The sequence below is a fragment of the Deltaproteobacteria bacterium genome, from assembly GCA_016874755.1.
In the GTDB taxonomy this organism is placed as follows: Bacteria; Desulfobacterota; Binatia; order UBA9968; family UBA9968; genus DP-20.
In genome coordinates, this window is record VGTH01000029.1 from 1 (window position 1) to 56,057 (window position 56,057).

Genomic DNA, 56,057 nt, shown 5'->3' on the forward strand with positions numbered 1-56,057 from the left:
AAATATAAAACACTAACCAGATACAAGTCAAGAAAAAACTCGCCCAATGGGCGAATCCCAATACCCCAAAACTTCCTGAAAACCCTACAGTTTCTGAAACCCGCGTGGGCTTAGAGCGGAGTTATGGACTGACCATACGCTGACGATCAAAGGCGAGAAAAAGAAAGAAGAAGAGATCAAAGAGGAAAACTACTATCGCGCCGAGCGTTCCTACGGAGCGTTTGTGCGCAATATCGAGCTGCCCAAAGATGTGCACGCGGACCAGGTCAAGGCTTCGTTCAAGAATGGCATTTTGGAAGTGAGAGTGCCGAAAACCGAAGAGGCCAAGACCAAAGAGATCAAGGTGAAGGTGGACTGATTCGGCGGGTAAAGCGTAGGGCGAACCCGACCGTAGAGGAGACGAGGAGGAGACTATGTATAGCAAAATGTTGATACCGCTCGATGGTTCGAAGACCGCAGAAAAGGTTCTGCCCTACGCGCGCCACTTGGCCGGTAAGCTCAAAGTGCCCGCGGAGTTGCTCGCCGTGATCGACATCGCCGAGCTGGCGACCCATATCGCCGCCGAGAAAGCCCGGTTCTTGGACACGATGATTGAAGATGGCGTGCGCAACAGCGAGAGCTACCTGCGCAAGACCGCCGCGACCCTCGGCGGCGCAGGCGTCAATTGCACCGTTGAGAAAGGCAAGGCGGCGGATTCGATTATCGAGCATGCTGCCAAGGATAAGAACACGCTGATCGCCATGGCCACCCATGGCCGCTCGGGGTTAAACCGCTTCATGCTTGGCAGTGTTGCGGGAAAAGTGCTGCGCGGCACGACCAATCCGCTGCTGCTCGTGCGCGCCGCCGAGGGAGCGAACGCCGATGGCGCCGCCAGCGTAAAAACGGTCATTGTGCCGCTGGACGGCTCCGAATTGGCGGAGAGCGTGCTGCCGGCGGCGGTCGATCTGGCCAAGGGTCTCGAGGCGGAGATCGTACTGTTTCGCGCTTACAATATCCCCTACGGCGCCTACTCGAGCGGCGACGGCTTTTACGACCCGGTCAATCTCGACGCCCTGTTGGCGAGCGTCAAGGACGAGGCCACCGAATATCTTGAGCGCAAAACCGAGGAGTTGAAGCGCAAGGGGATGGCGAAAGTTTCGTTTGTTGCCAAAGAAGGGTTTAGCGCCGATGAAATCATCGGGTTTGCGCGCGAGACCAAAGACAGCATGATCGCCATGTGCACCCACGGGCGCTCCGGCGTGAAGCGTTTCGTGCTCGGCAGTGTGACCGAGACGGTCGTGCGCCATTCGGGCGAGCCGGTTTTGGTGATGCGCGGGGTGAGCTGATTCCACTGGCCCTCCGGTGAACCGGCAGGGACAGGTCGCGACCTGTCCCTTTCTGTGTGTGCCCAGCGATTTGCGGGGAAGTATGATTTCGAAGATTCTCGTGCCGCTCGACGGCTCCAAGCTGGCCGAGCAGGTTTTACCCTACGCGCGCTTGTTGGCCGAGGCCTTTGGCGCCGAGGTCGAGCTTTTGCGCGTGACCGATCCTGACGCTCGGCCGCCGTTTGTCGGGCAGCCGAGCGGCGATTACTTGAAAATGGCCGCGCTGCGATGCTTGCCCGGCGTGAGTTACTTTTGCGTTGAGAGCACCGGTTCGCCGGCACAAACGATCATCGAAGCAAGCCGTAAGGCAGACCTGATCGCGATGGCGACCCACGGCACATCGGGATTGCGCCGGTGGCTGCTCGGCAGCGTCGCCAGCAAGGTGGCCCAGAGCGCCACTCTACCGCTGCTCTTGGTGCGCCCCCTTGAAGGGGCATCGTCTTCCTTGATGGCGCCGCTGAAAACCGTCTTTGTGCCGCTCGACGGCTCGCCACTGGCGGAGAAAGTCTTGCCGCAGGTGATTCCGATCGCCAAGAAGCTGGCGCTGCAAGTGCATCTGCTGCGCGTATATGCGCCGCCCTTGAGCGCCTACGTCGCCGCCGATGGCATGATCGTTCCTGGTGCTGTCGATTTTCAGAACCCACTCAAGGAAGAAGCGCAGAGTTACTTGGACGCGAAAGTTGCTGAGCTGCAGGCCGAAGGTTTGGAGCGCGTTGTCGCGACGGCGCTGGAAGGCGACGCCGCCGACGAAATCATCGAGCTGGCGTTGAAAACTTCAGACAACTTGATTGCAATGACGACCCACGGCCGCTCTGGCCTTGGCCGCTGGGTGATGGGCAGTGTGGCGGAAAAAATTGTCCAGCATTCGCGCGATCCGGTCTTGCTGGTACGGCCGCTGTGACGCGCCTATTTGTCTTGATTCTGTTCGCGACGGACCAGCTTTTTCATAAAATCCATCCGTGGCCTTGGATCGTCTCGATCAGTGCCTGGCGGCGCATCGCCCCTGGAACCAGGTGTACGAAGCTCAAGACCCTCTTGCCGGACAGGTAGCGTCTCGTCCCTGCCAAGATCGATCGATACTATCATTCGATATCCGCTACCTTGCGCACGCCGTCGCCCCAATCTTCGACTTTAAAATCACTGAACGGCACGATAATCGGTTCTTTCTCGTCGATGGCGATCATGCGCCCTTTGTATTGGAGCAAGAACGAAATCTTGAGTAACACCGAGTCGTCACGCACATCGATGAGAGTGACCTTTTCTTCGAAGTAGGAGTATTCTTTTTTGCGAAAGATTTCCTTTACTCTTTCGCGGGTCAGAACCTCTTTGGCACCCAGAAATCCAGCCATACCTGCCCCCTCCTTCGCGCCCAGCGCGGGAATGTCGATTCTGAAATCTAATAGCGCGGCATTTGACCCGCGACGCTTAGTCCAGGCCCTCGACGTAACGAAGAATATCGGTGGTCGTCACCAGCCCGACCAAGGCGCCGGCGCTGACCACCGGGACACAGCCGATTTTTTTCTCCGCCATCAGATGGGCCGCTTCTTTGATCGGCGTGTCCGGCGCGACGGTGATCACGCGCTTTTTCATCACTTTCTTGATCGCTACGCTCTTTAACAGCGCTGACTTGTTTTTCTGTTTGAGCCCAAAGATCTGCGTGCTCGCCGTGCCGAGGAGATCGCGCTCGGTGATCATGCCAACCAGGCGGCCGTCGTCGATCACCGGAATGTGGCGAATCCTGCCGAGGGAAATAACGTCATTGGCCAAGTCCAGGGTGTCGTCCGGTTTGAGCGTTACGGGCGAGCCCATCATGATCTCCTTTACGACCCCTTCTTTGCCGTTTTTCATTGTCAGTCCTCCTCTAACCGGTCTAAAAAGCAGCGCAGCACGTCGACATAGCTGACGATCCCCACTAGCCCTTCGGCCTCGTCGACGACGGGAATGGCGCCGAACTTCTCTTCGATCAACAACTCGATCGCGCCGCGCAGATCGTCGTCGGGCCCCAACAATGTTGGGTCAGTAGTCATCAGATCTCGCACCAGCGTCCTGCGGGCTTTCTCATAGGCTTCCGGGCTTTCTCCCAACGAGCGGCTGACATGAGCGCGCACGTCGCGGTCGGTGACGATGCCGACCAGCTCCCGGCCTTCGATCACGGGAATCTGCCGAATACTGTGCTCCGCCATCAACTCTTCAACTTTGCCGACGGTTTCACTCGGCAGAACCGATAACGGATTGCGGGTCATGACCTCGACAACTTTCATCCTCCCTACCTCCTTGCTGCACGTAGTGGCGAGTTGGTTCGCCAGTCTTTTGTTCTGCACTGTCCATGCCAAGCAAAAGGATAAATCTTCGCTGGAGAATTCAGCGATTAGCGCACCGTGGCGCGATCTAATTTTCAATCTTGCGAAAAATCGCCGCTGATTTTTTAGGGATGAGAAAACAATTGGACCCGTTCGCGTTTTCATGGATGGCGTGCAAGTCGCGGTTAGAAATGTAGGGGCGCGATTTATCGCGCCCTCTCGATTAGAACCCGAAACTCGGAGTTAACACCCGTAACCCGAAACCGCCTCCTAGCCCCGGGCATGCTTCTTGCGCGAGTTCTGAGTGTCAGCGAGGAGGTTGCCGTGGGCGAGAAAGTCAGCAAGATATTGGCGCCGACCGATCTGTCGAGACTGTCGCGCGCGGCGGTGCGCTACGCTCTAGAAATGGGGCGGGACCAGAATGCTGCCGTGATCGTCTACAACGTGATCAACGAGGAGGGCGCCTGGTTCGACAAAGACGACCGTCTGAATCCGGCCAGTGCTCTTCTGCCGCCGCAGAAAGAACGGCTCCATGAGTTCCTCCGCGACAACTTTGCCGATCTGATCGGCAAAGTCGAAGTCACGGAACTGGTCGAGGCCGGTGTGCCGCACAACAAGATTGTGCAAAAGGCCGAAGACGAAAAAGCCGACATGATCATCATGTCGACCCATGGCCGGACTGGTTTCGAACAGGTTTTGCTTGGCAGCGTGACCGCCAAGGTGGTCGCCCGCGCGCCGTGCCCGGTGTTGTCAATTCGTCCGCCGAAAAGCGAACCCAAATAAACTGTTTGGAGGTGCGTAGTGAAGCACCCGGACAAGATCCCCGTTGTCGGCGCAGGGATGACCTCGTTTCCGTACTTTGTCGAGGCGGACGAAACGGTATTGGCTGTCGAGAAGATGATGGATGCCCACGACATCCGCCACTTGCCGGTACAGCAAAACGGCAAGCTCGTCGGCATCGTATCCGAGCGCGATTTGCACCATCGGGTTGCCCGCTCGGCTTCGGTTGAAGCCAAGCAACAATTGAAGGCGCGCGACGTGATGGTTGCGGAGCCGTATGTCGTCGGTTTCAGCACGCCGCTCAACGAGGTAGTGGCGGCGATGGCGCAGCGCCACATCGGCTCAGCGATTGTCGTGCGCCGCGGCAAACTTGCCGGCATTCTTTCCGCCATCGACGTCTGTCGCATCTTCGCGGAGTATCTCGCCTCACACTTCCCAAACAGTGGCGGAGACAACCGAGCCGCCTAGCCTAAGCTTCGTACTCCGCGCCTCCGAGACTGTGTCGCAATGCCGTTCATGTTTCGACTGTCTCACCAAGACGGGAACTGCCTTGCCACAAAATCAACCACTTGTCCGTTCGCCCTGAGACCTGTCGAAGGGCTCCGAGCTGATGGCGACACAGTCTCTCCGACCGCAGCAGTCCTCACATTGTTTGTGGAACCCTGCTCATGTAAAACAAAGGCTTCCTAAAGCAGGGAGTCTGTGAAATCTACTTTCTTCTACGGTTGGATCATCGTCGGCATCTCGATGATCGCGGGCTTCTTGGGCTCCGGCGTCAGCAACGTCACCATGGCGGTGGTGTTGAAACCGATCAGCGAGGACTTGCACTGGAGCCGAGCGCTGACCGCTTCGGCAATAACCCTGGGCTCGATCGGCGGCGGGCTGCTGGCGCCGATATTTGGGCCCATCGCCGATCGCCTCGGGCCGCGCTATTTGCTGCCGTGCGGCGCCGCGCTGGTCGGTACTCTGGTGATGGCGTTGAGCTTGTCACACCAACCCTGGCAGTTTTACGCTACCTTCGTGCCGGCCCGCGCCCTCGCCGAAACGCTCCTGACCGGAGTCGTGCCGATGACTGCGGTAGCGAATTGGTTTTACGCCAAGCGACCGCGCGCACTCGGCATGGTGGCACTATCGATTCCTTTCGGCTCGTTCGCGCTCTCGCTCATTTATCAGAGCATGATCGTCGCCTACGGCTGGCGCAGCGCTTTTCTGATGCTCGGCGCGGCTCTGTGGATTTTTGTTGTCGTGCCCGGCGCGCTGTTCCTGCGCCGCCAACCCGAAGACATGGGGCTATTGCCCGATGGCGCGCTAGCTCTTGCGGAGAAGCCTACCGGAGAGAAAAGCGACGGACACGGAAGCACGCCCACCGAGCGCAGCGCCACCTTGCGCGAAGCCATGGGCACGAAGGCCATGTGGCTGCTGGTTGCGGCGGCGACTTTCTCGTCGCTCTCCACCGGCGGCGTGGCGTTTCATCTGGTCGCCTATTTCACCGATCTAAAAATTCCCGCCGCCCTCGCCGTCGGTGCTCTCAGTTTGATGGCGTTGACCGGTGCCTTCGGCAGCGGCCTGTGGGGCACGTTGGCGGAGCGGGTTCATCCACGCCGGCTGGCGCTGTTCACCATGTGTCTGTCGGCGACGGCAGTGGCATTACTCACCCAAGTGAGGGTGGTGCCGATGGCGTTTGTGGTCGCGGTCTTGTTCGGTCTGTCGGCGCGCGGCGGCTTTGTTTTAATGCACGTGCTGATCGCGCGCTACTACGGCCGGCGCTCCTTCGGCGCGATCAGCAGCGTGCTCGAACCGTTTCACAAGGGCGGCCTCGGCGTCGGCGCCTTGATTGCGGGGCTGGGCTTCGACTACGCCGGCAACTACCGGCTGGTTTTCTGGGTTTTCGTGACCAACTACCTGATCGCCGCGATGCTGACGTTTCTAGCGCGCCAACCGAAGATCGCCGGGGGTGACGCCAAAGCGTTTTAGCAGCCGAGTCTATCCGTCCTATTTATAGCGCTGCTCGTATTGCTTCTTCAGCGCTTCCGCTTCTTCAGGCTTCAGACCTTTTAGCCAGAGATGTTCGTCTTGGCGCAGCAGGTCTGCGACTACTTTTTCATATTTTTGTTTCATCGCCGGGCCCTTGGTGTCGGCCACTTTGACGACTGCGGGTAGAAACTTTTGGTAGAAGTGCTTCGACACTTCGTACATGCCGTGCCAGTGGGTGTAGTCCGGCCCCATCATGCTAGCGCCGTGGCGGGCGCGGCGGCCTTCGTGGTGCCAGAGCTCGTAGAAGACCCATTGGACCTCGTGCTCGAAGGGTGCGGCGGGATTCAAAACTTTGTCGGCGGTCAATTGGTCCATGATCTTTTGCGCCGGCCGGGCGAACTTGTCGTTGTATAAAATCACCAGGTCGTCGAACTGCTTGTAAAAGTTATTCACATAGGTGTCGTTGTGACAGTTGAGACAAACGCCTTTCATGTTTTTGCGCCGGTCTTCCCAGGTGAGAATGCTTTTGACTTTGCGCATGACCTTCTTGTTGACCAGCGCTTCGTTCTCGACCACTTTGTCGACGGTTTCGACCTGATCGCCGATCTTGGGCAGCGCGCGGGTGTCGGGATAGTCTTCTTTGAACCCGTCTTCGTAAGTGACCCGGTTGATTTTGGTGCTGATCACCGGGCGCAGCGTCCAGCTAATGCGCTCGCCGACGTCGTGATTATTCCCGGCGTTGACGCCCTGCGGCGTCATATGGCCGCTGATATGGCAGGTCGCGCAGGTCGGTGCGGCGGCGTAGTCGCGCCCGAGAATCCAATCGCCGACTTTGTTGAGCGCCATCTTGTCGCGGTTGGCGTGAAAGGCGATGCCGTGCTTCGACTCATTATAGATTTCGATCTGCGGATGATCCGGCCCCATGTGGCACTTGCCGCAATTTTCCGGCGAGCGCGCCACGGCGGCTTGGAAGCTGTGGCGCGAGTGGCAAGCGTGGCACGAGCCCTTCGAGCCATCCGGATTCAAACGCCCCATGCCGCTGTTGGGCCAGGTGGTCGGATCGATCACCGGCTTGTTGTCTTTGCCGATGCGCAGGATTTCGCCTTTTTCGTCGCGCTTGAATTTGATGATGCTGCCGTGGCATTGCCAGCAGCCGTTGACGGCGTCGGCGACGTTGCCGGGTTTGCCGGCGATGCGCTCGGCGAGAATGTTGTCCAGGCTGGCGAGAATTTCGCCGGCCTTGGCGTGATGGCTCTTGGCAAATTCTTGATGCTGCTTGGTATGGCAGCGGGCGCAGTCCTTCGGTGTGACCAGCGCGGAGATTAACACACCCTCGTGGTTCCAGGCGTCGATGTCGCCCTTCTCTGCTTGATGGCAGTCGACGCAGCCGACGCCCAACTGGGCATGGCGCGAGCCTTCCCAATCTTTGACCAGCGCCGGCGCATCGGTCTTGTGACATTTCATGCAGCCGGAGTTGGCGGCGGTGACGACGGGTTCGAGCCGTTGTTCGACGCGGTGCTTTTTCGATTCTTGATAGGCGACAAGCAATAGCGCGCCAAGAAAGAGAAATGACAACCCGGCGACAATCCAGCGTTTGATATTGAGCGACATCGATCCTCCGCTACGCCGCGAAGGCTTCCCATACTGTTAGAATGAGAAAGCCCAGAAATGCGATCACGCCTAAAATGACCGGAACTTTATCCGAAATCTTCCAGCGCCGAGTCATCCAGGCTTCGATGAACGGCCAGAAAAAGGCGATGGCGCCGATGGCCATTGTTAGCACGACGCTGAGTTTCAGTGACGTCAACTTCAGCAAGCGAAAATTGAAATAGAAATACCATTCGGGCTTGATGTGCGCGGGCGTTTCATTTGGATTGGCCGGCTCGCCGAGGCGCGCTCGACAGCAGTCAAAGTCAAGGGTGGCACCATGCTGTTTCTCGCCGGACATACGGCGAGCCAGCCCAATCCCAACGCGGACTTGGGCAACTTCGAAGCTCAGTTCAAAGCGGTGTTCGACAAGATCGGCAATACTCTGAAACAAGACGGCGGAACCGTCGACGACATTGTCTAGATCGGGGTGTTTCTAACCGACCTGCGCTACGCGCCGCAGTTTAGCAAACTCGCCAAAAGCTGTTTAAAAAAGGCTACCCGGCCATCACCTTCGTCGAAGTCAGCCATCTGGCGCGGCCGACCAGCGTGATAGAAGTGCAGCCGATCGCGGTGCTGCCATAGCTATCGAGCTGCAACTACCTCACACAAAGGCGCGGGGATCGCAAAGGTTCGTAGCGGTGAGAGTTTGGTTATTCTTGCAGCTTGCCATCCAAGGTGTTAGAAAAGATTTCTCCGTGGTCGCATAGCTCAGATGGTTAGAGCGCGCGCCTCACATGCGCGAGGTCGTAGGTTCGATTCCTACTGCGACCACCATTTCTTCTGGCGGTCCTGTAAATTTTCCGCCGCAGACCTGCGCCCAAAGACTTGCCAAGGTTCTGCACCGCATCGGTCATACGTTCCATCACCGTCTTGCAACAATCACAACCCTTAGGCGATGAACAAATTCCCAGCGTCGCTCCGACTCCCACCGGCCTCAATCCTGCGAATTACACGGCCACTTTGGAGGCCGGATTCAGGGAAATACGCACTACGAACTCTTGCGCTTTTTAAGCTCTTCGATTAGCTGCGGCACGACCTTGAAAAGATCGCCAACGACGCCGAAGTCAGAGTATTGAAAGATTGGCGCTTCGGCGTCCTTGTTGATTGTGATGATATATTTCGAGGTCTTCATGCCGGACAAATGTTGCACCGCGCCGGAAATGCCCAAGGCAAAATAGATGTCTGGCTTGACCGTTTTGCCGGTTTGACCGATCTGCATGGCGTAGGGGACCCATCCCGCATCTACCGCGGCGCGGCTGGCACCGACGGCACCGCCCATCAGTTCTGCTAGCTCCCGCAAAATCGCAAACTGCTCTTCTCCCTTTAGGCCGCGCCCGCCGGACACGACAACTTTCGCGCCTTCCAACGACGGTCCCTCGCGCTTAACAACGACGCGCTCTTTCATGTGTACTTTGCGCAGCGCATCGCCCGCTGCCGCTGGAACTTCTTCCACCGCTAGCGGTTGTTCGTTAATCTTGGGCTCGAATGATTTCGGGCGCACGACCAGAAGTTTTGTTCCAGAATGGACCAGCGTGCTGGTGTTTTGGTAGCTCGCTCCGAGGGCCGGAATGGTTGCTACGACGCTCCCGTCTGTCAATTCGAAATCGCCAACGTCGGTTATCGCGCCGCAATCCAGGCGGGCGCTCAAATTGGCAATGAGATCACGCCCAGAATAGCTCGATGCACACAACAGCACGGCTGGTTTGTATTGGGCGATCAGTCCGGCGACAGACTCCGCTGCCGGGAGTGTCAGATAATCACGATAAACCGCATCGGCGCAGCGATAGACCTTGCTGGCGCCATGTTTAGCCAGGGTTTGTGCCGCGTCATCGGGAGCCGGGCCGAGCAGGATTGCCTCGGCTTTGCCGACCTCGGACGCCTTGGCGAGCATTTCCAGGCTCGTGGTGGTAATGCGATCGTCGCTTACTTCAGCGTATACCCAAATTGTCTCGGCCACTTTAGATCACCTTGATTTCAGCAAGAAAGTCCGCAATCTGCTTGCCGCCTTCCCCTTCGTCGGTCACCATCTTACCGGCCTCGCGCTTGGGCGGGCGGCCGATGGTTAAAACTTTTTCCCGCGCGCCTTTTTCGCCCACTTGATCGGCGGGCACTCCCAGGTCTGCTGCGGTCATAACTTTGATCTCTTTTTTCTTGGCCGCCATGATGCCTTTTAGTTGCGGATAGCGCGGCTCGTTGATGCCGCTGGCGCAGGCCACCAACGCTGGCAATGTCGATTGGACAACGTCGAAGCCGGCTTCGCTCTGGCGTTTGATGGCGATCTTATTGCCATCCACCGTGATTTCGCGCGCGAACGTCAGCGGCGGAATGCCGAGCAGTTGGGCGATCTGGCCATGGACGATGCCGGCGTAGCTGTCCCCGGCCTCGGTGGCACAGATCACCAAATCGAATTCGAGTTTCTTGATTGCGGCGGCCAGCAGTTTAGCCGTGGCGAGTGTGTCGGAACCGGCCACCGTGTCATCTAGAACATGGATCGCTGAGGTGACGCCCATCGCGAGGGCATTGCGGATGCCAATAGTCGCGTCGCTCGTTCCCATGGTCACGAGCGTCACCGCACCGCCAAGTTTTTCGGTCAGCCGCAGCCCTTCTTCGACGGCGCTGGCCGCCATCGGATCGAGCTCGTGGGGCACGCCTTTGCGAATCATGCGCTTGGTGTTCCCATCTAACTCGATCGTAACCGTACTGGCAGGAATAACCTTACCACAGACGACGACGTTCAATGTTCAGTTCTCCCTTGGTTGGAACTAACAGGTTACAGATACAACAAAGGCGCCTTTGCGGGCAAGGCGCCTTGTTGAATAAATGGCCGATTGTCGGCTAGCGGTTCAAAAGATTGTTAGGCCAACCACTCCTTAACGTTGCCATCCATGACTACGTCGAGGATTTCTTTACAGTCGGCGATCGCCTGATCGACGACCTTCTGATCATCCTTCAAGTGCGGCAAGCCAGTGCCGACGGCTTTTTTAATAGCCTGGATGAATTCTTTAAACTGCTGATCTAATGCCTCAGTGTTGGGTGCTGCGTCCATGGATTCCTCGATTCCAAATTATGTGTAGAGCCGGCCCTTGTTAGGATCGGGAATCGTTAGTCCCAACTTCGTCAACAAGGTGTCGATTTCTTCTTTGTACTGGGCACGGGCCACGGCATTGGGACGGCGCTTCAGTCCCCAGTGCATGTACCGTTCAGAGCGGTAAGATTTACTGTTGCCAAACATGTCGAGACCTTTGACGTACCAATAGTCGACCGCGTTTTGCGCACGCTCCTTACTTTCGCCGCCCTTGGCGGCCATTTCGGAGAGTGCGTTGACGCCGAAGTCGACATGCCCTTCTTCTTCCCGGATCATATCGGGATCCTCAACCAGGCGGGCCAGAGGCAGATAGGTGCAGCCGATGAACTCTTCGAGTTGGAAACGGCCTACCCGGTCAATCAAAGCACCGAACACCGCGTAGTCTTCCCAGGTTTGGATTTTGCCGCGGAACGCTTCGACGTAGCGATCCTGATTGGAACGGCTGAGAACGTAGGAAACATCGACGCCCATGTCGCCGGCGAGTTTGGCGATCTTACGATAGTGATCCAGCTCTTCGGCCGCCGTGCGTGCCACGATCAACTGATCGAGCTTGGTCGGTGCGTTGGGCAGCATGTCTCTGATATAAAGATTGGGGCCGCCGATCTCGCAGTCCGCTTGGATCGCGAGCACGCGGCGCAGCAAGTCCTGATACTCGGGGCCTTGCTTCTCGAAATCTTTTAACTCGATCTTGTCAGTGAACATCCGGCCCTCCTGAATTTAAGGTTAACGTTTGCGGGTAACTTATTGAAAATCAGTAACAAAAGAGCAAGGAGAAATCAACCGAAGAGGCGCCCGGGGTGCGCCTTTACAGAGCTCGTATTGTCCTCTACAGTCCGCACAAAAGCCTCAGGAGCGGACTGCGCTTTATGGGTGAAAACCTTACCCTACTGACCGACCTTTATCAGCTCACCATGGCGCAGGCTTATTTTCAGAGCCGGCGCGCGGGCGCGGCGACGTTTAGTTTGTTTGTGCGCACCTATCCGCAAAACCGCAGCTATTTCGTCAGCGCTGGTTTGCAGGATGTTTTGACTTATCTTTCCGAGCTGCACTTCGATGACACCGACATCGACTACTTGCGATCCAAGCGGTTGTTCGCGGATGACTTCCTTGAGTTTCTTCAAACGGTGCGCTTCACCGGCGAAGTCTGGGCGATTCCCGAAGGGCGGCTTTTTTTTCGAGATGAGCCGGTGCTAGAAATCACCGCGCCGATCATCGAAGCGCAGCTGGTCGAAACTTTCATTATCAACCAGGTCCAGCTGCAATCGCTCATCGCTACCAAGGCGGCGCGTTGTGTTCATGCGGCGCAGGGCCGGAGCGTCGTCGATTTTTCGCTGCGCCGCACGCACGGTAGCGACGCCGGGTTAAAAGTCGCGCGCGCGAGCTATCTCGCCGGTTTCAACGGCACCAGTAATGTTCTCGCTGGCCAGCGCTACGACTTGCCGATCGTCGGCACCATGGCGCATTCGTTCATTTCCAGTCATGAGCAGGAGATCGACGCGTTTCGTAGCTATGTGAAAAGTTTTCCGCACAACTCGATTCTCTTGATCGACACTTACGATACCCTTGCTGGCGCCCGTAAAGCAGTCACCGTGGCAAAAGAAATGGCGGCCCGCGGCGAAAAACTATTAGGCGTGCGCATCGATAGCGGCGATTTACTGCCGCTGGCGCGCGAGGTGCGCGGTATTCTCGACGAAGCTGGTCTTATGGACGTGAAGATCACCGGCAGTGGCGGTCTAGACGAATACGATCTTAGCGATTTTTCCCGAGCCGGGGCCGCCTTCGATAGTTATGGCGTCGGCACCAAGATGGGTACGTCGGCGGATGCGCCCTGGTGCGATATGGCGTACAAGCTGGTCGAGTACGGGAATCGGAGCGTCGTGAAGATGAGTCCCGGCAAAAGATCTTGGCCTGGTAAGAAACAGGTTTTTCGTTGCTTGGATAAAGAAGGCAAACTTCTCGGCGACGTCATTGGCATGCGCGACGATGTCTTTGCCGATGCCGAGCCGTTGTTGAAGAACGTTATGGCACGGGGAGAAATCACGGCGCCATTGCCATCGCTCGGAGCCACCCGCGAGCTTTTTCTGCAAGAATTCGCCTGTCTGCCGCAGCCTATCAGAGCGATTCGTAAGCCGGAAACTTACCCGGTGGAGTTTTCCCCGCGGCTGCAGGCGCTGCGGGCGGAAGTTGAACGGGATGTATTGGGCAAGCGGTGAAACCGCTCAATCGGCTTGAACGGCTGGAACAGGCTCAGAATTTAACTACCGCCGCGCCCCAAGCAAAGCCGGCGCCGAAAGCGTTGAGCAAGACGATATCGCCGGGCTTGATGCGCCCCTGTTTGCGCGCTTCGTCGAGGGCGACGGGAATCGATGCTGCCGATGTGTTGCCGTATTTGTCCAAGTTAACCATGACCTTTTCCATGGGCACGCCCAGACGCTCGGCCAAAGCGACGATGATTCTGCGATTGGCTTGGTGGGGCACTACCAGCGCGACCTGATCAACTGTGACACCTGCTTCGTCGAGGGCTTGGCGGCTGATGTCCTCCATGGAGCGGACGGCTAGTTTGAAGACCTCTTTGCCGTTCATGGCGATGGTGTGCTCGTTTTTGCGCACGGTATGCTCGGTCGCGGGATTAAGCGATCCGCCTGCCCGCACATATAGAGTCTTGGCATAAGAGCCGTCGGTGCGCAGTTTGGTGCTAAGAATGCCTTTGCCATTTTCTTCCGCTCTCAGGACGACGGCACCGGCGGCGTCGCCGAAGAGGATGCAAGTGCCGCGGTCTTGCCAATTGAGCACACGACTGAGAGTGTCTGAGCCCACCACCAGGGCGGTGTTGACCTGGCCGGTTTGGATGTAGACATCGGCCACCGACAGGGCGTTGATGAAACCGGAGCAGGCCGCGCTGACGTCAAAAGAAAAAACCCCGCGCGCGCCGAGCTTGTCTTCAAGCAAGCATGCAGAGCTGGGAAATGGATAATCGGGCGACACCGTGCCCATGATGATGGCGTCGAGATCCTTGGCCTCCATGCCGGCATCGGCCAGCGCGCGCTCGGCGGCGCGCAGCGCCATGTCGGCATTGCCTTTGCCTTCTTCCAGGATACGCCGTTCTTTAATGCCGGTGCGAGTGGTGATCCATTCGTCGCTGGTCTCGACGATTTTTTCCAGATCATGATTGGTGACGATCTTGCTGGGAATCTCCGACCCGGTTCCCAGGATGACGCTCCGGCGCTTCACACCGCTCATTGCGCCCTCCGAAAGATCACACACGCGTTGGTGCCGCCGAAGCCGAAGGAATTGGAAAGCGCCACATCGATGGCCGCCTTGCGCGCCTGGTTCGGCACGTAGTCAAGGTCGCATTGGGGGTCGGGGTTTTCATAATTGATGGTCGGCGGAATCACGCCATGGTGCAGTGCCAGCACGGCATAAACTCCCTCCACCGCGCCGGCTGCACCGAGCAGGTGGCCGGTCATTGATTTCGTCGAGCTCACCGGGAGCTTTGCGGCCCCTTCGCCAAAGACCGTCTTGATCGCGGTGGTTTCGTTGGCGTCGTTGTATTCCGTCGATGTGCCGTGGGCATTGATATAGCTAACGTCGCTGGGCGCGATTTGCGCGTCCTTGAGCGCCAAGCGCATGCAGCGCGCTGCGCCTTCGCCCTCGGGCGCCGGTGCGGTCATGTGATGGGCGTCGCCGTTGGCGGCGTAGCCGATGATCTCTGCGTAAATCTTCGCGCCGCGGGCCAGCGCATGTTCGCGCTCTTCGAGAATCAAAATGCCGGAGCCCTCGCCGATGACAAACCCATCGCGCTCGGCGTCAAAAGGCCGACTCGCGCGCTCGGGCTCGTCGTTGCGCGTCGACAGCGCCTTCATCGCGGAAAAACCACCGACCCCTAACGGTGTGATCGCCGCCTCGGCGCCGCCGGTAATCACCGCATCTTGCACGCCGCGCCGGATCATGTGATAGGCCTCGCCGATGGCGTGGGTGCCGGACGCGCACGCTGAGGTCGGCGTGAAATTAACGCCCTTGGCGCCGTAGCGGATCGCCACATGGCCGGGCGCCAGGTTGGAAATTACTTTGGGAATAAAAAACGGCGAGATCTTGCGCGGGCCGCCCGCCATCAAGGCTTCCTTGGTGACTTCTAAAGTATCGAGCCCATTCATGCCGACGCCGATTATGACGCCAACGTTTTCGGCGTATTCCCCTTCGATTTTCAGGCCGCTGTCGTTCATGGCCTGGGCGGTGGCCCCGAGCGCATACTGGATGAAGAGATCCATTTTTTTGATCTCTTTGGGTTCGATGTAATCCTCCGCCTTGAAGTCCGGCACCTGGCCAGCGATCTTCGAAGCGAAGGCATCGGCGTTGAACCGGTCGATCTTGCGAATGCCGGAGCGGCCGGCCATGAGGGCTTGCCAGTTTTTTTCGACACCGGAGCCCAGGGGTGAAACTAGACCAAGGCCTGTAACCACAACTCTGCGTTGCTCAGTCGTGCTCATTCCGTAACCAGCTTGTAATGGATTTGCCCATGAAAATAGATCAGAGCTCCCCAAGGGTCAACAGCTTTGCGCGAAATTCCTCAAGTGTTTTGAGCGCTTGGAGTAGATCGAGAGGAACTTAAAGTAACCGATAGGGTTCATGGCGGAGGCGAATCGTACGGATCAACGGTTCTATATGGGGAGCCTGCGCCGGTGCGACCGCTTGCGTTGGCGGTTTTTGCATGGTGGTCAAAACCGCGCCGACCGAGTCGCGCAACGCCGCGAGATCGTAGCCGCCTTCCAGCAAAAAGGCGATGCGCGACTGCGCCGAGTCCTGCGCCAGTTGCAACAACAGCTGGGCCATGGCGCCAAAGCCTTGCTCGGTGACGCCCATGCCGCCCAATGGATCGCGTCGGTGCGGGTCGAAGCCGGCAGAAACCAAAATCCACTCGGGTTGAAACTGGTTGGCCTTGGGCACGATCAATTCTTGAAAGGCGCGCAAATACTCGGCGTCGCAGCAGCCGGCAGGCAGCGGAATGTTGAGTGTGTAGCCTTGGCCGGCAGCGGCACCGATTTCATGGATCGCGCCGCTGCCGGGATAATAGGGAAACTGATGGGTTGACACAAACAGCACGGCAGGGTCTTGGTAAAATGCCGCCTGGGTGCCGTTGCCGTGGTGCACGTCCCAGTCGACGATCAGCACGCGCCGCGCGCCGTGCACGCGTTTGAGATATTCCGCGCCAACGGCGATTGTGTTGAATAAGCAAAAGCCCATGGCGCGATCGTGCAAGGCATGATGACCCGGGGGCCGTACGAGGGCAAAACCGTTGTCGATCTCCTTGGCGGCGATGGCGTCGATCAGCCGCAGCAGCCCGCCGGTGGCGAGCAAAGCGACGCCGAAGGAGTCGCGACAGGTGACCGTGTCACCGTCGAGCGCGTATTGATTTTTCTGCGACGTGGCAGCGACGAGTTTCAAGTAATCGGCGCTGTGGCAAGCTTCGATCTCGCCGCGGGTGGCGGCGCGCGGCGGCATGAGCTGAAACTTCGCCGCATCGAGCTCGTGAGCCATGTCGAGTAAGACTTTGATTCTTTCCGGCCGCTCGGGATGGAACTCGCCCGGCTCGTGCTTCAAATATTCGTCATCAACCACGACGGCAGTCTGCGCCATGACTTCAAGCTAACACTGTTGCCGCGCAGTTGCCAAGCTCAGCAAAATCACTTAGCTTAACTGCATGTTTGGCATCGGCGGTCCCGAACTGTTGTTGATTCTGGCGGTGGCCCTGATCGTTCTCGGTCCAAAGAAGCTCCCGGAGTTGGCCAAAACGTTGGGTAAAGGTTTGGCCGAGTTTCGCCGCGCCACCGATGAGCTGAAAGACGAGTTCCGCAAAATCGAGAGCGAAGTCGAACCGCCTGCAGTGGTGGCCACTAAAGACGATCCGTTTCTCAACATGCCGCCGGAAACCGCCACACCGCCGCCAGCGCCGACGCCTGCCGCTGAGAAAAAGTGACCATGCCGTCGGCTGAAGGGGAGGGCCAGGGACATTCCCCGGGACATCCAGTGGATGTCCAGATGCCTTTTACTTCTCACCTGGGCGAGCTGCGCTCCCGTCTGGTCAAGTCCGTCATCGCCATTGCCATCGGTTTTGTCGGTTGTTTCTACGCCGTCGACGGTATTTTTACCGTCTTGGCAGCGCCGCTGCGGCGCCTGCAAATCCCCGGCCTGACTTTGATCGGTACCGCCGTAGCCGAAGCTTTCTTCACCAAAATGAAAGTGGCTTTTGTCGCGGCGATCGTGGTCGCGCTGCCGGTTCTACTTTGGCAAGGCTGGCAATTTGTCGCGCCGGGCCTCTATGAACACGAGAAACGCTACACGCGAGCTTTCGTCGCCTGCGGTTCGCTGTTTTTTCTTGCCGGCGCGGCGTTTTGTTATTTCGTCGTAATCGAGCAAGGTTTGGAATTCATGCTGCGGCACTATGAGAGGATTCAGGTGCAGCCGTTGATCCAGGTGGGCGACTATCTGACGCAGGCGGCGCGGTTGGTACTTGCCTTTGGCGCAATGTTTCAGCTGCCGGTGGCGGCTTTTTTTCTCGCCCGAGTTGGCGTGATCGATCACAGATTTTTGATCAAACACAGCCGCTACGCGGTGGTCGTTATCACCATTCTGGCGGCCATCCTGACGCCGCCCGATTTCATATCGATGATTTTCTTGATGGTGCCGCTGTTTGTGCTTTACGGGGTGAGTATCGGGGTGGCTTATCTGGCGCGCGCCAGAATGAACCGCCTTGAAAGAGAAGCCGAATGAAAAAAGGCCAACCGGTGGGTTGGCCTTTTTGGCAGACACAAGATAGACGAAAACGGCTAACTGTCGTCGTTGATAAACGCACAAGCGGCGAACACCGTGGTCCAAAGGCCGTCTTTGTTGCCGATGGCCGATTGGGTGATGTTCGATGTTCGGACGATCTTGCCGGACATCTTGAATAAATTTTCCCGTTCGTCCCACGCGGTGTCCGGATCGAACTCGATGCCCAACGTGGTCGCCAACATGCTCGCCGCCAGGTCTTCCGCGTACTCGCCGGCCTTCTCTTCAGTCTCGCCAAAGGAGTGGTGCTCGGATAAATAGCCGTGCTGTTCCTGATCCGCAGGGATCGCAACACCCACCGAAGCCGCCACCAGCCGGTTGGGCTCGTTGGTGCTTTCGCGATCATAGACGGAGAAGACAATCTCGCCGGGGCGCAAGAGTTTCGTGCCTTCTTCTTTGGAGATCCGTTTGCAGTAGGGCGGATAGATGCTCGAGACGAGCACCAGGTTGCAGTAAGCCAAACCCGCTTGGCGCAACGCCAACTCGAAGGACGCTAGCTTTTCTTTATGGACGCCCACACCTTTGGTGAAAAAACATTTCTTAGGAATCATGGTGCGCGTGCTATAACATGAAACGAAAAAACCTACAAGAATTCGGCCGGCTGACGAGGGAAAAGAAAAAATCCTAGTCTCACCGCGTTCCGAATTTCTTTCCTCATTCGACAATCACCAGCACCGCGCCGCCTTCCACCGTGTCGCCGGGCTTCACTTTGATTTCTTTGACTTCGCCGGCGATCGGGCTATGCACTTCGTTTTCCATCTTCATCGCCTCGACGATCACCAAGCCCTGACCTTTCTCCACAGCGTCGCCTTCGGCCACCAGCAGCGCAATGATTTTGCCCGGCATGGGCACGGAGACTTTTTGCCGACCCTGCAGGGCGGCGCCGCTTGCTTCGCCGACGCGCACGCGCCGCTCATCCAATAGGTTGATATGATAAACGCGCCCGTCCACTAGCACGCGGTACTCGTCTTCGCTGTTGTCGACCTCGATCTCGAAGGACCGATTGTCGACGATCAGCGAATAATTGGTGCGCCCGGTTTTTTTGCCATCGACTACGAATTCGTGGCCGTCGACGTTGACCCGGTAAACGGACTTGCCGCTTTCTTCGATTTCGACGGTGTAGGATTGTTCGCCCAACTTTGCGATGAAGGCCATAGCTATTCGCTCAGGGGTTCGGCTTCAAACTCTCGCCGTGGGTCCAAGCCGGATCGCTGCCGATCACGATCTTTTCCAGCCCCGGGCCGCGGTGCGCAACGCGCTCCGCTTGCCCTGCTCGCGCCACTTGGAGGGCTGGGCGGCGCGGTTGGCCAACAGCCCGATGGTGTTTTCTTGCTCGCGGTGCAAAGCGGCGATGGCCGCCGAAGCGAGCGCAATGTCTTTGTGCGGGAAGACCTCTTCTTTGTTCATGTTGCGGTATTCTTCGTCGATGAAACCGGTGCTGAAATCCCCCGACATGAAGCGTGGGTGGCGCAGGATCCATTGATGAAATGAAATGTTGGTTTTGATGCCGCGCACTTGATACTCGCGCAGGGCGCGGCGCATGCGTAAGATCGCTTCGATGCGATTTTCGCCCCAGGTGATCAATTTGGCGATCATCGGATCGTAGTAGATCGGCACCTCGGCGCCCTCATACACACCGCAATCATTGCGCAGGCCGAGGCCCTCGGGCAGACGCAATCCTTCGATCTTGCCGGGGCAGGGCATAAATTGATTCTCAGCGTCTTCGGCGTAGATGCGGCACTCGATGGCGTGACCGGTCTGCGTAATGTGCCGCTGGCGCCAGGGTAAGTAGCCGCCGGCGGCGATCTCGATCTGCGCCTTGACCAGATCGATGCCGACCACCCGTTCAGTGACGGCGTGCTCCACCTGCAGGCGCGTGTTCATTTCGAGGAAATAGAAATTTTGCTCTTGATCCAAAAGAAATTCCAGCGTGCCGGCGCCGACGTAGCCGACGGCGCGCGCCCCTTGGATGGCGATGCGGCCGATGCGCCGGCGCGTGCGGTCTTCCAGGCCCGGCGCCGGCGACTCTTCGATGACTTTTTGATGGCGCCGCTGGATCGAGCACTCACGATCGTATAGGTGAATCACCCGGCCATACTTGTCGGCGAGAATCTGAATTTCGACGTGGCGCGGCTTCTCGATAAACTTTTCGACATAAAGGCGTGGATCGCCGAACGACGAAGCTGCTTCGGAGCCCACCGCGCGATACGCTGACGAGACTTCCCGGCGTGCGCGCACCAACCGCAAACCCTTGCCGCCGCCGCCGGCCACGGCTTTCAACATGCAGGGGTAGCCGATCTTCTCCATCGTTTGCAGGACTTCTTCTTCGGTGCTGAGAATTCCTTCCGAGCCCGGCACCACCGGCACGCCGGCCGCTTTCATCACTTCGCGCGCTTTCACTTTGTCGCCCATCTGATCGATGACTTCCGGCGACGGGCCGATGAAGACGATGCCTTCGTCTTTGCAGCGCTGCGCGAACTTGGCGTTCTCCGCGAGAAAGCCGTAGCCCGGATGAACCGCTTCGGCGCCGCTCTTTTTGCAGACGTCAATGATTCGATCGATGACAAGATAGCTCTGCGCCGAGGGCGCGGGGCCGATTGGGTAGGCGTAGTCCGCGTATTTGACGTGGAGCGATTCGCGGTCGGCTTCGGAGTAAACCGCGACAGTCTCGATATCGAGCTCGCGGCAGGCGCGGGTGATGCGCACGGCGATTTCGCCGCGGTTGGCGATTAGTATTCGCTTGAACATTTTTGACGAAAAGCCGTATAGGCAACCGGCGTGAGGCAACAGGCAACAGTAAGAATCGGAGAGGATGTCTTCCGCCTGCTGCCTGTGGCCTGTTGCCTATGGCCTATTTTAGAGCGGAATATTCCCATGCTTCTTCGGCGGATTGTGGTCTTGCTTGTTTTTGAGCATCTCCAACGACCGGATCAACGTCGGGCGCGTATCCTCGGGATAAATAATCGCATCGATGTAGCCGGCTTCGGCGGCTTTGAACGGGTTGGCAAAAGTCTCGCGGTAGTTGGCGATCTGCTCTTCGCGCGCTTTGGCCGGGTCGCTGGCTTTTTGCAGAGCTTCACGGAAGACGATGTTGATGGCGCCCTCCGGACCCATGACGGCGATTTCGCCGGTGGGGTAGGCGAGATTGACGTCGCCGCGCAGGTGTTTGCTGGCCATGACAATGTAACCGCCGCCGTAGGCTTTGCGTGTGACGATGGTGATTTTCGGCACGGTCGCCTCGGCGTAGGCGTAGAGCAATTTCGCGCCGTGGCGAATAATGCCGTGATACTCTTGATCGGTGCCCGGCAGAAAACCCGGCACGTCGACGAATGTCACGATCGGAATATTGAAGCAGTCGCAGAAGCGAATGAAGCGCGCGGCTTTGACCGACGCGTTGATGTCGAGGCAGCCGGCCAATGCGTTGGGTTGATTGGCAACGATGCCGACCGGGCGGCCGCCCAGGCGCGCAAAGCCGACGAGAATATTGTGAGCGAACTCGCGCTGCACTTCGTAGAAGTAGCCTTCGTCGACCACGGCAGCGATTAATTCTTTCATGTCATAGGGGCGGTTCGGATTGTCCGGCACCAGATCGCGCAGCCGTTTGTCGCGCCGCAGCGGATCGTCGGGGGTCGAGCGAAACGGCGGGTCTTCCTGATTATTGCTGGGCAGAAAGCTCAGTAGCTCGCGCATCATGACCAAACAATCTTTTTCGGTATTGGCCGTGAAGTGGCAGACGCCGCTCTTGCTGCTATGGGCTTCGGCGCCGCCGAGGGCCTCTTTGGTGACATCTTCATGGGTGACGGTCTTGATGACGTCCGGCCCGGTGATGAACATATAGCTATTGGTCTTGGCCATGAAGATAAAATCGGTCACCGCCGGCGAATAGACCGCGCCACCGGCGCACGGGCCGAGGATTGCGGTCAGCTGCGGCACGACGCCCGAAGCCATCACGTTGCGCTGAAAGATTTCGCCGTAGCCGGCCAAGCTGTCGACCCCTTCTTGAATGCGCGCGCCGCCGGAGTCGTTGATGCCGATGATCGGCGCGCCGTTCTTCATTGCCAAATCCATGACTTTGCAGATCTTGTCGGCGACCACTTTGCTCAAGCTGCCGCCGAAAACCGTGAAGTCTTGGGAGTAGACGTAAACCAGCCGGCCGTCGATGGCGCCGTAGCCGGTGACCACTGCGTCGCCGAGAAATTTTTGTTTGTCGAGGCCAAAATCGGTGCAGTCGTGGGTGCGCAGCTTGTCCATTTCAACGAAGCTGCCGCTGTCGAGGAGAATATCGAGGCGCTCGCGCGCCAACAGTTTGCCTTGTTCGTGCTGGCGTTTGGCGCGCTCCGAGCCGCCGCCCGCTTCGGCGCGCTGATTCAAGTCGCGCAACTTGTCGACGTTATCGATGGCCATCGAGAAAAACTTTCCTTGGATGAAGAATTGAACCCTCACCCGCCCGGCGAGTGCCGCGATCATAACAGACACGGTCCATGAGTCAAACGAATTTGGCCTCGACAGCGGGCAAGAATACCTTGAAGTTGTGCGGGGGAATTGTTAGCCTTCTTAAACAATACTTTAGTAAGTGTTAAGCCGCACAAAAATGTTCGATGTAAAAAATCGCCAACGCAAATCCGTCGCGGAAGTGGCACCAGAAGACTCCCACAAATTGAAAAGTGACGAAGCGCTCTTGCTGGTTTCGGCGAGCGAGGGCGATTCGAACATGCTGTATGCGGTGGGTTTTTTCGTGCCCGACCCGTTTATCTTCTTTGCGCACAAAGAGACGAGCTTTGTCGTCATGAGCGATTTGGAGATCGATCGCGCCAAGAAGCAGTCGCGCGCCGATAAAGTGCTGTCGCTGTCGGCGTATCAGAAAAAGCTTCGCAAGGCCGGCAAAGTGCCGGCGATGATCGATATTCTCGATTTGATCTTTCGCGAGCGGGGCATTCGCAAGTTGATCGTGCCGGCAAATTTTCCCGCGCTTTTGAGCGATCAGCTGCGCGCCAAAGGGTTTAGCGTGCAAATCCGCCGCGATCCGTTTTTTGCGGAGAGGGAAACTAAGAACAACATCGAAGTAAAACAAATCACCGAGTCGCTGCGCATCGCAGTACTCGGCCTCGAAGCGGGCATCCGGCTGCTCAAACGCACCCAGCCCAAGCGCGACGGCTACCTTTATGTCAACGGCACGCGCTTGACGTCGGAGATGCTCAAGACCGCCGTCAACACGACGATCATGGCGCAGGGCTGGCTGCCGAGCCACACGATTATCTCTTCCGGCAACCAGTGCGTCGATCCGCATCATGAAGGCACTGGGCCGATCAAGGCGAACACTTCGATCATCTTCGATATCTTTCCGCGCTCGCAGAAAAACGGCTACTTCGGCGACTTGAGCCGCACGGTGGTGCGCGGGCGGGCCTCGGAAACGTTGAAAGAAATGTATGCCACGGTGCAGGCTGGCCAGCAGATCGGCTTTGACTTGATCCGCGCCGGCATCAACGGCCGTGAAGTGCATCAAAAAATTCTCGACCTGTTCGCCGCGCGCGGCTTTAACACGGGCCGCATCGGCGGCCGCATGCAGGGATTTTTTCACGGCACCGGCCATGGCCTGGGCCTCGACATCCACGAAGCGCCGCGCATCGCACCGGTGGACGCAACGCTGAAGACCGGCCACGTCGTCACGGTGGAGCCGGGGCTCTATTACATAGGCCTGGGCGGCGTGCGCCTGGAAGACGTTGTCGTCGTCAAAGACAAAGGCAACCGCAACCTCACCGACTGCCCGCAGTTCTTGGAAGTATAGGTTTAGAGTTTCGGGTCTCGTGTTCCGAGTTTTTCGCCCGTTGTTAGCTTTGCTGTCCGCGGTACAGCCCCGTTCTTGGACCAATCGAACATGAGCGTTGATCGGAATCGGGTTGCGCAACTGGTAGAGTCTCTCAATTCTTCGGACAAACCCAAAATTCGCGCCGCCGTCGATGCGTTAACCCCTCTAGCCTTACAATCCGAAGCGCTACGATCTCAACTCGAGGGGTTACTGAACCAAGCCCAGTCTAACCGCTGGCCGATCGCCTACATTCTTGGTCAATTGCCCGAGCCGTCCGGTGCGGTGATTCGATCGCTACTCGCCGGGCTCGACCATCGTGAACCTGACATCCGCTGGGCGATCGCGCTGCTACTGAACCGCATTGCCAAGAGCCATGGCGAACTTGTGACTTGGTTCATGGACCTGCTCACCAGCGGGACGGTCAATCAAAAACGCATGGCGATTTATTGCTTGCGCGATTTGGAATTGGAGGACGCTGAGAGTCTGCTGGCCATGGTGCGAGCTGTGTGCGACGTCGACGCAACGGTGCGGGTGGCGGCTATTACAAGCTTAAAAAGACGCCGCGATGCCGGAGCCAGCGAACGCGATGATCTGCTACAAAGGTTTCTGCACGACGATGACTTGCGGGTGCGCAACGCTGCGGCGATTACCTTGGCCAACTTGGGCTCGCCTTCCGTTGAGTTGATGCAAGCGCTGCAGGCCGCGGCGGCGGGAGAAAATGCGCAATTAAAAAAATCCGCTGAAGTCGCGCTTGCGATTCTGTACAAACAGTAGCCAGTTGGGCGCAATTCATCGCGCCCTTACATCTTAACGATTGGCGGTTGTTTAAAATGATAGGGGCCGCCAAGCTTGCGCCGGGCGGCCCCGTAGGTGGACTGAGGGGAATTCCCAGGCTCTAGGCCCGAATTCCCTTCACAGAAATCCGCCTAGAGCCTAAGTCTCAGCCACCTCACAGTCAGTACATTTATCAATCATGTCTGGACCACCTCCTTTCCCTGTTCACCACGAAGTGTAAGGAAGCAGTCACGATCTGTCAACAAGAAAGTTGGGCTGGGCTCAGATTTGTCGGTCGGCCTAGCCCGGATTATTCATCGCTGCGGCGCGATCGAAGTGAAACTCTTCCGGAGCGAAGGCAACAGATATCCGCTTCGACGCCGCCTTGTAGGGGCGACCGGCGGTCGCCCTGCTCTGCGAATCGCAGTGGAAAGGTCGAAGAGATGCCCAGCATCGGCGAATTAAACCGAACGATTTGCGCTGATGCCTGCGCTCCTCCAGAGTTCCACTTCGATCGACACAGTGTCATCGGTTTTCCCGGTCGCATGAATAATTCGGGCTAGCGGGCTTTGTCGATCTCTTGCATTAGCGATGCGTCGACGAATTGGCTGGGGTTGGCGCCAATGCCTTCCTTGCCAAGGGTCTTCAGCAAGTGACGCACGCCTTCGAGGTCGACGTGAATTGATTTCTGGAGATGCTTTTGCCCGTAGACAAGTGCGGCGCATCGTTTCTTAGTGCAGCGGCGCCGCGCTTTCGCCCGAGTTGGCGGTCTGTTCGGCGCGCCGGCCTTGAACGACGTAGGTCATGTAGATGCAGTCGGCCATTACGCGGCGCATGTTGTTTTTCATGATCTGGGCGTTGATGCAGGCTTCCTGCAGCTCTTTGGTGTCGGCGTACTTTTTGAGAATCTCTTTTCGGATCACGCCATGCTCGACGTCGACGTCGGCGTGGAGCTTATAAAATGTCAGCGCGTCGTCTGCTACCCATTGGTAGTGTTTGCGAAAGATATCCAGATCGCGCGTCATTGCCTTGGCCGTGTCGTCGCCCTCGGAGACGGCGACGCCGAGCAGCCAAGAGGTTTTGAACGCGGCGTTGGCAAACGCGTCAACCGCGAACTTAACACCGTAGAGCGGCTCGGAGTGTTTCACGAAGTCGCGGTTCATGCCCATGCCGACGCAGACGTCGAGCCAATATTCCGGATGGGGCTTGCCGGATTTGCCGATCAAATCTTCGCCTTCTTCTTCGATGGCCTTGGGCAGCCACATGCGGCGCACGTCCACGTGCGGGCAGTTGTAGAGAATCGAGTACTCTTTCACCGGCACTTGCTTGGTGAAGTAGTAGCGTTCTTTGCCCCAGCCTTGCAGCTGTTCGCGCGTGCACTTGCCGTTGCGGAACAGTTCATCCCACGGGTGCTGCGGCGAGTTCTGGTGATCGAGGCGGTTGACTTCGAAGAACTTGTCGATGAATTCGTCGGCGCCGAGTTTGCGGTCCAGAGTGAACATAGAAATGACTCCTTCGGGTGGCAGAAAGCGGAACGGATTTACCACGGAGACACCAAGTCTGGGGCTCGTGTCTCGTGATCGTGGCTCGTGCTCGCCGGAAAATCCGAAACGAACACGAGCACGAGCGACGAGCCACGATAGTTCCTCGTGGTGAACGTCAATCTGCTTGTTCGCGATAGTGGCCGATGGCGTCCATCAACGGCCGGTCGTTCATGACAAAGAAGATCGCCGGATCTTTCGCGGTGTTCTCATGGCGGTGGCTCTGCCAGAGCGGCACGACGAAGGAGTCGCCTTGTTCCCATTCGAATTTCTGGTCGCCGACGTAGCTAACGCCGCTGCCGCGCCAGACATGATAGATGTCGGAGCTCGTGTGTTTGTGACTTTTAGTCTTTTCTCCCGGGCGCAGCATGTGGACCTGGCAGTCCATGGTTGGCAGCGTCGGCCCGCCAGTAGCAGGGTTGGCATAGTTGAGCACGATGCCATTGTACAGGTCGCCGGGCTGCTCGCCGACGGCGTGCAGAGCTTTTTCAGTGTCGGCCCATTTGTAGCAAAACGCCGGAGGCTGAACCGAGTTTTGTTTCATCCAGGCGGGGCGCAGCGCGCCGGTGGTGGCCAGGGTGTAGCCCTCCGGCCGTGTGACGGTTTGTTTCCTGCGCCCGTCGGGCTCGTGAAAATCGGTTTCGAGCAGACGAACCAGCGGCGCATCGAGACCATCGAGCCACATCATCGGCTCGACGCGGTTCTCGTGATCGTGCCAGGTCCAACTCGGCGTGGTGACGAAGTCGCCTTCGCCGATCTCGAACGCTTCGCCTTCGACGATCAGCCGAGTGCCGTGACCTTTTAAGATAAACCGAATGGCGCCGGCCATGTGGCGGTGCGACAGCGCGTCTTCGCCCGGCTTGAGTAGCTGAAGATTCAACACCAATGTGCGCGTCGTGCCGTTCTTGAGCGATGGATTCCACATTTGAATCACCCGGCGAAATGAGACATCCAAACCGACGACGTCGCCAGCTTTTTCCATGAGCGCGAACATGTCCTTGCCTTTCCAATGACAGGCGCCGAAAGAAGGCACCGGCTCGCGCTTGACGTCGCCCTGGACGTTTTGCCAGTAGCCTTTGAAACTTTTGCTTTCCAGTTCTTTCTCAAACGCTTGAAGTGCTTCGGATGCCATAGCTCATCTCCGCGGGTTAAGTGGCTCAATCTAGCTCGATTTAAGCGCAGCTTGCAAGGCGAGCGGCGCGAAGCGCGTACCGAAGGGATTGAACGGCTGGAACCAACTGGGTTTGGTTACTCGATGTTCTTAACCGTGATCATGTTGGTGCTGCCGGTGACGTGCAGCGGCAAACCGGCGGTGATGGCGACCAGGTCGCCGCGTTTGACCACACCGGATTCCACCGCTTTGCGCTGCAGCATGCGCACCATTTCGTCGGTGCTTTTGAAGCCGTTTACTTTGATGGGATGGGTGCCCCAGACCAGGCAGAGCATTTTGACTGTCTGCGGGTCGGGACTGACGGCGATGAGCGGTTGGGTTGGGCGATAGCGGGCGATCAAGCGCGCAGTGCTGCCAGAGGTCGTGGGAATCAGGAAAGCCTTTACGTGGAGATCGCGCGCCAGTGAGATCGCGCCTAGACTGATCGCCTCGGGAATCGTTTTCTCCAAACCTTCGAAGCGCCGGCGCGGCTCGAGAATCTTTTCGGTTTCCTCGGCGACCTGTGCCATGATGCGCACCGCATCGAGGGGATATTCGCCGGCCGCGGTTTCTTCCGAGAGCATCAAGGCGTCGGTGCCGTCGAGAATGGCGTTGGCGATGTCGGTGATCTCAGCGCGGGTCGGCCGCGGGTTCCACACCATCGAGCGCAGCATCTGAGTAGCGGTGATCACCGGTTTGCCGAGGTGATTGGCTTTGCGAATCATGTCCTTTTGCACGGTGGGGATGCGCTCCTGGGCGATCTCCAGGCCGAGATCGCCGCGCGCGACCATCAAGCCATCGACGGCGTCAAGAATAGCATCCAGATTATCCAGCGCTTCGTGCTTTTCGATCTTGGCGATGAGCGGCAGTTTGCCGCCGAGCTTTTTCATTTCCCGGCGCGCGTAGTGAATGTCTTCGGCGGTGCGCACAAAGGAGAGGCCGACAATATCCACGTTGTTCTCGATGCCGAAGGCGAGATGCTTCTTATCCTCCGCCGTCAGCGCGCGAATGTTGAGCGTGCTCTTGGGAAAGTGAATGCCCTTGTGCGAGCCGAGGATGCCGCCGACGATGATCTTGCACTTGACCTCTTGTCCGCTCACTTGCTCGGCCTCGAGCTCGATCTCGCCGTCGCCGAGCAAGATCGGGTCGCCTTTTTTCACCGCGTCGGTCAGGCCGGCAAAATTGACGGAGACAGCGAGCTCGGAGCCCAACACTTTGCGGCGCGTCAGCACGAAAGGTCGGCGGTTCTGTAGCCGCACGCGGTCGCCGGCGACAGAGCCAATGCGAATCTTTGGACCCGGCAGATCTTGGAGAATCGCAACCGGTTCGGCGAGCTTGCGTTCGAGTTGGCGAATTTTTCGGATGACGCGGCGGTGCGATGTGTAGTCGCCATGGCTGAAGTTCAGGCGGGCGACATTCATGCCGGAACGAATGAGCCCTTCGATCATTCTGTCCGATGAGGTCGCCGGCCCAATCGTGCAGACGATTTTGGTTTTGCGCATTTTGAGTAATGTACACGAGAGTGGGTGGGAATCAATGAAGTTTCGGGTTCCGTGTTACGAGTTTCGGGTTTGACGAACCCAAAAACGCGACCGAGCTCCGAATAACTCGAAACCCAAAACCCAAAACTCAAAACTAGATGCCGGACCCGGTCCGTTTCAGTCGCGGGTCGAGAATGTCGCGGAGCGCGTCGCCGAGCAGGTTGATGCCAAGCACTGTGACGAAGATGCACAGCCCGGGAAACAGCGGCAGCCACCAGGCGGTGCTGATATAAATGCGCGCGTCGGCCAGCATGGTGCCCCAGGTGGGAATGCTCGGCGGCACGCCGACGCCGAGGAAGCTCAAACTCGCTTCGGCGATTATGGACGAAGCCATGGCAAAGGTGCCGATCACCAAGGAGGTTTGTATCAAATTGGGAATAATGTGACGGACGATTATTTTGAGATTGCCCGAGCCGAGGGACTGCGCCGCGGTGACGAAGTCGCGCGCGCGCAAAGACAGCGTTTGCGCGCGCACGACGCGGCAATAGGGAATCCAGCGCTGGGCGATCAACGCAAGGATAAGATTGAATAGTCCCTGGCCGAGAAAGGCCATGATGGTGATGCCGAGCAAGAGCGGCGGAAAGGCCCAAACGACTTCGACCAATTTCTGAATCAGGAAGTCGACCTTGCCGCCGAAATAGCCGGAGATGGCGCCCAGGCTGATGCCGACGAAGCCCGAGATAAAAACCACAGCGAAGGCGACCAGCAGCGAAATCCGCGCGCCGTAAATGACGCGGCTCAAAATATCGCGTCCTAGATTGTCGGTGCCGAGCACGTGCTGCGCGCCCATGCCTTGGGGCGCGCGCATCATCGCTGTCAATTCCTGTTTGTTCGGGTCATGGGGCGCAATCAGCGGGCCGAAGACGCCAATGAAGATGAACGCCAGCACGATCAAGCCGCCGGTGAAGGCTTTGGCATTGAGCCGGGCGAAAAAGCGCGTCAGCAAGCCGGCTTTTTCTTCAGTAGCGGATTCGAGGGTCAATGACTGCATAGAGTGCGTCGATGATTAAGTTGATAGTGACAAACGCCATTGTATAGGTCATCACCAGACCGGTCACCAGTGGATAGTCGCGCGCGTTCAGCGCCGTGATCAACAAGCTGCCGCTGCCCGGCCAGGCGAACACGGTCTCGACAATGATTGAGCCGCTGAGCAGCGTGCCCAACTCCAGCCCGACCACGGTGACGACGGGGATCAAGGCGTTGCTCGTGACATGACGCCAGACGACTTTTTGTTCCTGCAGGCCCTTGGAACGAGCGGTGCGCACGTAGTCTTCGTTCATGACTTCCAAAATTGACGAGCGCGTCACGCGCATCAATATTCCCAACATATTTACGCCCAATGCTAATGCCGGCATGAAGATATGGGTCAGAGCGTCCCAGACCGCGCGCCAATTATTCTGCCGAATGCTGTCGAAAATGTAAAAACCGGTCTGGTCCGGCCCAGCGATGCCATAGGTGCTGCGGCCCGAGGTGGGCAAGATATTCAAGATGCCGGCGAGGAAAAGTATCAGCATGATCGCCAGCCAAAAGCTCGGCATGCTGATGCCGAATAGGCCGCAAGTGGTACCGAGATTGTCGATCCACGAATTCGGCCGAGAGCCCGCCCATACACCGAGCGGAATCGCCAGCAGCGTCGCGATTAGAATCGCGAAGCACGCGAGCTCGATGGTGGCCGGCAGGCGCGTTCTGATCACCGAGGTGACCGGCTCGGCATACTTGAACGATTTGCCAAAATCGCCGGTGGCCGCCGACTTCAAGAAGCGCCAGTATTGAACATAGATCGGCTGATCCAACCCCCAGCGCTCTTTGGCTTTGGCTACCTCCGCGGCATTAGTCTCTTCTCCGAGCAGCATCAAAGTCGGATCGCCCGGCGCGGCGTGGATCAGCAGGAACACCAGCAAGCTGATCAGCAGCAGCACGGGAATCGTGCCGGCGAGGCGGCGGGAGAGATAAGTGACCATAGGAGTCGCTTCACCCTATCTTTACTTGCGGCTTTGTCAAACGGGGACTGGGAAATCGGTGTTGGAACCCAACACTCCTGGACGCCGTCGGCTGTGCCGCTAACTGTTTCTGCCAATGAAGCTGCGCAGCATTTCATTGAACTCCGCCGGATGCTCGCGGTACGAGAAGTGGCCGGCGCGGTTGTAGATATACATGCGCGAGTCGGGCGTGTTGCGCGTGATCAAATCGAAGAGCGCGTAGCCCTGGTCGATGGTGGCCGTCGGATCTTGGTACGACCATGCGAGGAGCGTCGGTTTGCCTAAACCGCGGTCGCGGATGATGCCTAATGTCTCGTCTTTTTGTCGCGCCAGGTGGGGCAGAAAGCGCGTGATGCGTAGTCCCGTCTCTTCCATCTTGCGCACCGCTTCTTGATACTTGGGCAAGGCGGCGACGCGCATCATCACGTCGAGCCACTGCTCGGTGATATGCTCGTGGCCGAAGGAATATTTTTGCAGGACCCAGCGCTGGCTGTCGCGGGAAAGCCGCGGCTGCGGGGGATTGGCCATCACGGTTTCGTTTTTGCTGATGCCGGGTGCGAGCGTGTTGGTGTCGACAAGAATGCAAGTGCTGAAAAGCTCCGGATGCTCGATGGTCAAGCGCGCAACGAGGTAGGCGCCGCGTGAGTGCCCAACCGGGTGGACATTGCGCAAGCTGAGAGTCTTTAAGAAATTGTAAGCATGCTGCACCACCGCCGCCATGGTGTAGTCTTCGTCTTTTTTCGGATTGTCGGTGAAGCCTTGGCCGATCTTATCGACGGCGATGACGTGAAACCAATTCGACAAATCGTCGAAGTTCAAGCTCCAATCTTCGGCGCAGTCGGCGGCGTCGTGGGAGCCAAAGTGACCGCCGTGGAATAAGACAAGATTGGGCCCGCTGCCGGCTTCGAAGTAGCGCGTGCGAATGCCATCGACGTCAATGTATTTTTCGTTTTGCATACGGGGATCTCCTTTGCGGCGTTATTGTCTATTTCGGCTTTGCTTTACCAGCTCTAAAACATAGTCAGGTTTCAGTGGCAGCTTCGTCGCTTCGACGCCCAACGCGTTCGACACGGCGTTCGCCAACGCGGCTCCCGCCGCGGTGATGCCGCCTTCGCCCGCGCCTTTGACTCCGAGCGGGTTGTGCGGGCTTGGGAATTCTTCCGTTGAAAGGAACTGCGCCTTGGGCATCTCCATGGCTGTCGGCATGAGGTAATCCATGAAGTTGGTCGCCAGCGGCTGGCCGTCTTCACTGTAGACAAACTCTTCTAGCATCGCGCCGCCGATGCCTTGGGCCAGGCCGCCGGCCATTTGGCCTTCGATGATCATGGGATTGATTTTGCGCCCGACGTCTTCGGTAACCAGGTAATCGAGAATTTTGATCTTGCCGGTTTCTTTGTCGACCTCGACGACGCAGACGTGGACGCCGTAGGGAAACGGCCGTTTGTCGGTGGCGAAGAAGTCCTCTTCTGAAATTCCCGGCACAACGCCGGCCTTAAGTGCTGGGCCGGGCAGGGCGAGGCGATAGAGGTCGACAAAGTTCAACGCCCGCTCGGGCGCGCCTTTGGCGACGATGCGGCCGTCGCGCAGTGTTAAGTCTGCGGCGTCGATTTCCAAGTGCGCCGATGCCAGGCGCAACAACTTATCTTTGACTTTACGCGACGCGCCCACCGCGGCGCTGCCGGCCATCACCGTCGAGCGGCTGGCATTACTGCCATTGCCGTAGGGAACTTTGGCGGTGTCGCCATGCACCACGCGCACGTCGTCGATTGAGCATTGCAGCTCGTCAGCGACGATCTGGCTCAGCGCCGTGCCAATGCCCTGGCCGACGGAATTGCAGCCGGAGTAGAGCACTACTTTGCCGAGGTTGTCGATTTCCACCCGCGCGTATTCCCACGGGCCGATGCCGCTGGTCTCGACGAAGCAGCCGATGCCGGCGCCGATGGCATTATTCGAATTCTTGCTTGCGTCGATTTTTTTTTGCCAATCTTCGTAGCCGATTTTTTGCAGCGCGCGGTTCATCTGGTCGAGAAAATCGCCGGTGTCGTAGACCATGTAATGAAACGGATGCTTGCCGAGATCGTAAGGCATCTCGTCGCGGCGGATGAGATTTTTCCGGCGCACGTCGGCTGGGTCGAGCCTTAATCGATGCGCGATCATGTCGACCAACCGCTCGCGCACGAAGTTGGCTTCGTAGCGCCCCGGGCTGCGGTAGGTGCCCACCGGCGTCTTGTTGGTCAGCACGCAGAAAACGTTGGCGCGAAAGTTCTTGACACGAAACGGCCCGCGCAGCATCGCCGAGGCGGAGATCGCCGGCACGCCGCCGTGGGTGCGCGTGTAGCCGCCCATGTCGAAGAGCACCTCGGCGTCCATGGCGACGATGGTGCCGTCTTTCTTGGCACCGATTTTTATTTTATGACGCTGCTGGCGCGATTGGTTCATCGCCTTGAGATTCTCCGAGCGATCTTCGATCCAGCAGATCGGCCGGCGAAAATGTCTGGCGGCGAACGGAATCAAAAAATCTTCCGGATAAAACTCGCCGCGGGCGCCGAAGCCGCCGCCCACTTCGGGCTCGATAAAATGGATGCAGCTCTGCGGCAGGCCGATCAGTTCTGACAGTATGCGCCAGTTGGTGTGGGTCATCTTGGTCGGACCCCACATGGTCAGCATGCCGCGCCCTTCGTCCCACTCGGCCACCAGGCCGCGATTTTCCAGCGGCACGGCTGAGTGGCGCTGGGTGGTGAACTCCTGCTCGAAGATCAAATCGCACTCGCGAAACGCCGCGTCGACGTCGCCGACGTTGACCTGAAAGTTGGCTGCAACGTTGTTTGGTGTCGCGTCATGAAGCTGTGGCTCGCCGGGTTGGATGCCGGCGCGCGCGTCGGTGACCGCGCCGAGGGCCTCGTATTGGACTTCGATAAGTTCGAGGGCGTCTTCGGCGCGGTAGCGATTTTCAGCGACGACCACAGCGACGGGGTCGCCGACATAGCGGACCTTGGTTGTCGCGATCGGTGTTTGCTGCGAGCGTTCCAGGCCGGGAATCACGCCGGTTCTCATGGGAATGGTTTTCAGCCCCGGCATATCGGCAGACGTGAGCACGCCGATGACGCCCGGGAGTTTCAGCGCTGCTGAGGCGTCGATCTTGACAACGCGGGCGTGCGCGTGCGTGCTGCGCAGGATCGCTGCGTGCACCATGCCAGGACGATGAATGTCGCCGACGTATTTGCCGATGCCGCGCAGCAGGCGGAGGTCTTCTTTGCGTCTCACTCGGGTGCCGATGTAGGCCATGGGAATAAGTTTCGGGTTTTGAGTTTCGGGTTATGCTACCGGACGATGTTCGCGCGTATCCGACGCCGACAATCTTACTTCCTCTCCCTCTGGGAGAGGGTCGAGGTGAGGGCGCGCTGTGGCGCGATCCTGTCGTACTTCGAATGTGCCCTCACCCTAGCCCTCTCCCAAAGGGCGAAGGAATCGGATCACTCGTTGTTGGCGTTCAACGTTTTCGCTGCCTCCTGAATCGCGGTCACGATATTCTGATAACCGGTGCAGCGGCAAAGATTGCCGCTGATCCATTCGCGGATTTCTTCTTCGCTCGGATCAGGAATTTCCTTCAGTAAAGCTTCCGCCGTTAGTAGAATCCCCGGCGTGCAGAAGCCGCACTGCAGGCCGTGCAGCTCCCAGAACTTTTCTTGCAGCGGATGCAGCGCGTCGGCGCTGGGCGCCAGGCCTTCGATGGTTTTTAACTCGGCGCCGTTGGCCTGCACTGCGAACATCAAGCAAGAGCGCACTGGTTCGCCGTTTAACAAAATCGTGCAAGCGCCGCAGACGCCGTGCTCGCAGCCGACGTGGGTGCCGGTGAGACCCAAATCGTCGCGCAAAAAGTCGGTGAGCAGCTTACGCGGCTCAACTTCGCCGCTGTATTCACGCCCGTTGATGGTCAAGCGCACTTGCGGCGTGCTCATTTGGATTCCTTCATGAGCGCAGCCGCTCGCTGCGCTGCTTGCGAGAGTGCGCGCTGTGCCATGACCGCGCAAGCCTCGCGGCGGTACTCGGCGCTGGCGTGAATGTCCGAGTCTTGCTCGATATCCCTCGTGGCGATATGCGCGGCTTCTTTGAAGAGCGCTTCCGACAGGGCTTGGCCGCGCATTTTTTGCTCGGCTTCGCTGGCAGCGATGGGAGTGGTGCCGGTGAACGTCAGCCTCGCTTGAACAATGGCGCCGGGGGCGTCCAGCGTTACCAGCGCCGCCGCTCCCGCGAGGGCGAAATCGCCGTGGCGCCGGCTGACTTCCTGATAGGACCAGCCGGTATTCGGCAGACAGGAGGGAACGGCGATCTCCGTCAAAAGCTCAATGGGCTCCAACGCCGTGGTCATGTAGGATTGAAAAAAATCAGTTGCCTTGATTGTTCGGCGGTTGGTTTTTGACGCCAGCGTAAATGAGGCGTCGAGGGTTACCATCGCCACCGGCAGCTCCGCCGAAGGAAAAGCGTGGGTTAAGCTGCCGCCGACGGTGCCGCGGTTGCGAATCTGAATATGGCCAATATAGCTCGTCGCCTCGCGCAAGAGCGGCCAGCGCGCAACGACGTCGCTGGATTTTTCCAGCGCGCGTTGGCGCAGTGTAGCGCCGATTCTCAGTTGGCCATTTTTCGCGTTGAGAAAATTGAGCTCGGCAACGCCGTTCAGATCGACGATGTGAGCCGGGCGTAACAGGCGAAAATTCATCAGCGGCACGAGGCTCTGGCCGCCGGCGAGGGGGCGCGCCTGATCGCCGAACTGCGCCATCAAGTCGAGCGCTTCGGTGAGAGTCGTTGGCGCGTGGTATTCGAAGCTTGCCGGTTTCATGACAATGGAAAATTGAAAATAAGAAATTGAAAATCGATGAAAGAGGTCCCGGGTGCGATGAATCGCGCCTCTACAATCTTTTTTTCAAATCTTTCCTTTGCGGTTTCTGCGCTCTCTGCGCGAGACATTTCGAGAGCTAACAATCTGACGCTTGCGCTGTCAAGCTATTCGCAAGAAAACCCGCGGACCAAAGGCTCACCACATCACCTGGCCGCCGTTAGGTTGGAGCAATTGGCCGGTGATGAAGCTGGCGCGCTCGCTCAGCAGAAAGTCGACCACCGCGGCAACTTCTTCCGGTTGGCCTAAGCGGTGCATGGGTAGCTTGCCCTCGAACACTTTGCGGGCGCTTTCGTACTCCTCCGGCGTCCGCCCCGCGCGCAAAAGCGGCGTGTCGATGGGCCCGGGGCCGATGGCGTTGACGCGGATGTGCGGCGCGAATTCCTGCGCCAGCGATTTGGTCAATGAATAGAGCGCGGTCTTGGCGGCGCAGTAGTTGGCCGCGTTGGGCACGCCGACGATGGCGAAATCCGACGATGTTATAACGATCGCCCCGCGCTGTTGCGCGACCATCTGGCGCAGCACGGACTGGCAGAAGTTAAACGTGCCGGTGACGTGGGTGTCGATCAACAGGTTCCATTGCGCCAGCGTCATGTTGGCGACCGTCGAGCGCGCGTTGACGCCGGCGTTGCTGAACAGACAATCGATCTTGCCGAATTTGGCGATGACTTGTGCGATCCAGGTATGGACTTGCTTCTGATCGCGCACATCCACCAACCCGGTAAATACTTTACCGCCGGAGCTTTGGATTTGCTCGGCCGTCGCTCTTACGTTTTCTTCTTTGAAGTCACAGATGCAGACCTGGTCGCCTTGGCCGGCCAGACGCAGCGCAGTCGCGCGCCCCATGCCGCTGCCGCCGCCGGTGATCACCGTGACTCGCGCGTTATCGCTTGCTACCATAGCGTCGAGCCTCCGTTGATGCGCAGGTCCTGGCCGATCACGTAGGAGCTATCGTCGCTCAGAAGAAACATGGCGCCATTGGCCATGTCTTCGACGTCACCAATACGGCCGAGCGGAATGTGTGCTTTGCGTGACTGCATGTATTCGTCGGAGACTACCGCGCGCGGCATGGGCGTGTCGGTAATCACCGGTGAGATGGTGTTGACCCGGATGTTGTCAGCGGCGGATTCCACTGCGAGCGAACGCATGAGGCCGAGAATGCCGCCCTTGGAGGCGGCGTAGTGGGCGACGTTTTTGCCGCCGGTGCGCGCCGCCATGGAAGAGAACATCACAATACGGCCAAACTTCTGCGGCCGCATCGTGCGCAGCGCGGCGCGGCAGCAGAGGAAATAACCCGTGAGATTGACTTGCAGTGTTTGCTGCCAGTCTTCGAGCGACAATTCTAGAAACGGCCGCGGCCGATAGATGCCGGCGCAGCAGACCAGATAGTCAATCTTGCCGGCGCCTTTGCCGATGGCGTCGAAGACGCGGTCGACGTCGGCTTCGTTGGCGACGTCGAGTTGGTGGAAAGTAAATTCTTTGACGCTCGATGGCTTGGTATCGAGCACATGCACTGTCGCTCCGGCTTCATGGAGCCGTGCCGCAATGGCGCCGCCGATGCCGCCACTGCCGCCGGTGATGACGGCTACGCGATCTTGATGTTCGTTGGATTGGGACATGGTCGTTTATGCTGAGGCCAGCGCGTGATTCACCGTGATTCTTTCCGCGCGATAAAAATCACCCAAAAAATCTTCGCCGTCTTTGTACGGCCGATTGGGCACGAGCCGCGCATTGAATGATAGCGGCAGCGGATCGATATCAAAGGGATAGGGCGTCAGCACCGCCTTGTGCTCACCCACCGTGTCGATGTTGATTTTCACCGGCTTCTGACCGTGCTTGGTTGGGATGTCGACGTCGTTCAATGAGTTCGTCGGCCCCAGCTTGCGCGCTTTGCTATTCAACGGGTAGCGGTTGCAGACAAACTGGGCGAGTTGGTCGAAGACTTCCATATACTCGTAGTTGGTCCAGACATTTTCCTCGGAGCAATATTGCTTGAATTGTTCCGATTGACGCAACTCACCGAGCAACTTGAGGCGCAGCGCTTCCTGGTGATCGACGTAAGCCTTCACGCGCGGATCGCCGGTGCGGTCGGGCGGGTAAGCGTACTTGCCGTAGCCGGCGTTCATCAGCGCCACGCCATGCATCGCCATCAACATCGCGGCGTAGGGATCGCGGCCCATGACGCGGTCGACGGAGTTTTTGTAAAAATCCAAGCGCAGTTGGCCCAGATATTTCAAACTGCCGTCGTGATAGTCGAGCGGGTAGCCTCTGTCGTTGAGCGTCGATGGGCACATCTCCCACTCCCACCAGCCAATGTCATGCTCGCCGGCGGCGAGCACCACGGAAGAATAGGGATGTGGCCGGTCGAAATCTTTGTTGCCCCAATGCGCCGCGAAGTAGCCGGCAACGCGCGAGTGATCGATCTGGAGCGCTAAGATAATTCGCTTGTCATCGTAAGGATAGGCCATCATGATGGATTTCCTCCTGGGAAAAGCAAGATTCTATTTTTTTGTCGACAATTCCTGGCGCGCTTCTCGAACAAACTGAAAATCCACAATCCGTGATAACGGTACCCGGCTCTTTATGGCGCCCGTTTGGCGGGCCATCTCCAGGTCCTTTTCCAGCGCATCCTCCGACGCGACGCCACTGACTGGATAAGCCTCGACCATTTGGCTGTACGCTTCCTGGGCCTGTTCCGGGCGAATTTTGAACCACTCTGCCATGATTCCGGCGGTCTCTTTGCGATTTTTCGGATCGCGCAAGAACTCGATGCCTTTCAATGTCGCGCGCACGGCCCGGCGTAGCAGCTCCGGTTTCTTGGCGATGTTTTCGTCGGAGGTGCCCAACCCCGCCATGGGTAGCCGCATGAGATCGCCGAAGTAAGCGAGCTTTTGTAAGCCGGCTTTTTCGGCGACGGTTTGCCAGGGCACCGAAATGACCGCTGCGTCCACGAGGCCATTTTGAATCGCCTGGATGCTCGTGTTGTGATCGCCGGTGACGATCAGGGCAACTTGTTTGTCAGTGTCGAGGTTGTGCTGGGTGAAAAAGTCTTTCGTCATAAGGTGCACCGAGCCACCGAGCGACGCGATGCCAACGGACTTGCCTTTGAGCGCAGCGACGCTGGTCGTACCGCTCCGCCCGACCAGATAATAGGCCGGACGGTCGGCGATCACCATCAGGCTTTTGACCGGCATGCCCACCGCTGCGGCGCGCACAATGGAGCCATGCACCGTGGCGAACTCGACCTGACCGGTCACCACGGCCGTGACGCTGATGTTGGGCCGCATAAAAATCAACTCAGCGCGCAGTCCTTCTTGTTGGTAGAGGCCGAACTTGCGTGCCGCCAATATCGGCATGGTGGTGAAGCTCGTCGAAGGATACGCGATGCGAATATTGTCGAGGGCGGTGGCTTGCGATGGCAGAACAATGGCAGCGCCTAACGTCAGCACGCGAATCGTTAAGGCTATTCCGAAACGTTGTTTGCTCATTGCGAAATCACTCAAAACAAAGTCTCGCCCGCGAATAGGATCGCGACTGGCGCCTGCATCGAGTTCATCGACTTGACGGCGTTAACGATAGAGCTGTGCACATCCTGGTTTTTTTCAACGGAGCGCTGCGTGATGCGCATGCTGTCGAGCAGCGGTTTGGTGCCCCAACCAAATGGGACTGAGAACCAGCGCTCGTCTCCCAGCTCGCCGCGGTGGCTGATCAAGAGGAGCATCGGCACACCGAAGGCCATCGGCCCGCGCATTAGCGCGTAGGTGCCAAGCGTAAGACCGGTGTTTTCCACCAGGAGCGCCGGCTTCATGCCGCCGAGCCACGCGCCCATGCAGACGCCGACGCCGTCGTTTTCACTGGCCACCTGCAAGTAGGTAATCTTTGGGTCCTCGGAAAGCGGGATGTACAACTCTTGAAACGCCGAGTCGGGCAGGCAGGCGACGAAGTTTACGCCGCTTTTGGTCAACGCTTCATGAGCGGCTTTGGCTGCTTCGGGATGCATCTGGGCTCCTCTCCGAGAAAGCGAATTCGGACGCGACCCTTAAGTCCCCTAAGGCTTGGGCGCGCCGAGTATTTCCACGCCGGCGACGCGTTCGACGTGGCGCACGAATCGATACTTGTTCTCTTGTCCGTCCATCTTCGGTCCGGCGCCGCGGCCGATGGCCTGGATCTTTGCCACTAGCACCGAGGGTCCTTCGCTGCCAAGGAAAGCTTGCATCTCCGAGCGCACCAGCGCTTTGTCGCGCAAAGTGCGCACACTTTCGATGCCGGAGGCTTTAGCGATGCCGGCGATGCTCGTGCCCATGGCGGTTTGACTTTTGGGGCCGCCGCGACTGCCGAACAGCTGCTCGTTGTCGAACACGATGGAGTAAAAGTTTTTTGGCTGGCGCGCGCCGATGACGGGCAAGATGCTCGGCGCCAGCAGCATGCTGCCGTCGGTGTCCAAGGCGAAAATACGGCACTGGGGCAGAGCCGTCGCGAGGCCGAGAGCCACTTGGCTGACCATGCCCATGCCTACCAAGTAAAGGTTGCCCGGGCGGTCAATGACTTGAAAGCTGTCCGCCGTTGTCCCGGCCAGCGCTGTGACGACGAGATCGGTTTCCCTAAGAGCAGGCTTCAGCTCTCGCAACACTTCTTGTCTCAAGGGTTTGGTGGTTTCGTCAGCCATCTGAGCAAGATTCCTTGGCGATCCGATTATCTTCGGCCATATCGCAATCAACAAGCTTAAGTCAAAACCATTTTCGAATCCTAAACCGACAAAAAGTTTCAGTGCGTGGTTGAGACGATCGAATCCCCTCGCCCTTTGGGAGAGGGTTAGGGTGAGGGCCGTTCGAAGCGCGACAGGATCATGCCACAACGTGCCCTCACCTCCATCCTCTCCCAAAGGGCCAGGAGGTCGGAAATTTCCGCGCTCACTTCGAGTGTTCTCCTGCATTTGCTAGTTTCTCGGTAATTGACACTCGGCGCACTATGGTGTGCATCCAATCTTTTGTCCCGTTTAGCGCTGACCTTAGGGCACCACTTCCCGGGCGATGGAAAAGTCGACAAACTTGTCGAAGTTCACCGGCTTGCCCTCGAAGGGACTGTTGTTGGCCTTAAGTCCGAAGCGCACGGCGTACTCCGTCGACGCGCCGTAGCGGCTGATGTCCACCGCTTTGCCGCGCAGATCGCTGAGAGTACGAATCTCCGGCCGCGCGACCAGATCGAAGAAGCTCCGGTTGTAGACGCCGAGAATGGTCGTCAGCGGCGCCCCCGCGACAGCGGCGCGCAGCACGCTCGACGAGCTTTGCATGTAGTCCACGTCGCCGGTGATGAGGCCTTTTACAGCAAGATCGGAGCGCATGACGATATACTGCGCGCTCAGTCCGGCCTCGTCGAAATATTTCTTGTCGATGGCGACCCAGATCGGCGTGTTGGTGAGGACGACGGAAGACGTGGCGATCACGATGTTTTTAGCGTGGGTGGACGCGCTTAGCAGCAGCAAAAAGACCGGTGCCAGCAGCAATGATGGTCGATTCATGGTCATTCGGACAGCCTTTCTCTAACGGATCAGGACCGGGAATTAAACCCAGAACTTTGAACGCCGGCTATCTCTGATTCTCGAACCAATTTACAATATCCGCCAACACCGGCGCTCGATCGACGTTGGTCAAATGATGATTGCCGCCTTCGACTGTGCGATGGCGCGCTGGGCCGGGGATCTGCTGGTGTAGTAGCTTGCCATGTTCGTAGGGCACCGATTCATCCGCCGTGCCTTGCACCACGAGCGCTGGCTTGTTCAAGTTCGCGACGATCTCAATGGCGTTGGCGGCGCGGAAATGCTTTTCCTGAAGCGGCCCGAAACGGGCCTCGAGAATGGCACGGGCGTTCCGGTTGTCTTCGAGGATACGGGTTAAAGAGCAGAACGGCGCGATGCCCACCGCGCCGGCAAAACAGTCATACTGGGTCGCGCTGACAAGAGCCATCGTGCCACCGGTGGACTGGCCCATGGCCCAAACTTTCTTGACGATCTGTGTTAGCGCCGCGGCGCAGGCGGCCATATCGACCGGCCACATGCTCAAGTCGGCATGTCCCGTCGACGCGCCGTAGCCGCGCTGCTCGAAGCGCAGCACGGTGTAGCCATGTTCGGAGAGCCTGCGCAGCAAGTCGTCGTAGGGCGTGCCGCCGCCCCAGCCGTGGCAAAAGACCACGGCTTCGCCACGGCTCTTGGCCGGCGTCCACAGGGCGCAGTTGAGCAGCGCGTCGCTGCTTCTTAAGAAAAATGACATGGGCATGGTGACGATCTTTCTGTCTTCCGAACTTTGCGTCCTTTGCGTCTTTGCGCGAGATAGATGCTCGGATTGCGCTCAGTTTCTCATGAACCGTTCATACAAGCCGTTGGTGCCGATGACTTTCAATTGCAAAGATTTCTTCGCCGCCAGCGTCGCTTTTCGCTGCAGCTCTTCGGTGGTGGCGTAGTGGCGCAACACGTAGGCCCCCAGGTCGGCGTGCCCGTCTTCTTCATCATTGTGTTCGCCGTAGAAACGCAAGAGCGATGGGTAGGGGTAATATTTCTTCACGGCTTCGTACATCCGGTTGCCCGCGCGGGTATTGGTGCGCTCGTTGCCAAAGTTGTTGGCCGCCGCGATCTCGACGATATGGCCGCGCGACAGCCAATAGTAAAAGTAGGGCGTGGTGAATTCCGGGATCAACTCGATGCGGCGCATCTCGTCGGGATCGCGGCCGATCTCAGCGGCGAAGTCGACAATATATTCGGGGTGGGGCGCTTCCTCATGGGCGTAGGCGATGTATTTCAAGGCCAGATCTGGGTCGTGGCAGCGCTGAATCCAAGCGCACATGATCGACGGAATATGTTTCAGATAGGCGTACCACTGGCCCATGATCTGAAAAAGCTGTTCTTTGCTAAGCTTGCCGCTGCACCAAGCATCGTAGAAGGGCGACGCAAGAGTCTCACGGCGCAAGGGTTCTAGTTCTCGGTCGAGCCATTCGACGTATTGATCACCGGACAGGGCCATCGGAGGTTCCTTTCTGGTTATCGGAGTTCTTCGGGGATGATGCGCCCATCATCGACAATTGTCCGCCCATCCAGCTCGAACTTGGCCCGACGCAAAATCAGATCTTCATGGGCCATGGTTTTGTTCTTGCCGCCGAGGCGATAGTTGGCGCCAAAAGCGATCTGAACATTGCCATAGGTCGAGCGCACTTCGCGGGCGCCGTCTTCGGTGCCGCGCTGGGCGATCTCGGACCAGCGGGCGCGGTGATCGGTGCCCCAGCCGATATGGGAGATGATGTAGGCTTCGGGATCGTTGGCCTGATCCAAATGGTCTTGCAATAGCACCGCGTCGACGCCGCCGGTGATCTTCTGGATCACACCCTTGGCGACGTCGATGCGCACCGGCTCCGCGACATAGCGGCCAAGCATGACCAACAAGTCGCCGACGTCGAGCACCAGCGTGCCGGTGGCGCTGTCTTCTTCCGGCGCGCAATAGAGAAAACCGGAAGGCCAGCTATCCCAACGGCCCTTCTCGTCGCTGACGCCGAGTTGGCTCAGACCTGGCCGTCCTTTCTTGCGCATGGTCATGTCAGTGCCCGCTTTGGAAGTGAAGCGAATGTCGGTGGCGCGATCGAGCCACGCCGCGCCTTTGGCAGTGCGCCGGCGAACCTCTTCTGTCGGGAAGCAGCGGCGCAGTTGATCTTCGATCGCTTTGACTTGCAGCACACGGGCGCCGCTGGCGAGCACCGCGCCCAAGCCCTCGCCGTAGAGGTAAAGCGTGCCGCCGGTGGAGAGGTCGACAATAAAGTCGGCGTTTTTCAAGATTTGCAACACGGGGCCAAGGTCGATGCCTTTGCCATTGCCCGGCGGCAGGAAGGGAATCTTGACCTCGAACACGCTGCGGGCCAGCTCTTTGCCCGCCGCGAGAAACGCCGCGACGTAATGGGGGTTGGTCCGGGTGTCGGCAAACAGGACCATGGTCTCGTCGCGCGTGACTTTGCACAGCCGCAGCTCTTCCAATACCAATCCGACGAGATCGCCGCCGATTTCACTGCTGATGGGAAAACGCACTGTCATAATAAAATCCTCCCAGACTTTAGTGGGTCGACCTTGAACGGTTTAACCATTAAACCATTGGACGGTGCTACATCTCTTTCTCCAACAGACTTACATATTGAGTGTCGATCAAGTTGTGCACGGCTAGTTTGGCGACGTTGGCATCGGCAAGCCAAAAAATAAGCCGCTGACGATCGGGGTGAGGGCCGCTACTTCGTGCCTGGCCAATCGGTGATAAAGCGCTTGCACAGCGCGTTCTGCCCAAGGATTTTTAGCTGGAGCGATTTTTTCGCCGCCGCCGTGGCCTTGTATTGCAGCTCGTCGGTCGTTGCATATTTCTTCAAGACGTAGACACCGAGATTGGCATGTTCGCCTTCTTCCTCCGCGTGGTCCTCGAAAAACTTGATCAGCGACGGATAGGGGTAGTACTTCGCGGTTGCGTCGTACATGGCGTGGCCCCGGCGCGTGTTGGTGCGCTCGTTGCCGAAGTTATTCGCCGCCGCGACCTCAACGATATGGCCGCGCGACAGCCAGTAGTAAAAATAAGGCGTGGTGAATTCGGGAATTAGCACCGCTTGGCGCATCTCTTCGGGATCGTGTCCCAGCTCTTTGGCGAACGCGACGAGGTATTCGGGATGGCCCGCTTCTTCGTGCATGTAGGCGATATATTTCTGCTGCACGTCGACGTAGGGGCAGTTTTCAATCCAAGCGGCCAGGATATGCGGAATCTCGCGCAGGTAGGCGTAGCGCTGCTTCATCAATTCGAAGACTTGCTGTTGGCTCAGCTTGCCGCCGCACCAGGCGTCGAAGTAAATCGACGACGACGCCTCGCGCCGCAGCGGTTCCAGCTCACGATCGAGCCACTCGATAAATTCGTCACCGGCCATGGGCATGACGATACCTCGAGAAAGGTTCACCACAGAGCCGCGGAGGGCACAGAGTTCCGATTTGCAAGAGGAGAATGACTAGAAACTCGGATCCCCGTCTATCCTCTATGGGTTCGGTGTCTCTGTGGTGAATCCGCTTTCTTACTTTATTCCCAATTCTTTTTGCGCCTGGCGCAATAACGTGAAATCGCGCACGTCCTCGGCGGCTTTCGGCTTGATGCCGAGCGCTTCCCATTCGACGTCGGTGATTTCGCCGTTGCGGCTGAGCGTTAGCAGCAACAAGTCATAGGAGCCGGCGGCCGCTTCCTGGGATAACTTCAGCCACTGCATCATGACTTCGACGGTCTTGGCTTTGTTCTCGAAGATCGAGCGGTGCGCTTTGAGCAAGGCGCGCTGGAGCTGTTTGATGGCCTGCGGTTTCTCTTTGAGCAAGCGGTTGTGGATCGCGATGCCGGACAGCGGCCGCGCGCGCTGGACATCTTGCGGCCCGGCGAGAATGTTGAATCCTAAACCCGTCAGATGCAGGTGATGCGGCGGCGCAATGGCGATGGCGTCCACGGCGCCGGCGCGCAGCGCTTGGATTCTCAAGCCCTCGTTGCCTAGACCGAGAAAAGTCACAGCGCCGAGGTTCAGGCCCTTGTTGCGCAGCATCTCTTCGGCAGTGACATGATCCACCGAGGTTAAATTCGTCACGGCGATTTTCTTGCCGGCGAGGTCGTGGGTTGACCTCAGTTCCGGCTTGGCGATGAGGAAATAGGCGCCTTTGCGCACCGACACGAAAACAAACTTCAACGGAAACCCCTGGACGGCTGCTTGCAGTGTGTTGTTGAATGTCGTGGTGAAATCGAGCTCGTGGTTGGCGAGGGCGACGGGAGCGAGTCGCGGGGCGACCTGGATCAAATCGACATCCAGACCCTCTTCTTTGTAGAAGCCTTGGGCCCGCGCGACTTGAAAGGCCAGGGACGTGCTCGGCGCGGAGTAGGAGACACTGATTTTTTGCAGCTGGGCGCTCGAGTGGAGCGGCAGGGTCCAGAAGAATAGCGCGGCGCTAAAGAAAAAGGTTCGTATGAGTGCTCCATGGAGATTCGCTGCCATTTGAGACTCCCGAAGGATTTGCATTGCTGCGTTCACAGAAAATCCCCCGCCGCCCCCCCTATTTCAAAGGGGGATGAATTCCGCTTATTTCGTCGTGCTCATTTCTCGTCTAAGTCGCTCGGCAAAGCCCATGTCGATGATGTCCTCAGCGTTTAACCTGGCGATCTTCGGATCAGTCTGGCCGAGGAAGTCTTTGACCATCTTGACGCCAGCCACTGCCGGGGCGGGGATGTCCTGAAATATTTTTGCGTGGCTGCGAAAGGTTTCATCGAGCGCTTCGGGATCGGTCACTTTCATGAACCGCATGAGACTTCTAATCGCTAGCTCGCGGTTGGTTTTGAACAGCCTTAAGGCACGCGTGATCGCGCGCATGACGCCGTAGACTTCTTTGTCATTGCGCTCCAGCGAAGAGCGCATCGCCACTATGGAGCCAGAAGTCGAAGGAAAACCCAGGTCGGCCAAGTCGATCAACGAACGGAAGCCCGCTTTGCGCGCGATCAGCGTCAGCGGCGGTGCGACAAAGGTTGATTGCACCTGGCCGCTGCGCAGCGCGGCAAAGCGGCCGGTCTGGCCGCCGATCTGCAGTAGCGTGACATCCTTTTGTGCCTCCAAGCCGTAGCGTTCCAGCACTTTGCGCGCCCGAAAATCGGTGTAGTCGCCCAACCGGTCGATCGCCATACGTGTGCCTTTGAGCTCGGCCGGCTTGGTGATCTTGGCATCGGTGATGATCGTGATGTTCTCTTTGTCGGTGACGCCGCCGACGAAGCGCAAGTCCGCGCCATGGGCGGCGGCGCGCACCGGACTCGCCCCCGCCACGAGGGCCATGCGAATATCGCCGGCAATTAACGCCTGGGTAATTTGCGGCCCGCCGATGTAAATAAATTGTGGGCGGATGCCCTCTTGTTCGAGCAGCCGCTCTGTTTCAATCAGCGAGATGAACGCGTAGGTGCCGCCGAGGGACGAGTAGCCGATCGGGAAATCGATCTGGGCGGCTGCCTGTGGGGTGAAACCGGCGCAGAACGTCAAGAGCCCGGCCAATAGCCATGCTGGCTTGGTCATAGATGGACTCTTAATGGCGCGGCCGATCGCACCGGCGGCCACAGCGCGAAGATCTCCCGCGAAGTAGCGACGACGCCAAAGTTGCGCCCGATGTTCGCTACCGCAGCCTCGTGCGATCGGACGTCGTAGGATACCGCGCAGTCGGCGGGCAGCACGATGTAGTAGTCGCGCAGGAAGCCGTCGCGCGCCGTGGACTCTACGCAGACGTTGGTGGTGACGCCGGTGACGATCAGTGTTTTGACGCCACCGGTGCGGAGTAAAGGATCGATCTGGGTAGCAACGAAGGGACTATAGCAATGTTTGACGATCACCAACTCGCCAGGAGCCGGCTTCACCTGGTAGAAGTCAGCGCCCCAACTCCCCTCGGCGCAGCGAGCCATCGGCACACGGGCTTTGCTGAAGTGTTCGAGGAACGGCCCGCCGAGATACTTGTCGTCGTAAATGGCCTGGATATAGCACACCGGTACAGCGGCAGCGCGCGCTGCGGCAATCAACCGTTCTAGGTTGGGTACCATGGCTTGGATCGGGGCGAGATCCAAACCTTGCTTGCCGACATAACCCTCGGCGTGGCAGAAATCATTCTGGACGTCGACGACGAGCAAGGCCGTGTGGCCAGGCTCGATCTTTGCCGCCAGGCTAGTCAAGATTTCTACCGCCATGGTTCGCTGCGCAATTATTTGAGGATCTCTTTCAATTTCTCCACCAGCGGCTTGTCGAGTTTGAACAAGCGCTCGACGGCTTCTTGCATTTCTTCGCCGGTGAGTGGATTTAAGTCGAGGCGCGCGCGCTGCGCGTCGGCGATAAGGTCGGGATCTTTGAGCGTGGCCTGGAGCGCCCTGCACAGCGTCAACACGCGGTCCTTGGGTGTATTGGGCGGCAGCAAATAAGGCCGCGCCGTCGCGCCGTAGTCGTAGACCGCGACCTGGACGATCTTCTTGGCTTCATCGGTCTTCACGTATTCGCTGATCGACGGCACGTTGGGCAGCTCGGGATGCCGCTTGGGGATCGTCACCAGGATCAAGCTGACGGCGCCGGATTCAATCTCTTTCGGCCAGGTCGATTTGAAAGATTCCCACGAGTTGACCAGCCCCTGCATCTCGCCGCTTTGCACCGCGAGCCGGATATCGGCGGTGCCCTTGTAACCGGTCACCAATTGGATCGGCAGGCCGAGCATGGCGCGCATCACTTTGGGGATGTCGTCGGTGCCGGTGCCAGGGCCGATGCCGCCGAATTTCACCGGCGTCTTGGTGGCGAGCCATTGTTCCATGCTCGTGACGCCGCTCGCCTTGGTGACGCCAACCGACAACGTATCTTGGGCCGGTGCTCCGACGTAGAGAAATTTCCGTGCATCGAACTCGATTCCTTGTTTGCCCAATACCTGTTGCAAGATGATGCCGCCCACCGGATGGCCCATGGTGAGTCCGTCGGGCTTGGCGACTTTGTAGACATGATTGGCCGAGATGATGCTGCCGGCACCCGGCATGTTGTCGACGACGAAGCTCGGATTGCCCGGGATATGTTTGCCCCAGTGACGCGCGAGGGTACGGCTGTAAGTGTCATAGCCGCCGCCGGCGGAACCGCCGACGACGATGCGGATGGTTTTGCCTTTGTAGAAATTGTCTTGCGCCTGCGCGGTGGTGCTAAGCCACAGGCCCAAGATAGTAGCGATCATGGATGTGATTCGTGCTCGCATCGTGACACCTCCAAAGCGTCTGTCGTTCATAGCATGTTGCGCTGCGCGATAGATAGCAAAAAATCGCGTTGTTGCAACTCAAATCTATAGGTTGATGTGCTGGCGCGCGGCGCTTACGACTCCTTTGAGAAGTGTAACCGCCAGTGATAGTTGAGCAGCCCTAGGTATTCGTGGAGACTGTAATAGATGCCGCGGGCCACGTTAATGTTGGGATAGAACTCATTCGGACCTAGTTGCCATTTAGCGATTGTAAAATCGCCTGGAGCCGGGATGGGCTCCGGCGCCTTGGCGCTAAAGACGAGCATGCTGCGCGGCATGTGCTCGGCCGAGGTGACCAACAGATAACGCTTCCAGCCTTTTTGCTTGAGAATCTTTTGCACCTGCACGGCGCTCTCAAAAGTGTCACGCGAATTGGCCTCGCCGATAAGATGTTCCTTGGGAACCCCCCACTTGGCCAGGTAGTCGCGGGGAATCTGATTTTCATTTCTGTCAGGCGTAAGCGGGTTGACGTGGCCACCGGAAACGATGATCGGTCTGGGCTGGATCTGATACAGCCGCAACGCTTCTTCGCAGCGGCGAAACATCGCGTGATCGAGCGAAGTGAAAGGGATAAGTCCCTCGGCCGGCACGATGCTGCTGGTGAGCACGACGATCGCATCGTACTTGCCCATGGTACGTGGGTCGAGCAATGGCTTGTATTGCGACTCGAGGGGATAACCGAGCCAATAACCGACGATGCCGCTGTGCAGCGCGATGACGAGCAGCAGGGTGAAGCCGTAGAGTTTGCGGGCCCAAGGGCGCTTCCAAAATAAGAAAACCAGGACCAATAGGAAAAGCCATGGCCAAGGTGGCAGGAAAAAAGGTTTGATGAACTGTTTGAGCAGGAACATGGGTGACAGTGGCCAGAGGTCAGAGATCAGCTGTCAGAGGTCTACGCTATTCAGCATCCGGTTGCTTTTCCGGTGCGGCATCGGCAAACGCTTTGATGGCCATGCAGCTTTTTTCGATGGCAACGATGGTTGGGTATTTCGCCAAGTCGCAGCCGTAGCGGCGCGCGTTGCCGAGCTGCGGAATTAGGCACACGTCTGCCAGGGTTGGCGTGTCGCCGAAACAGAAGTTGCCGCGCTTGGGCTGCGACAGGATCGTTGTCTCCAGCGCGGCGAGGCCGAGATCGATCCAGTGCTGCGCCCACTTGCCGTTGACCTGCTCATCGTTCTGGTTGTAGGTCGCTTTGACGTAGTTGAGCACGCGGAGATTCTGGATCGGGTGCACTTCGCAGGCGATGATCAGCCCCATGCTGCGGACCGTCGCCTTGTCCGCCGGATCTTTGGGCAAGAGCGGCGGGTTGGGGTATTTCTCCTCGAGATATTCGATAATCGCCAGCGACTGAGTGAGAATTTTGCCGCTGTCTTCGAGCGCCGGCAAGAGCGCTTGCGGATTCAACTGCGTGTAGGCCGGCTGCAACTGCTCGCCGCCGCCGCGGCGCAGATGGATCGGCGCTTGCTCGTAGGCGATGCCTTTGAGGTTGAGCGCGATGCGCACCCGATAAGACGCCGAGCTGCGGAAAAAAGTATAGAGCTTCATGACTGCCTCGTGACTATTTGGTTGGGTGAAAATACCACGCGCGCTAGCCGCAAGAAAGCACCGCTTGCGTTGCGCGCTACCTTTTCTGTGCTAGATTAAAGCCATCGTTTTGCTCTGGAGGTGTTTACGATGCCACGCGTTCTGATGTCGTTGCTGCTGTTGGCGCTTGTTGCAATCGGTCGCGAAGCCGGTGCGCAGGCGGATTTTTACAAAGGTAAAACCATCACGGTCATCGCCGGCACGACGCCTGGCGCGCTATATGACCAATGGGCGCGCGTACTGGCGCAGCACATGGGCAAGCATATTCCCGGCAAGCCGGAGATGATCGTGCAGAACATGCCCGGCGCCGGTCATCTGGTCGCGGCCAACTATCTTTACAACAAGACCAAGCCCGACGGGCTTTCGCTCATCGGTTCCATCGTGCCGTCGCTTTATTTCGATCAACTGATCGGCCGCAAAGAGGCGCAGTACGATTGGGCCAAGTTTGTCTGGATCGGCTCGCCGGTCTTGGGCGATTATCAAATGTACATGCGTGCCGACTCGCCCTATAAAACCATCGAGGATGTGCGCAATGCCAAGGAGCCGCCGCGCTGCGGCGCCCAGGGGACCTCCGACACGGCGTCCTATTTGCCAAAGCTTTTTGATGAGACCATTGGCACAAAATTTCAATTGATTCCGGGCTATCCGGGCGGACCCGAGATCGACCTTGCGGTTGAACGCGGCGAGTTGCACTGCCGGGCGTTTACCATCGAAGCGTTTCTGTCGCGCGAGCCTTATCACACCTGGCGCAAGAAGGGCTTTGTCAGAAACATCATTCAAACCGGCAAGAAACGCGATCCCAAGCTGCCCGACACGCCGACCGTTTGGGAGTTGATGGACAAATACAAAACTACGGAGAGCGGCCGCCGCTTCGCCAATGTCGTCTTGGCCTCCGGTCAGTTAGGCCGGCCGATGATCGGCACACCGGGCATTCCGGCCGATCGCGTGAAGATGCTGCGCGATGCGTTCAACGCAACCCTGAAAGATCCGGAGTTCTTGGCCGAGCTTGACAAGCGCCAGTTCGACCTCGACCCGGCGCTCGGCACCGATCTAGAAAAACTTGTGAAAGAAATCATGGTCCAGCCGCCGGAGATGATCGAGCGGTTGAAGAAGCTGATCGGCCAGTAAAAATCAAGATTGGAGTAATGGAGTGCTGGAGTGATGGTCCAAAGACCCCCAATTCTCCAGTACTCCAACACTCCAATCTTATTTGTACAGTCCGTCAATAAATCCCGCCTTATCAAATTCCTCTAAGAAGCTCGTATCGACAAATTCTCTGGCGTTGGCCGTTCTCGCCGCGGGCATGCTGCCGGCGACGTCTTTGAAGATGGTTCTGAACGATTCCAGGTTTGGATAAGGTTTCGGTTTCACTACTTCGCGCAGGGTTTGGTAGGCGTCCTCAATCGGTTTGGGGTCTTTGGTTTTCCGATACTTTACAAAAGTGCGTCTAGCCTCTTCTGGGTTGGTCCTGACGATATGAATGCCTTCGAGGTAAGACTTCACCATGCGTCTGACGATGTCGCGATGGCTGGCGATGTAACGTTGGGTCGCGACCAGGCCCGTGCCTTGATAGAAAATCTTTAGCTCCGCCATGTTCAAGATCGTCCGCATGCCAGTCAACTGCGGCGCCAGGTGATCCGGCGGCGAAAAGCTCGACGCGTCGGCAGAATTGCCGACCAGGGCGATAATACGCGCCGGGGTGTCGCCGATTTGCAAAAACGTCACGTCCTTCTCCGTCAAGCCAAAGCGCGGCAGCATGTTGAGCACGCGCATGTGCGACGCCGCGCCAAAACGTGAGATCGCGATGCGCTTGCCCTTGAGGTCTTCGCCTCGGGTCACATTCGGCCGCGCGACCAGACGATCGTCGAGCAGCTCTTGGATGCTGACTAGCATGACCGGGTCGCCGCCTTGCAAGCGAATCGGCGACATGAGCGCGCCGGTCATTTGGCCGAACTGAATCTCCCCCGACATCAGCGACGGCGCCGAAATATTGCCGGGCATGTAGATGATCTCTGCGTCGATATTATTTTTCTTGAATAGACCGCTGGTGTCGGCGATCCACAGGATGCCGTGTTGCGGGCCAGGGGAGGTGTAGCTGATGCGAATCTTGTCCGCTGTGTGGCCGGCGCAAGCAAGGCAGATCGCGACGGTTATCGTGAAAAGTTGTGCGGTGCGCTGTCCCATTTGATCCCTCCGTTCTGTGGAAAACACGGAACCCGAAACGCGAAACCCGAAACCCGAAACTTAATTGGCCACCCAACCGCTCTGCGTCACCTCAGCCTGGGCGCGGCGCAGATGCGAAAAATCGAAAATCTCCTCAGGCGTGACGTCGCGCGTGACGCCGGTGAAGCGTTTGCTGCGCTCAATGACGATGCGCTGTAGGCGCTCGGAAATGGTGCCGTCGCGGGCGATGGTTTTCATGTGATCGTCATAGACGCGCGACATCAGATCGCGATCCTTCTGCCGGGTGAATTCCATAATCGACGTGATGCCCTCTTGGCGATTGGCGAGATAGACCCGCGCGCCTTTGACGGTGGCGCGCATGAAGCGGCGCACCAAGTCACCTTGACGCGCTAGACGCTCGTCGGTGGCGACGATGGAGGCTTGGATGTCCTCGAGATGATCGGAAAAGCGGAAGAGCAGCGGGTAGCCGGCGGCTTGCGCGAGGAGGATCGAGGGCGGACCGAGCGACGCCGCGTCGACGCTGCCGGCGAGCATCGCCGTGTAGCGCGCGCTAGTAGACCCCACCGGGACAAAGTTCACGTCTTTGTCGAGTTGCAGGCCAAACTTGGGAAATACTTCTTTCAACCAGCCGTAATCGAGACTGCCGATTGTCGAGCCGCCGACGCGCTTGCCGCGCACCTCCGCCATGCTCTTGATGCTCGGCTGGGCCATGAAACCGCCGGGCGGTTTGTCGTTGAAGACCATCAATATCTTCAACTTGGCGCCCTGAACCGCGGCGGTGGGGTTGCTCGCGGAGCCGAACTCGACGCTATTGCCGATGAGAGCTCGCGTGCCGGTCAGTCCAGCCATCAAGATAATTTCGAGCAACATGCCTTCTTCGGCATAGTAGCCGCGCTTCTGCGCGATGTGCATGGAGATGAAGGACGCAGAGAAATTGGAAATCGCGACGCGCACGCGATCTTGCGCCTGGGCCGAAATCGTCAGTGACACAAACAGAGCAGCAAAAAGTAGAGCGGATTTGCGCGCCATCACTTCTTTGCCGAGAACCTATGCCGAAAAAGAAATGATGTCTAGTCTTTGGAAGAGCAACTAGGAAGAAGTGCTTGTTGCCGCGCGTCGATCATTGCCAGAAATCGTTGGAATGCAATCGGGAAAGTTGCAACGGGGAGAGTCCTAAGTTGGCGATCCCGCGCAGACTAATATCGTGATCAAGTGCGACCCAACCGCATCCCTGCGTCGTCACGGCACTCCGTTGCCTGCGGATCCCTCAACTTGGCTCAGACCGTTCGTCATTGCAAAGCGCTTCTCTTAGAGACCGGCCGAATCAAACATCGACCTTTCTCCCCTAAGTCCATGGTGTCGGTACCAACGCTATTCTATTTCGCAACATCGCAGGTCGTCAAGAGTTCGACGCTTCAATACCGTACGCACTACTGTTTTTTTAGTAGGCATGGCGAAATAGGCTCCGTGAGTGCGCGCGTCGCGTTCGTTGGAGGACCAGGGTTTCTAAACCGGGTCGCTTTGTGATATCGAACGGCGATCATGGCGACGAAAAGTACCACCCGTTTGCAATCACTGTTAAAACGTCCCGAGCTGCTGGTCATGTCCGGCGGTTTCAGTCCGCTCCACGCGCGTATGTCGGAGACCACCGGCTACGAAGCTTTTTTCATGTCGGGCTCCCAAGTGGCCGCCTACGTTTATGGCTATCCCGATGTTGGCCTCCTGGGTTTGAACGAAATGGTCGAAGCGGTGCGGCGCATCACCAACGTGGTCGAGATGCCGATTTTCGCCGATGCGGACACGGGCTATGGCAACGCGGTGAATGTCTACTACACCGTGCAGGCCTACATCCGCGCCGGCGCGGCGGGGCTGCACATCGAAGATCAGGAAGCGCCGAAGAAATCCGGCACCCTGGCGGGCCGCCGCTTGATTTCCGTTGACGAAGCGGTGGGCAAATACAAAGCGGCGGTGGCAGCGAAAAAAGAATTGGACGGCGACTTCGTTGTTTGTGCGCGCTGCGACTCCGTCGGTTCCGAAGGCGGTGGATTTGAAGATGCCGTCAAACGCGGCATTGCCTATGCCAAAGACGCCGGCGTCGATTGTGTCTGGATGAATACCATGACCAAACGCGAGGAGATCGCCGAGGCGTGCAAACGCATTCCCGCGCCGGTGATTGCGCCGTATTATGGCCCCAAGCCGTCGCCGACTTTTGCAGAGTTTCAAAGTCTTGGCGTAGCGGCTGTGCTCTATCCGAGCCTAACCACGGCGAACGGGCTGCAGTCGACCTGGGAGGTGCTGCACGAAATGAAGGAACGCGGCCCGGCGGTGCTCGACGAGTGGAACAAGAAAGCGAACGCGAGCAAATACGGCATAGTGCCGCGCACGCAGGATCCGATTCTGCCGTCGAACAAAATCAAAAAACTCGAAGATGATTTTATTCCGAAAGAGCTGCAGCGCGATTACGACAAGACCTTCGGGCATAACCGGCATTGATGGTGGATAGGGAGGTTGTCAAATGGCGGAGGTCATTCTGAGCGGAGCAGATCGCAAGCAGTTTGATGAGTTCGGGTATTTGACATTCGATACCGATCTGCCAAACGCAATTCTGGAACAAGCGATCAAAGATTTTCGCCCCTATTGGGCAGGTAAAATCACTATTGGGGTCAACCAGGCTGATGCCGGACGGGTGCAGGACGGCTGGTGCGTCAGCGACGCCTGTCTGCAGATCGCTACCTGGCCGGCGGTGTTGTCGGTGTTGCGGCAACTGTACGGTCGCAAGACGAAACCGTTTCAGACACTTAACTTTCCTGCCGGGACGGAACAATCGGCTCACTCAGATGCGATTCATTTTAACAGCGAGCCTTTTGGCCTGATGTGCGGTGTTTGGGTTGCTCTAGAAGACGTCGGCGCGAGTCAGGGTCCACTGATCTACTACCCCGGATCGCACAGATTGCCCGAAACCAACTTCCCTGATCTCGGGTTGGCGCCTGACCCAGCCAGTTACCCGGCCTATGAACGATGCATGCAAAAGCTAATCTGGGAACGTCAGCTGAAACCCGCTTACGGGCTCATCAAAAAAGGGCAGGCCTTCATTTGGGCGGCTAATTTGCTGCACGGCGGGTCGGCGCGCCAGGACAAATCCAGCAGCCGTCACTCCCAAGTGACCCATTACTACCTTGACGGGGCCAAGCCTTGGCGACCGATGTTTAGCAAGACCGAGAGAGTTTATTTTGAGCCGGACTGGATTTCACCGGAAGCCGCACAGGCCGCAAGGCGACGCATTGCTAAAGAACGCCGGGAACTCTTCATTCGACGAACCAAAGATGCCATCAACCGTATGCTGGGCAGAGATTGACGAGCTCGCTGCTACTTCAAAAATATCTTCTGATACTCCTGGCCCTTTTGTTTGAACTCGTTGGCATCGAAGTCGTCCATTTCCACACCTTGAACCTTATCGGCATCGGGCACGGGTGGGTGAATGCCTCTACGGGTGACGAACTCGCCGGCTTTGGCGAGGAGGCGCGCGCTTTCTTCGCTTAGAAAGAAATCGATCAGCGCTTTGCCGCCATTGGGGCGCGGCGCCTTGTGGCTCAAGTTCAAATACTGTCCGGTGCTCAAGAACTTGCCTAAGCGCACATAGTCGACCGGCGCGCCTTTTTCGCCGTAGGTGACGACGTAGCGGATCAGCGAAATCGCAATCGGTGTCTCACCGGTGGCAACGCGCTCGGCCGATGGCGCGAAGGATTCCACCAGCGCTGGCTTGGCGGCGCCGAGATCGCGAATAAACTTCTCGGCTTTCTCTTTAC

The 56,057-nt window shown here is 58.1% G+C and carries 59 protein-coding genes, 1 tRNA gene and 1 pseudogene (1 of these 61 running past the window's edge); 16 read left to right on the forward strand and 45 right to left on the reverse strand.

Annotated elements, in window-relative coordinates:
- Positions 1–223: 223 nt before the first annotated feature.
- The 3 genes from FJ145_17160 (at position 224) to FJ145_17170 (ending at position 2,265) form a co-directional block, all read left to right on the forward strand.
- Complete coding sequence (locus tag FJ145_17160; protein MBM4263146.1) at positions 224–358, forward strand: Hsp20 family protein; 135 nt, start codon at positions 224–226, stop codon at positions 356–358.
- A 55-nt stretch (positions 359–413) separates the two neighbouring features.
- Complete coding sequence (locus FJ145_17165; protein ID MBM4263147.1) at positions 414–1,325, forward strand: universal stress protein; 912 nt, start codon at positions 414–416, stop codon at positions 1,323–1,325.
- A gap of 82 nt (positions 1,326–1,407) precedes the next feature.
- Positions 1,408–2,265, forward strand: coding sequence for a universal stress protein (locus FJ145_17170; protein ID MBM4263148.1), 858 nt, complete (start codon positions 1,408–1,410; stop codon positions 2,263–2,265).
- Positions 2,266–2,446: 181 nt separating this feature from the next.
- On the opposite strand, the gene FJ145_17175 is transcribed toward FJ145_17170, so the two are convergent.
- The 3 genes from FJ145_17175 to FJ145_17185 form a co-directional block, all read right to left on the reverse strand.
- Positions 2,447–2,713 (reverse strand): hypothetical protein, encoded by a 267-nt coding sequence (locus FJ145_17175; GenBank protein MBM4263149.1) that lies wholly within the window; start codon positions 2,711–2,713, stop codon positions 2,447–2,449.
- 76 nt (positions 2,714–2,789) lie between these two features.
- A complete protein-coding gene (locus FJ145_17180; protein MBM4263150.1) occupies positions 2,790–3,212 on the reverse strand; it encodes a CBS domain-containing protein in 423 nt (140 codons plus the stop codon).
- Positions 3,213–3,214: 2 nt separating this feature from the next.
- On the reverse strand, positions 3,215–3,829 hold the full coding sequence (locus tag FJ145_17185) for a CBS domain-containing protein (protein MBM4263151.1): 615 nt from the start codon (positions 3,827–3,829) through the stop codon (positions 3,215–3,217).
- Between the two features lie 117 nt (positions 3,830–3,946).
- Here FJ145_17185 and FJ145_17190 point away from each other — a divergent pair, with 117 nt between their 5' ends.
- From FJ145_17190 to FJ145_17200, 3 genes are all read left to right on the forward strand, one after another.
- The gene (locus FJ145_17190; GenBank protein ID MBM4263152.1) at positions 3,947–4,447 is read left to right on the forward strand and encodes a universal stress protein; all 501 of its coding nucleotides are present in this window, start codon (positions 3,947–3,949) and stop codon (positions 4,445–4,447) included.
- A gap of 18 nt (positions 4,448–4,465) precedes the next feature.
- Positions 4,466–4,912, forward strand: coding sequence for a CBS domain-containing protein (locus tag FJ145_17195; protein ID MBM4263153.1), 447 nt, complete (start codon positions 4,466–4,468; stop codon positions 4,910–4,912).
- 234 nt (positions 4,913–5,146) lie between these two features.
- On the forward strand, positions 5,147–6,418 hold the full coding sequence (locus tag FJ145_17200; GenBank protein MBM4263154.1) for an MFS transporter: 1,272 nt from the start codon (positions 5,147–5,149) through the stop codon (positions 6,416–6,418).
- Positions 6,419–6,436: 18 nt separating this feature from the next.
- Here the strand turns inward: FJ145_17200 and FJ145_17205 are convergent, their stop codons facing one another.
- Positions 6,437–8,029, reverse strand: a complete 1,593-nt coding sequence (locus FJ145_17205; GenBank protein ID MBM4263155.1) for a hypothetical protein — start codon at positions 8,027–8,029, stop codon at positions 6,437–6,439.
- 10 nt (positions 8,030–8,039) lie between these two features.
- On the reverse strand, positions 8,040–8,366 hold the full coding sequence (locus FJ145_17210) for a hypothetical protein (protein ID MBM4263156.1): 327 nt from the start codon (positions 8,364–8,366) through the stop codon (positions 8,040–8,042).
- On the opposite strand from FJ145_17210, the gene FJ145_17215 reads away from it, so the two are divergent.
- Positions 8,346–8,489 (forward strand): RidA family protein, encoded by a 144-nt coding sequence (locus FJ145_17215; protein MBM4263157.1) that lies wholly within the window; start codon positions 8,346–8,348, stop codon positions 8,487–8,489. The two genes, FJ145_17210 and FJ145_17215, sit on opposite strands and share 21 nt — an antisense overlap.
- A 276-nt stretch (positions 8,490–8,765) precedes the next feature.
- Positions 8,766–8,842: transfer RNA gene (locus tag FJ145_17220), tRNA-Val, on the forward strand.
- Between the two features lie 214 nt (positions 8,843–9,056).
- Here FJ145_17220 and FJ145_17225 read toward each other — a convergent pair.
- From FJ145_17225 to FJ145_17240, 4 genes and pseudogenes are all read right to left on the reverse strand, one after another.
- Positions 9,057–9,968 (reverse strand): annotated as a pseudogene (locus FJ145_17225) (electron transfer flavoprotein subunit alpha/FixB family protein).
- Between the two features lie 58 nt (positions 9,969–10,026).
- On the reverse strand, positions 10,027–10,806 hold the full coding sequence (locus FJ145_17230) for an electron transfer flavoprotein subunit beta/FixA family protein (GenBank protein ID MBM4263158.1): 780 nt from the start codon (positions 10,804–10,806) through the stop codon (positions 10,027–10,029).
- A gap of 116 nt (positions 10,807–10,922) precedes the next feature.
- Positions 10,923–11,114 (reverse strand): hypothetical protein, encoded by a 192-nt coding sequence (locus tag FJ145_17235; protein MBM4263159.1) that lies wholly within the window; start codon positions 11,112–11,114, stop codon positions 10,923–10,925.
- Between the two features lie 18 nt (positions 11,115–11,132).
- A complete protein-coding gene (locus FJ145_17240; protein MBM4263160.1) occupies positions 11,133–11,855 on the reverse strand; it encodes a hypothetical protein in 723 nt (240 codons plus the stop codon).
- 164 nt (positions 11,856–12,019) lie between these two features.
- Between FJ145_17240 and FJ145_17245 the strand changes: the two genes are divergently transcribed.
- A complete protein-coding gene (locus FJ145_17245) occupies positions 12,020–13,366 on the forward strand; it encodes a nicotinate phosphoribosyltransferase (protein ID MBM4263161.1) in 1,347 nt (448 codons plus the stop codon).
- Positions 13,367–13,400: 34 nt separating this feature from the next.
- Here FJ145_17245 and FJ145_17250 read toward each other — a convergent pair whose 3' ends face one another.
- From FJ145_17250 to FJ145_17260, 3 genes are all read right to left on the reverse strand, one after another.
- On the reverse strand, positions 13,401–14,393 hold the full coding sequence (locus tag FJ145_17250; protein MBM4263162.1) for a ketoacyl-ACP synthase III: 993 nt from the start codon (positions 14,391–14,393) through the stop codon (positions 13,401–13,403).
- On the reverse strand, positions 14,390–15,640 hold the full coding sequence (fabF, locus tag FJ145_17255) for a beta-ketoacyl-ACP synthase II (GenBank protein MBM4263163.1): 1,251 nt from the start codon (positions 15,638–15,640) through the stop codon (positions 14,390–14,392). Before fabF ends, FJ145_17250 begins: the two co-directional genes overlap by 4 nt.
- A 118-nt stretch (positions 15,641–15,758) precedes the next feature.
- Positions 15,759–16,787 (reverse strand): histone deacetylase, encoded by a 1,029-nt coding sequence (locus FJ145_17260; protein ID MBM4263164.1) that lies wholly within the window; start codon positions 16,785–16,787, stop codon positions 15,759–15,761.
- Positions 16,788–16,851: 64 nt separating this feature from the next.
- On the opposite strand from FJ145_17260, the gene tatA reads away from it, so the two are divergent.
- A complete protein-coding gene (gene tatA, locus FJ145_17265) occupies positions 16,852–17,127 on the forward strand; it encodes a twin-arginine translocase TatA/TatE family subunit (protein MBM4263165.1) in 276 nt (91 codons plus the stop codon).
- 2 nt (positions 17,128–17,129) lie between these two features.
- Positions 17,130–17,921 (forward strand): twin-arginine translocase subunit TatC, encoded by a 792-nt coding sequence (gene tatC / locus FJ145_17270; GenBank protein MBM4263166.1) that lies wholly within the window; start codon positions 17,130–17,132, stop codon positions 17,919–17,921.
- Between the two features lie 56 nt (positions 17,922–17,977).
- Here tatC and FJ145_17275 read toward each other — a convergent pair whose 3' ends face one another.
- From FJ145_17275 to FJ145_17290, 4 genes are all read right to left on the reverse strand, one after another.
- Positions 17,978–18,529: an arginine decarboxylase, pyruvoyl-dependent gene (locus FJ145_17275; protein ID MBM4263167.1), complete on the reverse strand. Its 552-nt coding sequence runs from the start codon at positions 18,527–18,529 to the stop codon at positions 17,978–17,980.
- 103 nt (positions 18,530–18,632) lie between these two features.
- Positions 18,633–19,133: a biotin/lipoyl-binding protein gene (locus FJ145_17280; protein ID MBM4263168.1), complete on the reverse strand. Its 501-nt coding sequence runs from the start codon at positions 19,131–19,133 to the stop codon at positions 18,633–18,635.
- Positions 19,134–19,196: 63 nt separating this feature from the next.
- A complete protein-coding gene (gene accC / locus FJ145_17285) occupies positions 19,197–20,726 on the reverse strand; it encodes an acetyl-CoA carboxylase biotin carboxylase subunit (protein MBM4263169.1) in 1,530 nt (509 codons plus the stop codon).
- A gap of 108 nt (positions 20,727–20,834) precedes the next feature.
- Complete coding sequence (locus FJ145_17290) at positions 20,835–22,382, reverse strand: methylmalonyl-CoA carboxyltransferase (protein MBM4263170.1); 1,548 nt, start codon at positions 22,380–22,382, stop codon at positions 20,835–20,837.
- Positions 22,383–22,569: 187 nt separating this feature from the next.
- Between FJ145_17290 and FJ145_17295 the strand changes: the two genes are divergently transcribed.
- Both FJ145_17295 and FJ145_17300 read left to right on the forward strand, forming a co-directional pair.
- Positions 22,570–23,763 (forward strand): aminopeptidase P family protein, encoded by a 1,194-nt coding sequence (locus FJ145_17295; GenBank protein ID MBM4263171.1) that lies wholly within the window; start codon positions 22,570–22,572, stop codon positions 23,761–23,763.
- Positions 23,764–23,853: 90 nt separating this feature from the next.
- A complete protein-coding gene (locus FJ145_17300; protein MBM4263172.1) occupies positions 23,854–24,558 on the forward strand; it encodes a hypothetical protein in 705 nt (234 codons plus the stop codon).
- 731 nt (positions 24,559–25,289) lie between these two features.
- Here FJ145_17300 and FJ145_17305 read toward each other — a convergent pair.
- The 26 genes from FJ145_17305 to maiA form a co-directional block, all read right to left on the reverse strand.
- The gene (locus FJ145_17305; protein MBM4263173.1) at positions 25,290–26,060 is read right to left on the reverse strand and encodes a hypothetical protein; all 771 of its coding nucleotides are present in this window, start codon (positions 26,058–26,060) and stop codon (positions 25,290–25,292) included.
- Between the two features lie 157 nt (positions 26,061–26,217).
- A complete protein-coding gene (locus tag FJ145_17310) occupies positions 26,218–27,231 on the reverse strand; it encodes a cupin domain-containing protein (protein ID MBM4263174.1) in 1,014 nt (337 codons plus the stop codon).
- Between the two features lie 116 nt (positions 27,232–27,347).
- Complete coding sequence (gene pyk / locus FJ145_17315; GenBank protein ID MBM4263175.1) at positions 27,348–28,751, reverse strand: pyruvate kinase; 1,404 nt, start codon at positions 28,749–28,751, stop codon at positions 27,348–27,350.
- 133 nt (positions 28,752–28,884) lie between these two features.
- On the reverse strand, positions 28,885–29,781 hold the full coding sequence (locus FJ145_17320) for an ABC transporter permease (protein MBM4263176.1): 897 nt from the start codon (positions 29,779–29,781) through the stop codon (positions 28,885–28,887).
- Entirely contained in the window at positions 29,750–30,751 is a 1,002-nt protein-coding gene (locus FJ145_17325; GenBank protein ID MBM4263177.1) for an ABC transporter permease, read from the reverse strand. Before FJ145_17325 ends, FJ145_17320 begins: the two co-directional genes overlap by 32 nt.
- A 99-nt stretch (positions 30,752–30,850) precedes the next feature.
- Entirely contained in the window at positions 30,851–31,726 is an 876-nt protein-coding gene (locus FJ145_17330; GenBank protein ID MBM4263178.1) for an alpha/beta hydrolase, read from the reverse strand.
- Between the two features lie 21 nt (positions 31,727–31,747).
- On the reverse strand, positions 31,748–34,054 hold the full coding sequence (locus FJ145_17335) for a xanthine dehydrogenase family protein molybdopterin-binding subunit (GenBank protein ID MBM4263179.1): 2,307 nt from the start codon (positions 34,052–34,054) through the stop codon (positions 31,748–31,750).
- 188 nt (positions 34,055–34,242) lie between these two features.
- The gene (locus FJ145_17340) at positions 34,243–34,728 is read right to left on the reverse strand and encodes a (2Fe-2S)-binding protein (protein ID MBM4263180.1); all 486 of its coding nucleotides are present in this window, start codon (positions 34,726–34,728) and stop codon (positions 34,243–34,245) included.
- Positions 34,725–35,606, reverse strand: a complete 882-nt coding sequence (locus FJ145_17345) for a xanthine dehydrogenase family protein subunit M (protein MBM4263181.1) — start codon at positions 35,604–35,606, stop codon at positions 34,725–34,727. The genes FJ145_17340 and FJ145_17345 overlap by 4 nt, the downstream gene beginning before the upstream one ends.
- A 195-nt stretch (positions 35,607–35,801) precedes the next feature.
- Positions 35,802–36,563, reverse strand: coding sequence for an SDR family oxidoreductase (locus tag FJ145_17350; GenBank protein MBM4263182.1), 762 nt, complete (start codon positions 36,561–36,563; stop codon positions 35,802–35,804).
- Entirely contained in the window at positions 36,557–37,282 is a 726-nt protein-coding gene (locus tag FJ145_17355; GenBank protein ID MBM4263183.1) for an SDR family oxidoreductase, read from the reverse strand. Before FJ145_17355 ends, FJ145_17350 begins: the two co-directional genes overlap by 7 nt.
- Positions 37,283–37,288: 6 nt before the next feature.
- Complete coding sequence (locus FJ145_17360) at positions 37,289–38,134, reverse strand: DUF3891 family protein (protein MBM4263184.1); 846 nt, start codon at positions 38,132–38,134, stop codon at positions 37,289–37,291.
- 30 nt (positions 38,135–38,164) lie between these two features.
- Entirely contained in the window at positions 38,165–39,151 is a 987-nt protein-coding gene (locus FJ145_17365; protein ID MBM4263185.1) for an ABC transporter substrate-binding protein, read from the reverse strand.
- 11 nt (positions 39,152–39,162) lie between these two features.
- Positions 39,163–39,663, reverse strand: a complete 501-nt coding sequence (locus FJ145_17370) for a hypothetical protein (protein MBM4263186.1) — start codon at positions 39,661–39,663, stop codon at positions 39,163–39,165.
- Positions 39,664–39,711: 48 nt separating this feature from the next.
- Positions 39,712–40,596 (reverse strand): hypothetical protein, encoded by an 885-nt coding sequence (locus FJ145_17375; protein MBM4263187.1) that lies wholly within the window; start codon positions 40,594–40,596, stop codon positions 39,712–39,714.
- A gap of 75 nt (positions 40,597–40,671) precedes the next feature.
- Positions 40,672–41,187, reverse strand: a complete 516-nt coding sequence (locus FJ145_17380) for an ABC transporter substrate-binding protein (protein ID MBM4263188.1) — start codon at positions 41,185–41,187, stop codon at positions 40,672–40,674.
- Positions 41,188–41,248: 61 nt separating this feature from the next.
- Positions 41,249–41,935: an alpha/beta fold hydrolase gene (locus tag FJ145_17385; protein MBM4263189.1), complete on the reverse strand. Its 687-nt coding sequence runs from the start codon at positions 41,933–41,935 to the stop codon at positions 41,249–41,251.
- 72 nt (positions 41,936–42,007) lie between these two features.
- Positions 42,008–42,676: a hypothetical protein gene (locus tag FJ145_17390; GenBank protein MBM4263190.1), complete on the reverse strand. Its 669-nt coding sequence runs from the start codon at positions 42,674–42,676 to the stop codon at positions 42,008–42,010.
- A 17-nt stretch (positions 42,677–42,693) separates the two neighbouring features.
- Positions 42,694–43,731 carry a hypothetical protein gene (locus FJ145_17395; GenBank protein ID MBM4263191.1) on the reverse strand — a complete coding sequence of 346 codons (1,038 nt, stop codon included), beginning with the start codon at positions 43,729–43,731 and terminating at the stop codon, positions 42,694–42,696.
- A 188-nt stretch (positions 43,732–43,919) separates the two neighbouring features.
- A complete protein-coding gene (locus tag FJ145_17400; GenBank protein MBM4263192.1) occupies positions 43,920–44,603 on the reverse strand; it encodes a hypothetical protein in 684 nt (227 codons plus the stop codon).
- Between the two features lie 135 nt (positions 44,604–44,738).
- Complete coding sequence (locus tag FJ145_17405) at positions 44,739–45,728, reverse strand: hypothetical protein (GenBank protein MBM4263193.1); 990 nt, start codon at positions 45,726–45,728, stop codon at positions 44,739–44,741.
- Between the two features lie 48 nt (positions 45,729–45,776).
- Positions 45,777–46,751: an ABC transporter substrate-binding protein gene (locus tag FJ145_17410; protein ID MBM4263194.1), complete on the reverse strand. Its 975-nt coding sequence runs from the start codon at positions 46,749–46,751 to the stop codon at positions 45,777–45,779.
- Positions 46,748–47,410 carry a cysteine hydrolase gene (locus FJ145_17415; GenBank protein MBM4263195.1) on the reverse strand — a complete coding sequence of 221 codons (663 nt, stop codon included), beginning with the start codon at positions 47,408–47,410 and terminating at the stop codon, positions 46,748–46,750. The genes FJ145_17410 and FJ145_17415 overlap by 4 nt, the downstream gene beginning before the upstream one ends.
- A 14-nt stretch (positions 47,411–47,424) precedes the next feature.
- Positions 47,425–48,474 (reverse strand): hypothetical protein, encoded by a 1,050-nt coding sequence (locus FJ145_17420; protein MBM4263196.1) that lies wholly within the window; start codon positions 48,472–48,474, stop codon positions 47,425–47,427.
- Positions 48,475–48,557: 83 nt separating this feature from the next.
- Positions 48,558–49,334, reverse strand: coding sequence for a YdcF family protein (locus FJ145_17425; protein ID MBM4263197.1), 777 nt, complete (start codon positions 49,332–49,334; stop codon positions 48,558–48,560).
- Positions 49,335–49,380: 46 nt separating this feature from the next.
- Positions 49,381–50,028, reverse strand: a complete 648-nt coding sequence (gene maiA / locus FJ145_17430; protein ID MBM4263198.1) for a maleylacetoacetate isomerase — start codon at positions 50,026–50,028, stop codon at positions 49,381–49,383.
- A 129-nt stretch (positions 50,029–50,157) separates the two neighbouring features.
- Between maiA and FJ145_17435 the strand changes: the two genes are divergently transcribed.
- Positions 50,158–51,195, forward strand: a complete 1,038-nt coding sequence (locus FJ145_17435) for a hypothetical protein (GenBank protein ID MBM4263199.1) — start codon at positions 50,158–50,160, stop codon at positions 51,193–51,195.
- A gap of 78 nt (positions 51,196–51,273) precedes the next feature.
- Here FJ145_17435 and FJ145_17440 read toward each other — a convergent pair whose 3' ends face one another.
- Both FJ145_17440 and FJ145_17445 read right to left on the reverse strand, forming a co-directional pair.
- The gene (locus FJ145_17440; protein MBM4263200.1) at positions 51,274–52,251 is read right to left on the reverse strand and encodes an ABC transporter substrate-binding protein; all 978 of its coding nucleotides are present in this window, start codon (positions 52,249–52,251) and stop codon (positions 51,274–51,276) included.
- Positions 52,252–52,311: 60 nt separating this feature from the next.
- Entirely contained in the window at positions 52,312–53,280 is a 969-nt protein-coding gene (locus FJ145_17445; GenBank protein MBM4263201.1) for an ABC transporter substrate-binding protein, read from the reverse strand.
- Between the two features lie 513 nt (positions 53,281–53,793).
- Between FJ145_17445 and FJ145_17450 the strand changes: the two genes are divergently transcribed.
- Positions 53,794–54,744 carry an isocitrate lyase/PEP mutase family protein gene (locus FJ145_17450; protein ID MBM4263202.1) on the forward strand — a complete coding sequence of 317 codons (951 nt, stop codon included), beginning with the start codon at positions 53,794–53,796 and terminating at the stop codon, positions 54,742–54,744.
- A 22-nt stretch (positions 54,745–54,766) separates the two neighbouring features.
- On the forward strand, positions 54,767–55,606 hold the full coding sequence (locus FJ145_17455) for a phytanoyl-CoA dioxygenase family protein (protein ID MBM4263203.1): 840 nt from the start codon (positions 54,767–54,769) through the stop codon (positions 55,604–55,606).
- Between the two features lie 11 nt (positions 55,607–55,617).
- Here FJ145_17455 and FJ145_17460 read toward each other — a convergent pair whose 3' ends face one another.
- A protein-coding gene (locus tag FJ145_17460; GenBank protein ID MBM4263204.1) for an extracellular solute-binding protein crosses the window boundary here: on the reverse strand, positions 55,618–56,057 show its end. The gene runs 565 nt beyond the window's last position; only the last 440 of its 1,005 coding nucleotides appear in the window; its start codon lies beyond the right edge, outside the window — the gene reads right to left on this strand; the stop codon is at positions 55,618–55,620.

Coding starts and splice junctions, on each gene's coding strand:
- FJ145_17165 (MBM4263147.1), top strand. CDS start 414: ATGTATAGCAAAATGTTGATACCGCTCGATGGTTCGAAGACCGCAGAA.
- FJ145_17170 (MBM4263148.1), top strand. CDS start 1,408: ATGATTTCGAAGATTCTCGTGCCGCTCGACGGCTCCAAGCTGGCCGAG.
- FJ145_17175 (MBM4263149.1), bottom strand. CDS start 2,713: ATGGCTGGATTTCTGGGTGCCAAAGAGGTTCTGACCCGCGAAAGAGTA.
- FJ145_17180 (MBM4263150.1), bottom strand. CDS start 3,212: ATGAAAAACGGCAAAGAAGGGGTCGTAAAGGAGATCATGATGGGCTCG.
- FJ145_17185 (MBM4263151.1), bottom strand. CDS start 3,829: ATGAAAACGCGAACGGGTCCAATTGTTTTCTCATCCCTAAAAAATCAG.
- FJ145_17190 (MBM4263152.1), top strand. CDS start 3,947: ATGCTTCTTGCGCGAGTTCTGAGTGTCAGCGAGGAGGTTGCCGTGGGC.
- FJ145_17205 (MBM4263155.1), bottom strand. CDS start 8,029: ATGTCGCTCAATATCAAACGCTGGATTGTCGCCGGGTTGTCATTTCTC.
- FJ145_17215 (MBM4263157.1), top strand. CDS start 8,346: ATGCTGTTTCTCGCCGGACATACGGCGAGCCAGCCCAATCCCAACGCG.
- FJ145_17210 (MBM4263156.1), bottom strand. CDS start 8,366: ATGTCCGGCGAGAAACAGCATGGTGCCACCCTTGACTTTGACTGCTGT.
- FJ145_17235 (MBM4263159.1), bottom strand. CDS start 11,114: ATGGACGCAGCACCCAACACTGAGGCATTAGATCAGCAGTTTAAAGAA.
- FJ145_17240 (MBM4263160.1), bottom strand. CDS start 11,855: ATGTTCACTGACAAGATCGAGTTAAAAGATTTCGAGAAGCAAGGCCCC.
- FJ145_17245 (MBM4263161.1), top strand. CDS start 12,020: ATGGGTGAAAACCTTACCCTACTGACCGACCTTTATCAGCTCACCATG.
- FJ145_17250 (MBM4263162.1), bottom strand. CDS start 14,393: ATGAGCGGTGTGAAGCGCCGGAGCGTCATCCTGGGAACCGGGTCGGAG.
- fabF (MBM4263163.1), bottom strand. CDS start 15,640: ATGAGCACGACTGAGCAACGCAGAGTTGTGGTTACAGGCCTTGGTCTA.
- FJ145_17260 (MBM4263164.1), bottom strand. CDS start 16,787: ATGGCGCAGACTGCCGTCGTGGTTGATGACGAATATTTGAAGCACGAG.
- tatA (MBM4263165.1), top strand. CDS start 16,852: ATGTTTGGCATCGGCGGTCCCGAACTGTTGTTGATTCTGGCGGTGGCC.
- tatC (MBM4263166.1), top strand. CDS start 17,130: ATGCCGTCGGCTGAAGGGGAGGGCCAGGGACATTCCCCGGGACATCCA.
- FJ145_17275 (MBM4263167.1), bottom strand. CDS start 18,529: ATGATTCCTAAGAAATGTTTTTTCACCAAAGGTGTGGGCGTCCATAAA.
- FJ145_17280 (MBM4263168.1), bottom strand. CDS start 19,133: ATGGCCTTCATCGCAAAGTTGGGCGAACAATCCTACACCGTCGAAATC.
- accC (MBM4263169.1), bottom strand. CDS start 20,726: ATGTTCAAGCGAATACTAATCGCCAACCGCGGCGAAATCGCCGTGCGC.
- FJ145_17290 (MBM4263170.1), bottom strand. CDS start 22,382: ATGGCCATCGATAACGTCGACAAGTTGCGCGACTTGAATCAGCGCGCC.
- FJ145_17295 (MBM4263171.1), top strand. CDS start 22,570: ATGTTCGATGTAAAAAATCGCCAACGCAAATCCGTCGCGGAAGTGGCA.
- FJ145_17300 (MBM4263172.1), top strand. CDS start 23,854: ATGAGCGTTGATCGGAATCGGGTTGCGCAACTGGTAGAGTCTCTCAAT.
- FJ145_17305 (MBM4263173.1), bottom strand. CDS start 26,060: ATGTTCACTCTGGACCGCAAACTCGGCGCCGACGAATTCATCGACAAG.
- FJ145_17310 (MBM4263174.1), bottom strand. CDS start 27,231: ATGGCATCCGAAGCACTTCAAGCGTTTGAGAAAGAACTGGAAAGCAAA.
- pyk (MBM4263175.1), bottom strand. CDS start 28,751: ATGCGCAAAACCAAAATCGTCTGCACGATTGGGCCGGCGACCTCATCG.
- FJ145_17320 (MBM4263176.1), bottom strand. CDS start 29,781: ATGCAGTCATTGACCCTCGAATCCGCTACTGAAGAAAAAGCCGGCTTG.
- FJ145_17325 (MBM4263177.1), bottom strand. CDS start 30,751: ATGGTCACTTATCTCTCCCGCCGCCTCGCCGGCACGATTCCCGTGCTG.
- FJ145_17330 (MBM4263178.1), bottom strand. CDS start 31,726: ATGCAAAACGAAAAATACATTGACGTCGATGGCATTCGCACGCGCTAC.
- FJ145_17335 (MBM4263179.1), bottom strand. CDS start 34,054: ATGGCCTACATCGGCACCCGAGTGAGACGCAAAGAAGACCTCCGCCTG.
- FJ145_17340 (MBM4263180.1), bottom strand. CDS start 34,728: ATGAGCACGCCGCAAGTGCGCTTGACCATCAACGGGCGTGAATACAGC.
- FJ145_17345 (MBM4263181.1), bottom strand. CDS start 35,606: ATGAAACCGGCAAGCTTCGAATACCACGCGCCAACGACTCTCACCGAA.
- FJ145_17350 (MBM4263182.1), bottom strand. CDS start 36,563: ATGGTAGCAAGCGATAACGCGCGAGTCACGGTGATCACCGGCGGCGGC.
- FJ145_17355 (MBM4263183.1), bottom strand. CDS start 37,282: ATGTCCCAATCCAACGAACATCAAGATCGCGTAGCCGTCATCACCGGC.
- FJ145_17360 (MBM4263184.1), bottom strand. CDS start 38,134: ATGATGGCCTATCCTTACGATGACAAGCGAATTATCTTAGCGCTCCAG.
- FJ145_17365 (MBM4263185.1), bottom strand. CDS start 39,151: ATGAGCAAACAACGTTTCGGAATAGCCTTAACGATTCGCGTGCTGACG.
- FJ145_17370 (MBM4263186.1), bottom strand. CDS start 39,663: ATGCATCCCGAAGCAGCCAAAGCCGCTCATGAAGCGTTGACCAAAAGC.
- FJ145_17375 (MBM4263187.1), bottom strand. CDS start 40,596: ATGCAGGAGAACACTCGAAGTGAGCGCGGAAATTTCCGACCTCCTGGC.
- FJ145_17380 (MBM4263188.1), bottom strand. CDS start 41,187: ATGACCATGAATCGACCATCATTGCTGCTGGCACCGGTCTTTTTGCTG.
- FJ145_17385 (MBM4263189.1), bottom strand. CDS start 41,935: ATGCCCATGTCATTTTTCTTAAGAAGCAGCGACGCGCTGCTCAACTGC.
- FJ145_17390 (MBM4263190.1), bottom strand. CDS start 42,676: ATGGCCCTGTCCGGTGATCAATACGTCGAATGGCTCGACCGAGAACTA.
- FJ145_17395 (MBM4263191.1), bottom strand. CDS start 43,731: ATGACAGTGCGTTTTCCCATCAGCAGTGAAATCGGCGGCGATCTCGTC.
- FJ145_17400 (MBM4263192.1), bottom strand. CDS start 44,603: ATGCCCATGGCCGGTGACGAATTTATCGAGTGGCTCGATCGTGAGCTG.
- FJ145_17410 (MBM4263194.1), bottom strand. CDS start 46,751: ATGACCAAGCCAGCATGGCTATTGGCCGGGCTCTTGACGTTCTGCGCC.
- FJ145_17415 (MBM4263195.1), bottom strand. CDS start 47,410: ATGGCGGTAGAAATCTTGACTAGCCTGGCGGCAAAGATCGAGCCTGGC.
- FJ145_17420 (MBM4263196.1), bottom strand. CDS start 48,474: ATGAACGACAGACGCTTTGGAGGTGTCACGATGCGAGCACGAATCACA.
- FJ145_17425 (MBM4263197.1), bottom strand. CDS start 49,334: ATGTTCCTGCTCAAACAGTTCATCAAACCTTTTTTCCTGCCACCTTGG.
- maiA (MBM4263198.1), bottom strand. CDS start 50,028: ATGAAGCTCTATACTTTTTTCCGCAGCTCGGCGTCTTATCGGGTGCGC.
- FJ145_17435 (MBM4263199.1), top strand. CDS start 50,158: ATGCCACGCGTTCTGATGTCGTTGCTGCTGTTGGCGCTTGTTGCAATC.
- FJ145_17440 (MBM4263200.1), bottom strand. CDS start 52,251: ATGGGACAGCGCACCGCACAACTTTTCACGATAACCGTCGCGATCTGC.
- FJ145_17445 (MBM4263201.1), bottom strand. CDS start 53,280: ATGGCGCGCAAATCCGCTCTACTTTTTGCTGCTCTGTTTGTGTCACTG.
- FJ145_17450 (MBM4263202.1), top strand. CDS start 53,794: ATGGCGACGAAAAGTACCACCCGTTTGCAATCACTGTTAAAACGTCCC.
- FJ145_17455 (MBM4263203.1), top strand. CDS start 54,767: ATGGCGGAGGTCATTCTGAGCGGAGCAGATCGCAAGCAGTTTGATGAG.